Origin of the sequence: Komagataeibacter melaceti, assembly GCF_003403295.1 — a bacterium.
Taxonomy (GTDB): Bacteria; Pseudomonadota; Alphaproteobacteria; order Acetobacterales; family Acetobacteraceae; genus Komagataeibacter; species Komagataeibacter melaceti.
On record NZ_QUWV01000014.1, the window covers coordinates 1 to 57,671 of the forward strand.

The following is a 57,671-nucleotide window of genomic DNA, read 5'->3' on the forward strand; positions in this document are numbered from 1 at the left end:
GCATAGACCACCATCTGCCATGCCTCCTGCGTGCCCGCGCGGTGCGGGTGGGCATGGGTGGGGGGCAGGAGCTGCCCCTCGCTTGCAGCGATTTCCACCCCGCAGCCCACGCAGCGGTAAATGCCTGAATGGGGAGCGACGGCACGGGGGGGATGGATCTTGTCGAATTCAGGGTCGGTCCATGTATCAATAAACTGCGCGGACTGGTACAGGGCCATCCCGTTACTCCATAATTTCCCATCAGTTGCCATACGCGGGGGCGGGACCGCAGGAACCCTGTCTGGCATGCATGATCTGGTACGCCACCATATATGGTAACGACCCATGAGTTTCGCCATGGATCGTGCGCACAGGCAACGGATCAGGCAAGGGAAAGTACAGGATCGGCCAGATAATTAAATTGATGCAGCCCCTAATCAGGGGAGCGGAGCGTGACTGACTGATCAATTGTCTGTGTAACGATGGCGTTCAGCCCGCCATGGGCCGCCACCCACTGGAACGGGTCGGCATCGTTATTGAATGTCGGGTCAAGCTGGTCGTTATGGACCGTGGCATAGGCCTGGAAATATAGGTCGGGCCGGGCGGGAATGGTGTCCATTGTCCACGTCCAGTCATCCGACAGCACGGCGGTCGCACCCAGTGTCGCGCAGGGATGCGCGTGGGACAGGGTAACGGCACCCGTGGTCATGAGGGCGGCCTGCGGGCGGTGATAGCCGGGGTCCCCGCCAATATCTTCCATCTGGAGCTGCCGCCTGCGGGTTTCTTCCGCAGGCGATATGTCGCGCCAGCCATCGCCATCGGGCATGGCATGCGCGCGGTCGAGCGGGTCGGATGCCGGGCCAAAGGCATGCCCGGCATAATTCAGCACCGTCCCGGCAGGCACCCGCACAGGCTGCCGTACCGGCGTATCCTGCACGAAGCTGTCTTCTACCGTATGGCGTTCCAGACAGAGCTGGATGGTCCCTCCCGCCCATGCGGGATGGGCGGCGATGGTAAGGCACGCGCAGGCGGCCCCGAGGCGGGCCGCCATGCGCGACCACCTGCCGCGTATGGCATGGTCACACCGCCCCCCGGCAGGGAAGGCGGTGGACCGGGACCGACATTGCATGACGAAGGACCGCCGGCAGGCCGGTTACTTTAGTGGGTGGCCTTTTTCTTGGGCGCGGTGGCAGGCGTGCCCGCCGGGGTGCCGACCATGTCTTCGGATACGAAGCGGATGGTGTTCTGCGCATCCTGCAGCGCGTTGTCGGCGCTCTTCACATCATTGCCTGCCAGCAGGTTGCTGGCGCGATAGACATCGCTGGCGCTGGCGTCGAGCGGGGCGATGGCCAGCACGAAGTCAACATCCACCGCCGCGACCTGCAGGTTCTGCGCCGCCTGTGCGGGCTTGCCCTTGTTCAGGCTGGCATTGGCGGTGGCGACCGCCGTGCTCTTGGACGAGGTGGGTTCGAGGTCCTCGGTCACGATGTATTCGCCATCAATCGGCAGCCAGGCAACCGGCTGGGTGGCGTTGGCGGCGGGCGGGTGCGCACCGGCCGGGGCCTTGCGGGGGGCGGTCAGCTCGGCTTCCGCCTTCATGAACAGCTTGTCGTCCTTCTTGGCGCGCGTCAGGGCGTTATTGGCGTCGGACAGCAGCTTGCGTGCGCCAGCGGTGTCGTTATTGGCCAGCGCCGTGCGGGCCAGGGCGATATCATCAAACGCGCGGCTGCCATCGGCCGACAGCTTGGCGAAGTCACGGTTGACCGCGCGCCCGGCGGAAGGGGTGGCGTGGGCGGCGCCGATTGCCGTGCCAAGCATGAGCAGGCCCGCAGGCAGTAAGGCGATTTTCTTCATGGATTCATACTCCAGTATCTGTCACATGCATCATTGCTTGCCCTTTCCCGTAACAAAAGATGTAGCTGCGCAATGCCGCTGCCCTGTCCCCGCATGTCAGGCCGGGCAGGCAGGTAATGCAAAATGCGGTCTGGTCATGTATTCGCCATGCGGTAGTATGAAGATGTGCCGTTCCCATCTGGAACGTGCTGTCTATCAAGGAATGAACCATGTCTGAATGTGCACCGAAATGTCCCGCCAAGACCCCCTGCCTGAAGGGGATTCTGGTTCTGGGCGCGATCACCGGCCTGATCGTGTATTTCCTCAAGAAGAAGAAGTGCAACGGCTGATTGGCCATAATGCCGTGTCGGTCATGCCCCAGCGGGGCGTGACCGCACAGCCCCCGCGTGCCTGCGCGCATGGTGGCGCATAGGTCCGCCATGACCGACCAGCAGGCCCATCGCCGCATTATCCATGTGGATATGGATGCCTTCTATGCCTCGGTCGAACAGCGCGACAATCCCGCCCTGCGCGGCAGGCCGCTTGCGGTCGGGGGCAACGGGCGGCGGGGTGTCGTGGCCGCGGCCAGTTACGAAGCCCGGCGTTTCGGGGTCCGTTCGGCCATGCCATCGGTCACCGCGCTGCGCAAATGCCCTGATCTTGTATTTGTGCCGCCGCGTTTTGATGTGTACCGGGCCATCTCGGCACAGGTGCATGCGATATTTGCCCGCTTCACCACCCTGATCCAGCCGCTTTCGCTTGATGAAGCCTATCTGGATGTAACCCGGCCGCTCCAGCCCTTTCCTTCCGCCACCGCGCTGGCCACCGCCATCCGCGCCCAGATCCGCGATGAGACGGGGCTGAGTGCCTCCGCAGGCGTGTCCTACAACAAATTCCTGGCCAAGCTGGCATCGGACTATCGCAAGCCCGATGGCCTGTTCGTGATTACGCCGCGCATGGGGCCGGATTTTGTGGCTGGCCTGCCGGTTGAGGAATTTCACGGCATCGGCCCCGCCACCGCCGCGCGCATGCACGCGCTGGGCATCCGCACCGGGCTTGACCTGCGCCGCCAGCCCCTGTCACGGCTGCTGCGGCATTTTGGCAAGGCGGCGGATTTTTACTACGGCATCGCCCGTGGCATGGATGACCGCCCCGTTGAACCCAACCGGCCGCGCCGCTCGGTGGGGGGAGAGCGGACATATGATGCCGACCTGCATGACTGGCCAGCGGTACAGGCCTGCATGACCGCGCTGGCGGAACTGGTGTGGGGGCGGTGCCGCGCACGCCACCTGACGGGCGTGACCGTAACCATAAAGGTCAAATATAACGATTTCAGGCAGATCGTGCGCGGGCGCACGGCCACCGAGCCGGTGCGTGATGCCGCTGACCTGGCGGATCGCGCCATCAACCTTCTGGCCCCGTGTTTTCCGGTGCCGCGCGGTATCCGGCTGCTTGGTGTTACCGTATCGGGGTTACGGGCGGCGGGCGACGTGGCGGCTCCACGGCAACTGGCGCTGTTCAGCTAATACGCTCGCCAATACTATTCTATGGCGCGGGAAAAAGTGGCAGCGGCTGGGGTTTCAGGTCGGCGGGCAGGTATAGCGGGTGTTCCGGCCGGCCCGAGCGGCGGCTCAGGCGCATGGCGTTGACGGTAATGCCGTGCTGCTGGAGCATCCGCACCACTTCCGGCCCACGTGCCAGCAATCCCTTGAGCAACGGGGAGCCATAGGCCGCCACGACCATGTCGGCCCTGCGCGCCATGTCCAGCAGGTAGCAGTCATTATCGGGGCCGACGGGGTCGGGCACTTCCGTCAGGCGTTTCTGGTCGGTGCAGCGATAGGCGAAGGTATTGCCAACCAGAAGCGTGCCGTACCCCCATGCGCGGGCGTAACGCTGGCATTTGGCCACTGTCCGGTCATCGCCATCCTCCGTCGCGACGGAGGGGTTCATCATGAGCCACATGATCGCAGGGCGCGCCGGGTCCCATGTGCGGCTCAGGGTATAGCGGTAGCATTTGCCGGGGCCGCCGTAGATGGCGTGGCTGACCACATCATCCGACAGGCGGAGCGGGCGGGAATGGCCTACGTGGTGGCCGGGCGGCTGCTGGGCGTTCATGCGCCACATTCATACGCATGGCCGCGCGGACGTCCAGCCCGCGCGGCCATGAATTACCTGCCGGAAACCGCAGGGATCAGCGCGGCGTGCCGATCTTGTGCGGGGCCACCATCAGTTCACGGCCCTTGAGCATGCCATCCCAGTACAGGATCGGCATGACCCATTCCTTCAGCATCCACGCCAGATGGGTGGGCTTGCGGCCATCAAGCAGCCACACCGGCAGGGTGGGTTCCAGCTTGCCGCCGTAACCGAATTCGGCCAGCACGATCTTGCCGCGTTCGACCGTAAGCGGGCAAGCGCCGTAACCATCGTAGTCGGCAACCATGGGGCGGTGGTCCAGCGTCGCCAGCACGTTGACCGCCACGACCGGGGCCTGCACGCGCACGGCGGCGGCGGTCTTGGCGTTGGATGTGCCCGCGACATCACCCAGCGCGAAGACGTTCTCGAACTTCAGGTGGCGCAGCGTTGCGGGGTCAACCGCCACCCAGCCGCCATCCCCCGCAAGCGGGCTGTTCCGCACCACGTCGGGCGCGCGCTGGGGCGGGACGACATGCAGCATGTCGAATTCCGTCTCGGACGTGGTCTTGGTGCCATCAGCCCCCACGTTCTCGAACGTGGCGACGCGGTTCTTGCCATCCACCTTCGTCAGGCGGGACTTGAGCTGCAGGTCAATATGGTAGCGCTTGATGTATTCCATCAGCGCCGGCACGAATTCCTTCACCCCGAACAGCCCCGGCGTGGCGGTGTGGAAGGAGACGTTGATGTTGTCAGCCAGGCCACGGCGGCGCCATGCGTCACAGGCCAGGTACATGGCCTTCTGCGGCGCGCCTGCGCATTTGATCGGCATGGGCGGCTGGGTGAATACGGCATTGCCGCGCCCCAGTGTCTGCACGAGCTGCCAGGTGTAGGGGGCAAGGTCGTAGCGGTAGTTGGAGGTCACGCCGTTGCGGCCCAGTGTCTCGCTCAGGCCCTCGATCCCGTCCCAGTCCAGTGTAAGGCCGGTGGCGACAACCAGTACGCTGTAGCGGATGGATGACCCGTTGGAGAGATGCACGAGGTTGGAGTCAGGCTCGAACCCGGTCGCCGCCGCCTGCACCCAGTCGGCCCCCGCCGGGATCAGCTTCTTTTCGGACCGCCGGGTCTGGGACTGTTTGAACACGCCGCCGCCCACCAGCGTCCAGCCGGGCTGGTAGAAATGCGAACCCGAAGGCTCGATGATCGCAACCGTAATGCCGCCACGGCGCTTGAGGATGCTGGCCGCAGTGGACAGTCCCGCCGCACCCCCGCCAACCACGACGACATCATAGGTCAGCCCCCGCGCGGAACTGGCCAGGTTGGGGGCGGATGGTTCGGTCTGTGTCATGGTTGGTCTCCGTAATCAGGTATGAAATAGGGAATCGACGGCAAGGGACGGTCAGGATTTGCTGACCGGAATCTTGATGTAACTTACACCATTATCTTCCGGTTCGGGCAGATTGCCACCCCGCATGTTGACCTGCACGGAGGGCATGATCAGGTTGGGCAGGGAAAGCGTGGCGTCCCGCGCGGTGCGCATCTGTACGAAAGTGCTTTCGTCCACGCCGTCATGAACGTGGATGTTGCCACGCCGTTCCGCCCCGATGGTGGTCTCCCACGCGTATTCATCCCGCCCCGGCGCCATGTAATCGTGGCACAGGAAAACGCGCGTCTCGTCCGGCAGGGACAACAGCCGCCGGATCGAATGGTACAGCGTGCGCGCGTCACCACCCGGAAAATCGGCGCGCGCCGTGCCGTAATCGGGCATGAACAGCGTATCGCCAATAAAGGCGGCATCCCCGATGATATAGGCCATGTCCGCCGGGGTGTGGCCGGGCACATGCAGGGCGATGGCGGGCAGGGAACCCAGCGTGAAGCGGGCGCCGTCATGGAACAGTTCATCAAACTGCGATCCGTCGCGCGCGAAGCGGGTGCCCGCGTTGAACAGTTTGCCGAAGATGTCCTGCACGCGCAGGATGGCGTCCCCGATGCCAAGCCTGCCGCCCACGCGTTCCTGTAGCCATGGGGCGGCGGAAAGGTGGTCCGCATGCACATGGGTTTCGAGCACCCATTCCACCTTCAGCTTTTCGGCCGCGATGTAATCCACGATCTCTTGGGCGAGGTCATGGTCGGTCTTGCCCGATGCCGGGTCATAATCCATCACGCTGTCAATTATCGCGGCGCTACGGGTGGCCGGATCATGCACGACATGGGTGGCGGTAAAGGTTGGGTTGTCAAAAAATGTCCTGATAACAGGAACATGACCGTTTGCACGGCACGTTGTGATCTGGCTGGCTGCTGCCGTTATGACGGGGTCTGGCATGGAATGCCTTCCACAGTTTCGAAATTACATAATAAATGTATGTTATAAGATGGCTTGCGTCAAGGCGCGGCAGATGCAAAAGGGCAGGACATGAATACTGAGGGCAGCATACCGGCAGCCGGCCATGTGATGGACATGCGCCCGTTGCGTATTGGCGACGTGGCGCCGGACTTTCAGGCCCGCACCACGAAGGGTGAGATACGCCTGTCGGATTTCCGCGGGCGGTGGCTGGTGCTGTTTTCCCACCCGGCGGATTTCACGCCGGTCTGCACCAGTGAATTCATTGCCCTTGCCCAGGCGACCGACCGCTTCGATGCGCTGGGTTGCGCGCTGCTGGGCCTGTCGGTGGACAGCCTGTACGCGCATCTGGCGTGGCTGGACGCGATTCAGGACCGCTTCGGCGTCGAGATTCCCTTCCCACTGGTCGAGGACCCCTCCATGGCGGTGGCCCGCGCCTATGGCATGCTGGACCCGACCGCCCAGAACAGCGCCACGGTGCGCGCGACCTATGTGATCGACCCGGAGGGGACGATCCGCGCCCTGCTGTGGTACCCCATGACCGTGGGCCGCTCGGTGGAGGAACTGCTCCGCCTGGTTGCGGCCCTGCGCCGCAGCGATGAAGGGGGGGTCATGATCCCCGAAGGGTGGACGCCCGGCGATGACGTGGTCCAGCCTGTTCCGGTTACTCAGTCCGGGGTGCGCGCGGCGGGGGAAAGCTGGTTCTACAATATCTCGCCCGATACGGGCCACCCGCGCGCCCGTTAGCGCATCCGGCCAGCCAGCAGCAGGGAAAGCATGTCCGAGTCTGTATCCACGCCCACCCGTTCCTATGTCCTGACGCTGTCCTGCCCGAACCAGCCGGGTATCGTGGCCACGATCAGCCGCGCGCTGTTCGAGCTGGGCGGTGATATTGCAGGCGCCCAGCAGTTTGATGAGCGCGAAAGCCGCGTCTTTTTCATGCGCATCGTGTTCAGCCTGCCCACCGGCGGGGCGGAACTGGAAACCCTGCATGATGTGCTGTCCGGCATCGCGGCGCGGCTGGACATGAAATGGGCCCTGCGTGAAAGTGCGCGCCCCACGCGCACCGTCATCATGGTCTCGCGTTTCGACCACTGTCTTGTGGACCTCCTGTACCGCTGGCGGATCGGGGAACTGGCCATCGAGCCGGTAGCCATCATCTCCAACCACCCGCGTGAGACATTCGCCCATATCAGCCTTGAGGGAATCCCCTTCCATTACCTGCCGGTTTCCGCCGCGACCCGGGCCGAGCAGGAAGCGCGGATAGAACATGTGGTGCGGGATACCGGGGCGGAACTGGTGGTGCTGGCGCGCTACATGCAGATCCTGTCCGACCAGATGAGCGTGTGGCTTGCGGGGCGGTGCATCAATATCCACCATTCCTTCCTGCCCGGTTTCAAGGGCGCGCGGCCCTATCATCAGGCCTTTGCGCGTGGGGTGAAGCTGATCGGGGCGACCGCCCATTTCGTGACGCCCGATCTGGATGAAGGCCCGATCATCGAACAGGATGTCGAGCGGATCACCCATGCCGACAGCCCCGATGACCTGATCCGCAAGGGGCGCGACATCGAGCGCCGGGTGCTGGCCCGCGCCGTGCGTTACTTTACCGAGCGGCGCGTCATCCCCAACGGCCACAAGACGATCGTGTTCAGCCCATGATGTCCGACGGAAACGAAAGCCCCGCGTCACAGGATCATGACACCACGCGTACCGACGCCATGCCCGACCCGGACATGCAGTGCGCCGGCTTCCGGCAGGCGCGGCTGGCGCGCAAGACCGCGCTGATCGAGGATTATGTCGAACTGATCGACGACCTCCTCAATGATGGGCAGGAAGCCCGGCAGGTCGATATCGCCGCGCGGCTGGGCGTATCACAGCCCACCGTGGCCAAGATGCTGGTGCGGCTGGAGGCCGACGGGCTGGTCACGCGCCGCCCCTATCGCGGCATCTTCTTGACCGAGGCGGGCCATGACATGGCGCGGCAGAGCCGTGAGCGGCACCATACGGTCGAACGCTTCCTGCGCGCGCTGGGCGTGAGCGAGGCCAATGCCCGCATCGACGCCGAAGGGATGGAGCATTACGTGGGCACGGAAACGCTGGACGCCTTCCGTCACGCGCTGGATGCCGGGTTGGCCGATTTTCTGGAAAGCAGCCTGAAAAACAACTGACTGATAAAAGTCATCAGGACTTCCGGTTTTTTACACAGATGACGTGTCCTGAAGTATTTTGAAAAAAGCTTCACCGGAAACTTCCTTATGATTTGCGGGATGTCCCAAAGGCAGGCCGGAAAGAAATGCCGCGACTGACCCATTGCCGGAAGGGGAGGCCATGACCCGACGCGCAGGCTCCGCCGACCTGCCCCTGCATACGGGCCGCGTGCCCGCATGGCTTGGCCAGCGCATGGCCCGCCTTGGCGCGGTCATGACGCAGGCCATCATTCACCATTACGGGCGTGACGAGTTCCTGCGCCGCCTGGCACATCCGTTCTGGTTCCAGTCCTTTGGCGCGGTCATGGGCATGGACTGGCATTCATCGGGCATGACAACCGCCGTGATCGGCGCGCTCAAGCGCGGGCTTGCGCCACTGTCGGATGAGCTGGGGCTGTATGTATGCGGCGGTCGCGGTCGCCATTCCCGCCGTACGCCTGATGAACTGCTGGATGTAGGTCACGCCACCGGCCTTGACGCGACCCCGCTAGTGGCGACGAGCCGCATGGTGGCCAAGGTGGACAGCGCCGCCGTGCAGGACGGGTTCGACCTGTACCTGCATGGCTTCGTGGTGGCGGCGGACGGGCGGTGGACGGTCATCCAGCAGGGCATGCACACCGGGCGGCGCATGGCCCGCCGCTATCACTGGCTGTCCGAAGGGCTGGACAGTTTTGTCGAGGCCCCGCATGCCGCCATTGATGGCCGCGCCACGGGCAGCGCGATCCTGAACCTGACGGACAGGCGGGCCGGGGCCTCACGCCAGGGGCAGATGACCGTCCTGCACGAGATGGGGCCGGACCGGCTGACCCATGAGCTCATGCGGATCGAGGGCGTGCCCCCGCCGCCCGCCCCGGCGCAGGGGGAACTGCCGCACCTGCTGATGCCCGCCCGCCATGATGTCCGGCCGGTGGATGTGAACATGCGCCGCCTGCATGGCGCGCTGGCGGCGGCGGCGGAAGCCGGGCCACGGGATTTTTCCGACCTGCTGCGCGTGCCGGGCGTGGGTGCCCGCACCGTGCGGGCGCTGGCGCTGGTGGCCGAGGTGGTGCATGGCGCGCCGTGCCGCTTTTCCGACCCGGCGCGGTTTTCACTGGCGCATGGGGGCAAGGATCGCCACCCCTATCCGGTGCCGGTTGCGGTTTATGACCGTACCCTGTCGGTCATGAAGGCGGCGGTTACGGCGGCGCGGCTGGGGCGGGAGGAACGGCTGGACGCCATCCGGCGCCTCGACAGTGCGGCAAGGCGGCTGGAGCGGGATGCAACGGGACCATCCTTCGCCACCGTGATGGCCGATGAGCGCGCCCGTTCGCACGAATATGGGGGGCGATCGGTCTTCGGTTATGAACCACCGCCGCCCCGCCCGGTTTCAGAAGGGCAGGTGGACTGGGTCATGCGCCATGATGGCAAGCCACGCGACCAGAAGGAATCCGACCACGATGCGCGCCATAAGGCGGGGTAAGGGGGCATGTGACATGCGGGTATGATACCGGGGCAAATGCGGCGGAACTGCGGTTGACCCAGCCCGCCAGCCCGAACAGCCCAGCGCCATGCCAGAGAGGCCGCATTATTCATGACACCACCCGACAACAGCCTGCCCACGCCCCCGCAGCCAGCCCATACGGCCGATACGGGGCGTGAGGCCGCGCTGCACCGTTACCGCCGCAGGCCCATTGCCTTCATGCTGCATTACGTGCGGCGGCATGGCCGGGGTCATGCCACCATCATCGGTGCGATCATGGTGGCGGTTGCGTGCAACGTGGGCATATCCGCCATCATCCGCCACCTGGTCAACGGTATGTCGGAAGGGCAGCAGGGGCGCGAGGCCATATGGGTTTCCATTGTCCTGTTCTGCCTGACCATCATCTGTGACAACGCGGCCTGGCGGCTGGCGGGGTGGACGGCATCAGGCGTGATCGTGCGGGTTGGCGGTGATGTGCGCCATGACCTGTTCCGCTACCTGACGGGGCATGCCAGCACCTATTTTGCCGAGCGGCTGTCCGGCGCGCTGGCGGCGCGGGTCTCGGCTGCGGCGGCGGCCGTGGAATCGCTGGAGAACATGGCGGCGTGGAACCTGTTGCCCGCCGGTCTGAACCTGCTGCTGGCCATTGCGACGCTGGGCACGGTCAGCCCGTGGATGGCGCTGGCGCTGGTGGCCATGACCATGGGGGTGGGGTTCGTGATCTACCGTCTGGCCGGGCGCGGGCAGGGGCTGCACCTGTCCTATGCCCGTGAGGCGGCGGAGGTGGATGGCGAGATGCTTGACGTGGTGCAGAACCTGCCGCTGGTGCGCGCCTATGGCATGATCGGTGCGGAACACGCCCGCATGCGCCAGCGCATTGGCGGTGAGACCGGCATGCACACCCGCTCGCTGCGCTACATGGAAAAGCTGCGCATGATCCATTCCTTCGTCACCGCGTTCATGACCACGGGGCTGCTGGTATGGGCCGTGCTGCTGTGGCGCATGCACCGCGCCACCACTGGCGATGTGGTGATGGTGACGACACTGGGCTTCCTGATCCTGAACTGCACGCGCGACTTCGCCTTTTCCATGGTGGAGGCCATGAAGCACGTCACCCGCCTGGCGGAGACGCTGGATCACCTGCTGGCCCCGCACGAGCGCAGCGGGGTGGCGGAGACGGTCATGCTGTCCCCTGCCGGGGGGCGGGGGCATGTCCGGCTGCGTGATGTCAGCTTCGCCTATCCCGGTGGCGCGCCCGTGCTGTCGCATTTCAATCTCGATATCCCGGCGGGCGCCCGCATCGGGCTGGTGGGGGTGTCCGGTTCGGGCAAGAGCACCGTGCTGGCCCTGCTGCAGCGCCAGCGTTTCGTGCAGGAAGGCGCGGTCGAGATTGATGGCGTCAATATCCTTGAACTGGATGACGCCAGCCTGCGCGCCAGCATGGCGGTGGTGCCGCAGGATGTGTACCTGCTGCGCCGCTCCGTGCGCGAGAACATCCGCTACGGTCGCCCCGATGCGACCGAGGCCGAAGTCACGGCGGCGGCGGAGGCGGCGGGCTGCGCCAGTTTCATCGCGGCCATGCCCGCCGGGTTTGATACGATCGTGGGGGAACGCGGGGTGATGCTGTCTGGCGGGCAGCGCCAGCGCATCGCCATTGCAAGGGCGTTCCTGCGCAATGCGCCGGTACTGATCCTTGATGAGGCGACCAGCGCGCTTGATGGGGAAAGCGAGCGCCATGTCCATGCCGCGCTGGAGCGGCTGATGGTGGGGCGCACCGTCATTGCGGTTGCGCACAGGCTGTCCACCCTGCGCGGGTTTGACCGGATCGTGGTGATGGAACAGGGGCGCATTGCCCAGCAGGGCAGCATGGCGGAACTTGAACGCGTACCCGGCCCCTATCGTGACCGGCTGCTGGCCGGTGCGCGCACCCTGCCGGGTTAAGGTGGCGGCGGCGCGCCGTCAGGCCGGGCGGGGGGCGTGGCATCGGCGGGCGGGCTCATGTCGATCAGGCGCGCAACGGCGGTGCGGGTGCTGAGCAGCCCGTGCGTGGCCTGCCCCCGGTCATCGGGCATGGCCTGCTGCGGGGTCATGAACAGCATGCCCTGCGGGAAGGCGAGCAGGATACGCCTGCGGCGCAGGAAGTTCATGCCCAGCACGTTGTAGGTGGTCTTCTCGATATTGACATCAAGCGGCAGGTCACGCCACGCGCCGATCGTGACATTGTCAAAATGGTGCCGGTGCCCCGTCAGGATACGCCCTGCGTTGGTGCGCACGTTCATGTCCTGATGGAGGATCGCCCCGCTCAGCCCGATCGTGCGCGCGACCTTGCGCGTGAGGGAGGACATGTCCGCCCCCGGCTCGATTTCCATCCGCACCGGATGCTCCCCGATCTGTACGGTAATGCCGGTCAGCCGTCTGGTTGTGTCAGGCAGCAGGGGGGTGCCCATGGCGTCCGCGCCCAGCCAGTTTGCGTTGGGTGTACATTCCGGCGTGTCCGTGGTCAGGAACAGGACCATCCGCCGGGCGGGAAAATCAAACAATACGTTGTAATTGCTTAATATATCATACCCGATAATGCCAAGAACCGGCTGGTCGTTGATCTGGGGCCTGCCTATGCCCTCCATCACGGCGGGTATGCCCTGCGCGGTGCCGTTGCTTATGCGCAGTTCGTTCAGGACCGTGGTGTAGGTCTTGCCCGTGCCCGCGATGGTCTGGATGCGGATTGTGGATTCCACGGGGAAATCATAGGGGGAACCGGCGTAAACGCCCATCCGCCCCTGTGTCACGCTGACATAGGACAGCCCGCTTGTAGCGTTGAATGTGGCGGGAATGATGGGGCTGCCGCTGTTGGTCAGCAGGGGGGCTGCGATGACATGCGCCAGGCAGGCTTCCGGCAGGCCATAGAGCTGCGCGGGCGCTGGCGGGGTGGCATGGCGTGGGGCGGCGTGCGCGGGCGGGCAGGCCAGAACCGTCATGGCCAGAGCCAGCAGGGCCAGCGCGGCCATGGGGCGGCTGACAGGGGTGGCGGCGCTAGCCGGGCTGGCCCGCCGTGGTGCCCGTGTGCCCGGTCTGCGTGTCAGGCGGGGCTTCAGTGTGGTCAAAGCGGCTGTAATCAACGGTTATCCGCCCATCCGGCCCTGCGTTTATGATATCCACGAAACGGTGATTATACAGCATGCGGTCAAATCCGTAAGCCGAGCGCGCGAATACACTCTGGCCCGAGGCTTCGTCCGTTCCGGTCAGGCTGACGATGATTTCAGCCTCCTCGGCCGAAAGGTCATGTTCCGTCATGCCATAAAGCGGGCTGTGTTCATTGATGATGTGGGTGGGCGTGCAGGTAAAACGCAGCACGGGAATATGGGACTGTTGCAGCGGCAGCGGGTCGAACTGCCGCACCACCCGCCCGCTGGGCGTGCGGATGAGCCGGGCCAGCGCGAATTCCACATCAACCGACAGGATCGGGCTGCGCCTGCAGTTCGCGATGCGGATGTCGAGGTGAAGCTGGCTTCCCTCGGCCAGGATTAGCGCCTTGCGGCTGAACATGACCCGGGCGCGGGGGCGCGAAAAGCGTGCGAAGATCAGCCCCGTAGCCAGGGCATTGATCATCATGCCCCCCAGCACTTCCACCGTCGCCAGCAGGTTGGCGGTGTGGCTGACAGGGGTCATGCCGCCATAGCCCACCGTGGAGAGCGTCTGCACGCTGAAAAAGAAATAATCGGCGAAGTTGCCGGGGTGCGCGCCGGTTATGCCGCTGCCATCGGCCATGTAGAGCAGGGCGAACACCAGATTGACCCCGACATACAGGATCAGGGAGCCATAAAAGAATGTACTCCATGGGGCGGTGAGCGCGTGATGGTAGAAATCCGACCAGATCCGGTCCACCTGCCCCACGCGTATGATGGCGTCATGCCCGTGATCTTCCACCCGGTGGGCACGGAATGGTCGTGCCCCCGCCGGGCCGGTAGATTCGTGGGGAGGCGCGGCATTCCGGGCCATGGTGTTCCTGTCCGCACATCATGAGGCATCAGGATCATGCTGACCTGACAAGTTTTGTAATATTACAGATGTGTCAGTGGGGCAATGTGCCCGGTGATGGACAGGGCCGTGCGGGATTTGCATATCCATGCCATCTGGCAGGCAGGAGGGAACACATGACGGAACTGACGCCCGAACGGATGGAACATATGGCCACCACGCTGGAGGGGAGCGGCCGCTACCGCGTCCTGCGCCCGCTGGAGGCACGGGTGCTGGACGCTTACCCATCCACACCGGGCACGCGGCTGGGCATGTTCCTTGACCTTGAGACAACGGGCCTGAGCGCGGCGAAGGACGAGATCATCGAATTCGGGATCGTACCGTTCGTCTATACGCTGGAGGGGAAGATCCTCGGGACGCTGGAGCCTTTCAGCCGCCTGCGCGAACCGTCATGCCCCATTCCCGCGCAGATTACGGCGCTGACCGGCATCACCCCCGAAATGGTGGCGGGCCAGTCCGTCACGCCCGAGGAAGTGGCGGGATTTGTCGCGCCCGCCTCCCTGATTATCGCACATAATGCATCTTTTGACCGCAAGTTTGCCGAGCGGTTCAGCCCCGTCTTCACCACCAAGCCATGGGCATGTTCCATGCGGGATGTGGACTGGGCGGCGGAGGGGTACGAAGGGCGCAAACTGTCCTATCTAGGCATGCAGGCGGGGTTCTGGTTCGACGGGCATCGCGCAACGGATGACTGCCAGGCGGGCATTGCCATACTTGACCGGGTCCTGCCGGTTTCGGGCCGCCCGGCGCTGGCGGCGCTGCTGGAAAATGCGCGGCAGATACGCTGCCGCATCTGGGCTGAAAATGCGCCCTATGAATACAAGGACATGCTGCGCCAGCGTGGCTACCGCTGGAATGATGGAACGGATGGCAACCCGCGCGCATGGTCGATCTCCCTGCCCGAAGCGGAGGTGGAGGGGGAGCTGGCCTTCCTCTCGGCCGAGGTGTACGCGCGCCCCGTCGAACTGCCGGTAACCCGCATTACCCCATGGGACCGCTTTTCCACTCGGTGCTGAGGGGAGCGGGCGCGCCTGAAAACTCTTTTTTCATATTTTCATGAAACAACGTGAGCTACGGAAAACGGTGCGGGATGCCCGGGCTGGCGCGCGTATGGGAATGTGAAAAATGAGCAACCTTGGGAATGCGTATTTTGATACAGGCAATACGATCACGCAAAGCGGGTCGTACACGCTGGCGCCAGTTGCGATTCTGGGCGCTGCGGGAAATGCCGAGGTTGATATCACCTCCGCCGATGGCAGCCCGGTTACGGCGAGCGTCTCCCTCAACGGGCTGCTTGATACATCCGTCACGGCGCTCAGCACCTATACCGTCACGGCGGAAAAGAACACATATGTCACGGTCACGACCGGTGCCGTGTCCCTTGGCACCCATGTTGTCGTAAATGCCGATGGCGGCAGCGCCAACCTGGCCGGTGGCCTGCTGGAGGCCGTGTCGGGCATTACGGTCAACATATCCAATGGCGGGATGTTTGACGGTAACGGCATGATTTCAGCCGCCAGCGCGCTGACACTCAACTTTCAGGATGGTGGCGGCACGCTGAACCTCGTGGGGTCCAGTGACGGGCTGGCGCTGCTTGACGGCGCCAGCATAAACGGGTTTGGCGCCGGGGATAACATCATTGTTGAAAGTAACGGCGCCACGGCCACCATATCGGATGTCAGTTATGACGGCCTGTTCAATACATCCACCATAACATTCTCCAACGGCGATACGCTGGAACTGAACGGGGAATATCAGGATACCGACCCCGATGCGGACAACTACCTTGCAACCGTTGCGGACACCCAGGGCATGGGCACGGTCCTGGTGTGTTTCCTGCCCGGCTCCATGGTCCGCACCGCGCGTGGCGAGGTCGCCATTGAAGACATCAGGGTAGGGGACGAGGTTCTTGTCCTGGAGGAAGGGGCGGAGGTTTTCCATCCCGTAAGCTGGGTGGGCATGCAGTCGGTAACCGTGCGGCCGGGGCTTTACCCCGATGAGGCCGGTTATCCCGTGCGTATTGTTCGCGACGCGATTGCCGCGGGCGTTCCGTACAAGGACATGCTGGTTACGCCCGAACACTGCCTGTTCATGCAGGGGCGTTTTGTTCCGGTCCGCATGCTGGTCAACAACCGCACCATTTATTATGACCGGGATATTACCTCATATACTTACTACCATCTGGAAACGGGGCATCATTCCGTCATCACGGTGGATGGTGTCCTGACTGAAAGCTATCTGGATACGGGTAACCGCCATGGTTTCCGGCAGCCGGGGCCGGTTGTGGGCTTTCCGGGGCGGGAGAAGACATGGGCTGCGGATAGCGCCGCGCCGCTGGATGTGTCGGCCGGTTTTGTCAGGCCGATCTTTGACGCCATTGCCGCGCGTGCGCGCGACCATGACATTGCCCCCCATGGCCCGGCCATGGAAACCACGGCGGATGCCGACCTGCATCTTGTAACGGATTCCGGCACGGTCCTGCGCTGCATGCACCATGCAAGCGGATTTGCCTTTTTCATGGTCCCGCCCGGCGTGCAGATGGTGCGGGTCATGTCACGCACCAGCCGCCCGTCCGATACGGTTGGCCCCTATGTGGATGACCGCCGTCATTTTGGTGTGCTGATACAGGATATACAACTGTTTGAAGGCAATGTCGGGCGTTCCATCGCAACGCATCTTGCACCCGACGTGCCCGATGGATGGTACGCAGGCGAAAGCACGGCCAGCCGCTGGACCAACGGGCGGGCATTGCTGGAACTGGGGCCGCGTTATCCGGCATCCATCGGCCTGCTCTGCATGCAGGTGCGTGTTGCCGGTCCCTATCCCCTTGTGGTGGAGGGGGAAGCGGACGATGGCCTGACACGCCTTACGGCCTGAAAGCGCGGGTTGCCGTGTTCCATGCGGGGATTTGTGGTCCATCCCCTGGCTGGCGGCAGGATTAAAGCCGTAACCTCATTTCTGACAGGAGATCGGGCAGGTAAATCGTATTACAGGGTCAAGGGTTGAAATGAAGCGTTATAATTGCTCGGTCGTGGTCTGCGCCCGGTGGGAAAAGCCATATATACTTGAATGGATCACCTATTATAAATCCATCGGCTACGATCACATCTACCTGTACTGCAATGATGACAGCCCGGAGGAACTTTATCGGGAGATCCTGCCGTTCATTGTGGGGCGCGACCCCTTTGTCACCTTCATACATTTCAGGGTGCAGGGCTTCCAGCAGCAGATGTACCTGCATTTCCTGACCAATTACCACCATGAAACGGAATGGGTCAGTTTTTTCGATGTTGATGAATTCCTGACCATTCCCGCATTCCGTGATGTTGATGATCTGGTCGCCCATTACCCGGAGGCTGACTGCATCCTGTTTTACTGGATCGTGTTCGGCCATAACGGCCATGAAACCAACCCGCCGGGGTCTGTTCTGGAAAATTACAGGCGCAGGGCCACCGGTGTTAATGAATACACCAAGTATATATGCCGCACGGCATGCCTGCTGGATGACAGGATTTTCTCACCCGAGGGGTTCGGGTTCTGGCACAACCCGGCCAGCCACGCCTATGGGGAGATCAGGGTCGTGGATGTCCTGCACCGGCGGGATACCAGCGTAAATACCCTGTCCGCCCGGGAAATGGAGCTTGTTGAACATACGGCCAGCGTCCATCACTACATGATCAAGTCACGCGATTACCTGAAACACCGCATACGGCGTGGAACAGGTGGCGCGTTTTCCGGTCAGGTCATATGGGATGAAACGGAACAGGGCAGGAAGGATGCGCTGGAAGACTCCCTGCGCCGGTTCAATGCGGCGGAAAATACATCGCTGTGCAATTACTGGCATGACATGGCCCGCAGCGCGGGGGACATAACGGTGCCCCCCATGGTGGCGGGCAGGATCATTTCCGTAAACAGGCCGTGCGAGCAGAGCAGTACCAGCGCATGGTCCATTGGCGATGATACCCGATCTGATGCGGGCAACGCCGTCAACGGCGTTATCAACGGCCTTGCGAAATTCCATACGGATATTGAAGAAAATCCATGGTGGCAGGTCGATCTGGGGGGCCTGTACAGGATCGAGGACATACTCATTTACAATATCATCGCCCCCCCACGGCAGCGGTGCCGGAATATCCGCATGGAATATTCCGGCGATGGTAAGAATTTCCGTTTCGGGTTTGAAAAAATGGATGACTGCCCCGTCGGGAACCTGGCGACGGGGCCGTACCATGTGCGGACATCCCTTACGGCCCGCTTCATCCGCCTGACCCTGATCGGGCGGGATTTCTTCCATCTCGACCAGGTCGAGATATATGGGGAGCCATGCGGGGCGGCCTGACGTAAGGCAATCCCGCCGCTCCCCTTTGCCAATACGCGCGGCATGGCAGGTCAGGGGAGTGTTCCGTCCCTGCCATGCGATGTGCCTTATCTTTCCAGTGTGGGGGACATGATGGGGCGTGTCAGGTTCTCATCAGGGTCGGGTCCGTGGGTGTGGGGCGGGGGCACGTCCCCTGTGGCGGGGGCATTATGCAGCCCGGAATACTGGAGCGGATCGACCGAAAACAGGCTGTTGGGGGCCGGAAGCCGCGTTGCGTCCCATCCACCGCCACATGCCCGGATCAGCCCGACCTGTGCCTGCAGGTAGCGGGTCTGGACCTCCACCTGCTGTATGCGGGCGTCAAGCGTGCTGACCTGCGCGATCAGCACGTCCAGATAGCTGGCAAGCCCACCCTTGTACAGGTTCATCGTAATGTCCTGCGTCTGGCTGGCGGCCCCCACGGCCGCGCGCAGGCGGTTGTTTTCACTATCAAGCCGGTTGGTGCGCGACAGCCCGTCCTCCACATCACGGAAGGCGGTCAGTACCGTCATGCGGTAATGGTCGCGTGTCTCACGGTAGGCGGACCAGCTCTGTTGCAGTTCGGCCCGGCGCAGCCCGCCTTCGAACACCGGCATGGTCACCGTCGCGCCATAGGTCCACATGCTGTTGGCAAGGTTGGCCAGATTGAACCCGTTGTCACTGAACCCGCCATCCATGTGAAAGGAGACATGCGGGTAAAAGGATGCCCGCGCGATCCCGATGGCCCGGTTGGCCTGTGCCATCTGCCGTTCCGCCATGGCGACATCCGGCCTGCGCTCCAGCAGTTCCGATGGCATGCCCGTTTTCAGCGCGAAGCGGTTGGTGTTCAGGTGGCTGTCCGGCTCGATGTGGAAGGATGAAGGGGCGACATTGACCAGCACGGCAATGGCATGTTCCATCACCTCACGCTCGGCCTGTATATCGAGCAGGCGGGCCTGCGTGGTGTAGAGCTGGTTTTCGGCACGCGCCACATCCAGCCGCGATGCCGCCTGATCGGCCAGGCGTGTCTGCGTCATCCGCAGGGAGTCCTGATAATACCCGATCGACTGGCCATAGATGGCCGCCTGCGCATCAAGCCCGCGCAGGGTGAAATAATCACTGGCCAGCTCGGCCTGCAGGCTGAGCCGCGCATTGGCGTATTCGGCGGCCTGTTCCTGTGCATAATCCTTCTGCAACCGTACGCGGTTACGGATGGAGGACCAGAAATCAGGCTCCCACGACGCCATGCCGCCATAGAATTCGTCTGAATCGGTAATGGGGCCTTTATAGCGGAACAGCCGCTCGGCCGAGCTTTTGTTGTTGCTGCCGCCAAAGGCGATCCCGAAATGCGGCAGCAGGTCGGCCCGTGCCTCGCTTACGATGGTGCGCGCCTGCACGAAGCGTTCGGCGGCCGCCTGCAGGTCTCCGTTATGTTCGGTGGCCTGTGCCTCCAGCGTGTCCAGTTGCGGGTCAGCAAAGGTTGTCCACCAGTCGGGGCGGATGCTGTCATCCATCGGGTGCGCCACCGCGAACGGGGCCTGCCCCTGCCATGTGGCGGGAATGACATAATGCGGCGCGTGATAGACGGGTGCCAGGTCGCACCCCGCCAGTGACAGCAGTGAAAGGACACAGGCCCCGCCCATGGGTACGGAGCGGCGGATGTCTGGCGCCATCATTCATCGTCCTTTTCGGATACGTCGTTGCTGTATCCGGCCATGGGCTGGACAACATGCACCTTTTCGCCCTCCAGCAGGTCGGCGGGCGGGTTGTCGATGATCCGGTCGGCAGGCGTGATGCCGGAGAGGACCTGCGTCGCCCCATCGCCCATGCGGCCCACCGCAATGTCACGGAAATGCGCGACATTCTGCCCATCGACCACCGCGACCTGCATGCCGTGTTCCTGAAACACCAGCGCGCCGGTGGGAATGCTCAGGTGGCCCCCCTGCTCGGGCGCGCTCAGGCTCACGGCGGCAAACGTGCCCGGCCACAGGGCGTGGTCGGTGTTGTCGATAATGAACTCGCTTACACTGGTGCGGGTATCAGGGTCATAGCCGCCCGATACGGTCAGGAAGCGGGCTTCAAACACCCGGTCGGGAAACTGCGGCACATGCACGCGCGCGCGCAGGCCGGGCTGTAGGATGTAGGACATGTTTTCCGGTATGGAGACGAACAGCCGCATCTGGTGCGTGTCCGCCACGCTGAACAGTTCGCTGGCCCCGCCATTGGCGTTCAGGTTGCCGCCGCCTTCATGCACGTAGTCACCCACGTTGATGTCACGCTCGGTCACCACCCCGTCAAAGGGGGAGACGATGATCTTGAAGCGTTCAAGGGCGGCGTAGCGGTCAAGGTTGTGGCGCGCGGCTTCAAGGTCGGCCGCGGCGGATTTCTCGTTGGCGTCCTGAACCGAGACCGACTGCCCCGACACGGCCTGTGACTTGCCCATGAGCCGCCAGCGCTGGGCGGTGACTACGGCCAGGTCGTATTTCGCCTGCGAGGACTGGAGATCCGCCTGCGCCTGCGCGAACTGGGCGTCGAGGCCGGGAGTATTGATTTCAGCCAGCACGTCCCCGCTGGAAACATGCGCGCCGTAATCCTTGTACCACATCCGCACATAGCCCGAGACCTGCGGGTAGATCGGCGCTTGGTACCATGCGTCGATCGTGCCGGGCAGGTCGAGGTTGACCTGCCGTGCCTCGGCATGGGGGATGATGACCATGACATCGGGTATGGCCGCCGCCATGGCGTCCCGGCGCAGGGCGGCGGCATGGTGCACGCGCCCGACCAGCAGGTAGCCGCACCACCCGGCAAGGAGTGCCGTTCCCGCCATGATTATGGTTCTTGATGAAGTTCTGGTGGCCATGGGGTCATTTCCTCCCGGCGGGGGCGGGGCGGTTGTGCAGGATTGCGTAAACACAGGGCACGAACAGGAGCGTGGAGACGGTAGCCACCAGCAGGCCGCCGATGACCGCGCGCCCCAGCGGCGCGTTCTGGGAGTTGCTCATGGCCATCGGCACCATGCCGATCACCATGGCCAGCGCCGTCATCAGCACGGGGCGGATGCGGCCGTACCCGGCCTCCACCGCCGCGCGCAGGGCGTCGCCATGTTCCTCGATCCGTTCACGCGCGAACGAGACGACAAGGATCGAATTGGCCGTGGCCGTGCCCATGCACATGATCGCGCCCGTCAGCGCCGGCACGGACAGGCGCGTATGGGTCAGGAACAGCGCCCATGCGATCCCCGCCAGCGCGCCGGGCAGGGCGGTGATGATGATGAAGGGGTCAAGCCATGACTGGAAATTGACCACGATCAGCAGGTAGATCAGCAGGACCGACACCACCAGCCCGAACACCAGTTCCGTATAGGAATGGCGCATGGTCTCGGTCTGGCCACGGATCACCACGGCGGCGGTGGAGGGCACCATGGATTCCGTCTGGCGCAGCACGCGGCGCACGCCCGCGGTGACCTGCCCCAGATCGGCCCCTTCGGCGGAGATGTAGATATCGACCTCCGGCATGGAGTTGAAATGCGAGACCTGACCCGGCGTGCCGGTGGCCATGACATTGCTGATCCCGCCCAGAAGCTGCATGTGCCGCCCCTGCGGGTCGCCATCACCCTTGTCCACCGGGATGGTCATGAGGTTGTTGAAATGGGTGAGCTGGTCCTGTGAGACATAGACATTGAGCGGGAAGGTGATGCCGGTCTGCGGGTCCAGCCAGTATTGCGGGTCCACCGTCTGGCTGCCCGACAGGGTCATGAGTTCGTTATTGGCCAGGTCCGCTTCCGTCATGCCGGTGGCCTGGCCGAAGGTGCGGTTGCCCTGCACGAACAGTGTCGGGGTTTTCATGGTCTGCTGGATCGTGACATCTGCCGCGCCGGGCACGTGGCGCAGGCGGTTGACCAACTGGCGGGCATATTCGTAATTGTCGCGCAGGTCAGGGCCGGAAATCTGCACGTCGATGGGGGAAGGCGAGCCGAAGTTCAGGATCTTGGCGGTCAGGTCGGCAGGCTGGAACGTAAACACCGTGCCCGGAAACCGTGCTGACAGGTCGCGGCGCAGGGTGGCGCGGTAATCCCACACCGGCGTTTCCTCATCCTTCAGCGCGATGGTGATGTCACAGTCCTGCGTGCCGATGGTGGGCGTGGGAATGAACGCCTGGTTATGCGCACCTTCGGGCAGGCCGCAGTTCTCGATCATGGTATCGACCTTGCCGGGAAAGAGGGCGTTGATGCGGTCTTCCACCAGCGAGGCCTCACGCCCCGCCACCTCGATACGCGTGCCCAGTGGTGCGCGCATGTGCATCTGGAGCGTGCCGGATTTCGTTTCTGGAAAGAAATCACGCCCGGCCATGAAGTACAGGCCCATCGAGCACACCGAAAGCCCGAGGAACACCGCGACAAACCGCTGCCGCCGCGCAATCGCCCGGCGCAGCACGCTGGCGTACTGCTCGCGGAAGGTATTGAACCCGCGCTCGAACGCCTGCTGGAAGCGTTCGGGCAGGCGGCGGGGATATTGCAGTTTATGGACCTGCGGTTCGCAGTGGTGGGAATCCCCATGCCCCGCCACGCTGTGCCCGGCCAGAAGGTATTTGGCCATGGTCGGCACCAGCGTGCGCGACAGGATGAAGGACGCGATCATGGCGAAGATGATGGCCTCCGCCATGGGCATGAACAGCCAGCCCGCAACCCCGCTCAGCCCGAACAGCGGCAGCCAGACGATGCAGATGCACGTGGTGGCGACAAAGGTGGGAATGACGATCTGGTTCGCCGCGTCAATAATGGCAAGTTCCAGATGCTTGCCCATTTCCAGATGCGCGTCGATGTTCTCGATCATGACCGTGGCGTCATCCACCAGGATGCCCACCGCCAGCGCCAGCCCGCCCAGCGTCATGACATTGATGGTCTGCCCCGCCCAGTGCAGGCCGATGATGGCGCACAGTATGGCCAGCGGGATGGAGGTGGCGATGATGACCGTCGGCCGCCACGACCCCAGGAACAGCAGCACCACCATGCCGGTCAGGGCGGCGGCGGTCAGCATTTCGCGCACCACGTCGAAGATGGAATCCTTCACGAAGATCGAGGCGTCACCCAGGATGCTGACCTTCACATCCGGCGGCAGCAGCTTCTGTATGCGCGGCAGCAGCGCCTTGGCCCCCGCCACCACGTCCAGTGTCGAGGCGTCGCCACTTTTCATGACCACGATCTCCACGCCCTGCCTGCCCTTGACCAATACGAGGTTCGTCTGCGGGCGGCCGCCGCGATACACCTCCGCCACGTCATGCACGTAGATCACGGCATTCCCCACCCGCTTGACCGGAATATCGCCCAGTTCCTTCATGGAGCGCGGGGTGGCGTTGGTCTGGACCATCCAGTCCGTGGCCGCGATCTTCTGGTCACCCGCGGGCAGCACGATGTTCTGCCCGCGCAGGGCGTTCTGCACATCCATGGCGGAGAGGTGATGCGCCTGGAGCTGCTGCTGGTTGAGCGAGACCATGACGAAACTGTCCATGCCGCCATAGGCCTGCGGCACCACGGCGCCCGGTACGGTCACCAGCAGCGGGCGCACGCGGATCATCGCCAGCTTGAACAGGTCGGATGGCGTCTGCCGGTCGGACGTGACCTGAAGGGTCAGCACCGGCACGGACGAGGCATCAAGGCTCATGACCATGGGGGAGGGGATGTTTTCGGGAAGCTGCTTGATCACCGTCTGTGAAATGGCGGTGACTTCGGCTTCGGCCTTGCCAATATCCGTTCCGGGCTGGAAGTATATGTTGACGATGCCGCGACCGTAATACGAACTGCTTTCCATATGTTCGATGCCCTCGACTGTCGAGGTCACCATCAGTTCGTAATTATAGATGATACGGCCCGCGAATTCCTCCGGCAGCATGCCGCCATAGGTCCAGACAACGGACACGACCGGAATGCGGATGTTGGGGAATACATCGGTTGGCGTACGGAATACCGACATGATGCCAAAGACCACGATCAGGATCGACAGCACCACGAAAGTATAGGGCCGACGCAGCGCGGTGACTACGATGGCGTTCATGGGATGGGGGATTCCCTATATTAAGATAACCATATCCTGATCGCTGACCAGAAATATTTATGCGCCGTATTACGCTTGGTTACACAATAACGGCGCATGAGTGTGGGGCTGTTACGGAACGGGGTCGGTATTGACTGCAAAGGGCATAATAAACCACTCCGGCATGATTGGGTGCAGCCTGCCGCTGCGGATTCCCGTGGCGTCTGCTCAGGCGAGAGATAGCGTGTTTTTTTACAAAGTATGAACGGATAATATTTAAAATAATTTTTCATTACATGCGTAATGCACGGTTATTACATGGACTTAATAAAGTAATTTTTAAGGGATCTTTTGCCTGTCATGTAAAACACGCGGCTGCGCGCGGTCATGTGCGCCGGGGCGGGCTGCATGGCGGGGTCAGCGTATTGCGATTGGCGCGGGGACTGCATCCTCCCTATATGTTGGCAGCAGTCGCCACATGCCGTGGCGTGATCCGGCCCGTCTTTTCGGTCTGGTTACAGGGATCGGGAGAACAGGACCGGCATTATGGAAGCCAGTAAGAACGGCGCGGGCACCGCCACGCAGGGGGCAGGGCAGACCGCAGGCGGGTTGCGCGGGCGCATGCGCGATATCGTGGCTGGCCTCACCCTTGCGTCCATGAACATCCCGCAGGTGCTGGGTTATACGCGCATCGCGGCCATGCCTGCCGTCACCGGGCTTTACACGGTCCTGCTGCCACTGGTGGCCTTTGCGTGCTTCGGGGCGTCAAGGCACCTTGTCGTTGCCGCCGATTCCGCCACCGCCGCCATTTTTTCCAGTGCGCTGGGGCGCATGGCCCCGCCGGGCAGCCCGCATTACATGGCGCTGGTCAGCATGGTGGCCCTGCTCAGTGCCGGGTTCCTGCTGGTGGCGCGGCTGTTCCGGCTGGGGTTCCTGGCGGATTTCCTGTCACGCACCGTGCTGGTGGGTTTCATGGCCGGGGTGGGCATACAGGTCGCGCTGGCCATGACGCGCGACATGCTGGGCATTGTCACCACTGCTCATAACCCGTTGCTGCAACTGGCCCAGACACTGGCGCACCTGCCACAGGCCAACGTGCCCAGCGTGATGCTGTCCCTCTGCGTGGTGGGGCTGATCATGGCAGGCGACCGGCTGGCCCCGCGTGCGCCGCTGGCGCTGGTCACGGTTGTGGCGGCGATCGTGGCCAGCATGACCCTTGGCCTGTCGCGTTACGGGATCGAGACCATCGGCCCGATCGAAAGCGGGCTGCCGCACCTGCGCGTGCCGGATGTTTCATGGAACGACATGCTGGCGCTGCTGCCGGTCAGCACATCATGCGTGTTTGTCATTATTGCGCAGAGTGCCGCGACATCCCGCGCCTTCGCCCTGCGCTTTCATGACCCGATGAACGACAATGCCGACATACTGGGCCTGAGCGCGGCAAATGCGGTGGCGGGGCTGAGCGGCACCTTTACCGTCAATGGCAGCCCGACCCAGACCGCCATGGCCGTGCGCGCGGGGGCGCGCAGCCAGGTGGCACAGTTGACCTTTGCCGCCGTCACCCTGTTCGTCCTGCTGTTCCTGACAGCCCCGCTGCATTACCTGCCGCGCTGCGTGCTGGCCTCCATCGTGTTTACCGTGGCGGTGGGCATGATCGACCTGCGGGCCATGCGGGCGATCCGGCGCGAAAGCCCCGGTGAGTTCGGGCTGGCGCTGGTGACGGCCGCCGCCGTGGTGGGTGTCGGGGTGGAACAGGGCATCTTTCTCGCCATCGCGCTCTCCCTGTTCCGCCATGTCCGCCACAGCTATGAACCCCATACGATGGTCCTGCGCTATGATCCCCATTCGGGCCTGCTGGAGCCTGACAGTGTTGCCGCGGGCCAGCAGACCGCGCCGGGGCTGATTGTCTATCGCTTCTGCGCGGACCTGTTCTACGCCAACTCCGCGCGCTTTGTGGGCGATGTGCGGCTGTTGCTGGAGCACCCGCCCGTGCCGGTGGTCTGTCTGGTGATTGACGCAAGTGCGATCACGGATGTTGATTTCTCGGCCGCGAGTGACCTGCGTGACCTGTTCACGGCGCTGAAGCAGCACGGTGTCAGCGTGATCTTTGGCCGCGTCAGCCCGTACCTGCGGGCGGATATGGATCGCCATCGCATTACCCCCATTGTGGGGGCGGGCAATATCCACGCCCAGCTTCACACCGCCATTGCGGCGGCGAAGGCCATCATGCACCCGCATCACGATTAACCCCCGCCACCGGGGGTGTTGTCATGGCTGGATGTGTGCAATCACCTTCAGCGCACCCGCAAGGCGCGTGGTTTCCGGGGTGGTCCCGTCCTGCCAGGCGGGGTCACGCAGTATGACGCGGGCCATGGCCTGCGTGCTGGCGTCATGGTTTTTCCATGCCCGCAGGAAGACCCGCAGCCTGCGTTCCAGCCAGTCGGGCAGGGTGCCGGAACGGACCATATCCCTGATGGTGATGACTTCGGTGCCCACCGTCATGGCGTTGAGCCGCATCTGGATATGCGCCAGCACGACGGAATGTGCCACGCCCTGCGCGTTGCGGACGGAGCGGACCATGCTCTCAGCATTTTCCAGCAGCCACTGATAGGCGGAAAGCGGATTGCGCGGGTCGGCCAGCGCCGCAAGCCGCCGCTGCGTCCAGGCTTCGGTCCGCTGGATGTGCGAATCAGGCCGGAAGGGCAGGACCAGCCGGAACGTCCACCATGCGAACAGGACCGCGCCGAGGAAGGCGGATGTCCCGTTGAAGAAGGCAACCTCGTCATAGCGCGCCTGATTGGCCGGGCCGATCAGCACGGGCAGGAACATGTTGAATGAAAAGGCATACCCCGCCGTGGCGGGCGTGCGCGCCGCCAGCCCGCCAATGGTCATGGGGATGAGCATCAGCAGTACCAGCACCTCCGGCGCGGTGATGGCGGGCATGACCAGCAGCACGAACACGGCCGCCACCACCGCGCACCACACGGCCCCCTTGAAAAAGGGGCTGGAGGCGAGGAGCGGGTTCTCCCGTGTTGCCAGCAGTCCGTACACAAGGGAGACGAACGATACGAACGCCGCCCCGGCGGGCCAGCCCGTTACCTCCCAAAACAGCCATGCGGCCAGGATGCCGGCGGCGGCGCGGATGCCATTTTCCGCCGCCTCCACCGCCAGCCTGCGCGAACGCAGGGCAAAGCGGAAGCGGTCCCCCGCCACGGGTGTCTCGCAGGCAAGGATATGGTTTTGTGCCGCCGCAAGGTCGGATGCGATGGCGGCATGCACGCTTTCCTGCGCCATCGTGCCCGTAATCGCCAGTGCGCGTGAACGCGCCACCGCCATCATCAGGTCCGCCAGCGCCGCACGGGCATGGTCCGCGACCCGGCGGGCCTGCGGGCCCATTTCCAGCGTGTCGTATTCCACGCGCCCGTTCGCGCCCACCAGTTCACCCAGCAGCCGTTCCTGCGCCCCCATGTCAAGCCGCCCGGCCGCCAGCGGCCCCATGCTGGCCGAAACCGCGCCCCATACCGTATTGAGCCGGCCGAGCAGGCGGGTGCGCGCCTGTTCGTGCAGGGCGGGGATAAACAGCGCCGCCAGCGTTGCCTCGCACACGATGCCCAGCACGATATAGGACCCGCGTGAGACGGCGATGTTGAATACGTCATCCGGGGCGATGATCGCGCCCGTGGCCACGATGGCGGAGGTAAAGCTTGTGACCAGCAGGCCGTAGGAACGGTAGCCGTCAAAAAAAGTGGCGCAGCCGCAGCACAGCCCGATCCACAGCGCCAGCCCCGCAAAGAACAGCCCCGGCGCCTGCGGGAAGGCCGCGATCAGCGCGACCGCCGCCGCGCAGCCGATCAGGGTACCCGCGATGCGCCACCGCGCCTTGGACAGGGATTCGCCGCGTGATGACTGCGCCACCACCCATACCGTCAGCGGCGCCCATTGCGGGCTGTCCAGTTCCATCCACATCGCGATCAGGAGCGAAAGCGCTGCTGCAAGTGACGTGCGGACGGCAAACATCACATCCGCCGTGGAGGGGGCAAGCAGCCAGCGCAGTTTCACCCGCCACCGGGCCACGAGCTCATGGCCGGGACCGGACAGGGCGTACAGCAGTGTCCGCGCCGGGGCTGCGGCGGCATTGGTCTCGGCATTCATGGCGGCACCCTCCCGGTCAGGAAAAGTGCAGGCTGCGAGAATGGGTTGCCTACGTCCAAGTCTTTATGATGATCTTGTCATAAGCAGAAGTTATGATGCAGATGACAACCTGCCGCGCCAGCATGGCAGGCGCTACGTGTGGGCACTGGTTTTCCGGCTTTTGAACCCATAATGGCGGGGAAGATCATTGATCAGGGGCAAAAGCAGATGAAGACGGCCTTTCTTTCCTCTGGCATGGCGCTGGCCTTTGCGGCGTTTTCCTCGTTTTCGATCAGCGATGCGTATTCCAAACTGCTCGCGGGCCAGCTTGATCCCTTTGAGGTCGCCTTCTCCGGTGGTGTGTTCGGCTTCCTGATCATTCCCTTCATCCGCCGTCCCTCGGAATCCTATGCGGACATCTTCTCGCCCCGCCAGCCGGTCATGTGGCTGGTGCGGGCGGTGTCCATATTCGCCGCGACTGCCGCCAGCGTCGAGGCCTTCATGCTGCTGCCCATGCCCGAGGCGCTTTCGCTCATGTTCCTCATGCCGCTGTTCGTGACCATCCTTTCGGTCATCCTGCTGCATGAAAAGGTATCGGGCTGGGCGTGGCTTGCGGTCATCCTTGGCTTTGTGGGGGTGCTGATCGTGCTGCGCCCCGGAGTGCGCGCGCTTCATTTCGGGCATCTGTGCGCCCTGATCGCGGCGGTGGCCAACGCGGTTGGTGTGATCGCCTACCGGCTGGCGGGATCGAACACGCCCCGGCTTTCCCTGTTCGGTTCCAGCCTGTTCGGCCCGCTGGTGGGGGATGGCGCGCTCATGCTGGCCCATGCCCACTGGCCGCACGGGGCCAGGACGTGGCTGTTCCTGTTCGGTTATGGCTTTCTGGCGGCGCTGGGCCAGCTTTTCATGATGATGGCGACCGCGCGCGCGCCTGCCAACCGTGTGGCCCTGCCGCAGTACAGCCAGATGCTGTGGGCCGTGGCGTTCAGCTATTTCCTGTTCCACCAGCCGCTTGATGGCTGGACGTTCGTGGGGATTACCGTCGTGACCTGCTCGGGCATGCTGAACTGGGTGCGCCAGCGCATCCGCTACGAACGCATGGCCATGAAGGAACGGCGGGCCGCGAAACTGCGCGCCCGCACGCTGCCGGGGTCCACCAGGGGTTAGGGCCTGTCAGCTTTAAAATGATGGCACGGCCTGCATGGCCGTTTGTGGGGAACGTGATGCCGCCTGCCTTTTCTGGCGGCATCAGGGCAGTGCGAAATGGCGGGCGTTACGCCCGGCGGAGCAGCCCGTGCAGGGGGGCAGGTGTCGCACCGGGAAAGACCGTGGCCATTTCCCGCTCCGCCAGCCCCAGATGATCACATAGCAGCCCCGCCGCGACCGTGCGCAGGTCAGTTGTTGGTGCGAGATCCCGGTTTTCAAAAAGCTGCGTGGGGCGCAGGCCCGGCCATGTGGCCATGACCCGCCCCCCGGCCACGGGGCCACCTGCGACAAAGGCGACCGTGCCCGTGCCATGGTCCGTGCCCCCCGTGCCGTTTATGCGCACGGTGCGGCCGAACTCCGTCATTGCCAGCACCACCGTGTGTGACCATGCCGGGCCAAGACTGTCACGCAGGGCAGCCACCCCCCGGTCCAGTTGTGTCAGGGGGTGGCCAAGACGCGCCACCTGCCGGGCATGCGTATCCCATCCTCCGATTTCCAGGGCTGCGATGCGCGGGCCTTTCCTGTCCGCCAGCATGCGGCCCGCGGCGGCGGATAGCACCATGAACGGGTCGGGCTTGCCGCCCTTGTGCGGTGCTGTGATGGAAGCTCGGTCTCCTTCCATCACGGCATCTGAAAATCCGCGCGCCTGCAACGCATCGCGCAGGGCGGGGCCGGTCACCGGGTCATCCGCATTGAGGGCCACGATCTGGCGATATAGTTCCGGATCGGGATGATGGGCGCCAGCAGGGGCGTAACTGCCGACAGACGCAGGCCCACGGAGCAGGAGCGGCACCGTCAGCCCCATGGCGAGGCCATACCCATCCGGCCCGGCATTGCGTTGCGGCAGGCATGACACCGCGCGGTTGAGCCAGCCGCTGTCCATGCGTTCATCCGCCCCGCTTTCAAGGTAATCCTGTGCCTCGAAATGCGAGCGGCTGCGGTAATGGCCCGCCACGGCATGAATGGGCAATAACTGCCCCGCCGCATAAAGGTCGTGCATGTTCTGGAGGGCGGGATGCAGGCCATAAAAGCCGCCCAGATCCAGCAATCCGTCCTGTGCCCCCGGTTCGGGCAGGACAAGGGCCTGACGGCAGGTGGCAAGGTCGGGGTCACCATAAGGCGTTACGGCAGCCATGCCATCCAGCGCGCCACGCAGGATGATGACAACCAGACGCGGGTCATCCGCATGCCCCGCGGGTGATGTTGCGGCAAGGGCCAGTGCTGAGCTGCCCATTACCCAGCTTGTGGCAAGGCCGAGCAGGGCCGCGCGACGACGGATGATCATGACTTAACGTCTCTGGAATTCAGGGGATGAGAACAGGAGCGCCAGTGCATCCTGTCGGGAGCCTGCGCGTTGCATGGCGGTCATGGTCGGCTGGCGCAGCGCGGGCCCAAGCACGGCATGGGCGATATCGAGCGGATCGCCGCTGCCCTGATAGGCCGCCATCCGCCATGACCAGTCGGTCCGGGCCAGCATGTCCGCCGGGGCGACCCAATCGGCTGCCCGGTCCCCCCATCCATTGGGCAGCGGTGCCGTCCATAACGGCTGGCCCAGCGTGGCAAAGCCCGTAAACAGCATATAGGCGGGCGAATGTGGGTCATCAGGTCGGCTGGGCGTGTCCCCCATTGACAGGGCGCGCATGACAGCCGTGGCATAATCCATCGGTGAACGGAATTTCCCGGCCCCCGATGTCGCCCCGGCAAGGGTGGACAGTGCGAGCGCCGCCTCTGCCAGATCACCATCCGTATCGTGCAGCACGCGGTTGATATGCATGATGTCCTGCTCATCCGGTGTGTCGGCAATGAAATGCGTCACCATGCGGGTGGCGATATGGCGGTACGTGGCCGGATGCGTGCCCAGAAAATGCAGCGCCTGCAGGCCACCTTCCTGCCCCTCGGCAAAGCGGCGGCCCATCAGGACCTTCTCGCCGGGTTCATGCGCGTTGGCGCGGAATGTAAAACCGGGGTGGTCGCTTTTCATATCCACTCCCCAGCCTGTAAGGATGGCGGCGAACGCCGTTACGTCGGCCTGCGTGTAGCCCCCGCGCGGCGAGAGGGTATGAAGTTCAAGACATTCGCGTGCCAGATTCTCGTTCAGGCCCCGGTGTCCCTTCCGCCCGGCAGGACTGTCAGGCCCGATGGATGAGGCATTATCAAGGTACATCAGCATGGCCGGATGCTGCATGACGGCATTCAGCATATCGACAAAGCGCCCGGTCACATGCGGGCGTATGGCCTCACGCATGTAGGCGCCAATGATCCCGCGCGTGCCGCCCTGCCGCAGGCTTACGGTAAAATGGTTGAACCAGAACCAGGCCAGACGCTCACGAAAGGGTTGCGGGGTCACGAGCAGGTTGTTCATCTGGGCCGTGACCTCGGCCAGGAAGATTGGCTTGACCAGCGGGTCGCCCTGCACCTTGTTCATGCGCTGCGTGTGCAGCGCGATCAGGCCATCGGCGGTGGTGCCCACATTGGTAAAGCGGGCGGCATCAGGCTCACGTATCTGGCGCGCCAGCCAGTCACGCGGCAGGTCCCGTGTCGTTTCGTTTCCCCTTACCCCCCAGCCGAATCTGTTCATGGTTTCCACGGATTGCATGAAATTCCTGACCCGATGATGGAAAAGAAAAGCCCGATCCTGTTACGCAACAGGGACTGGCGGCCTGTGTAAATATTCTGCCGCTGGTGCGCATAGCACCCCATTATGTCGCGTTTTGTGGAATATTTATGAAGTTTACATCATGCTGTGTAATGTATGCCGGGTCCGCTGCTGGAGTGATCGCGCAGCTACCACAATGCTGACATTTGTATCTGTCTTGAGAACCCGTGGGCAGGGCTGAAAGTAATTGCGGTTTTCCTTTCTGCCATAGCAGACTACCCCAAGGCCTGATGGCCTTGGGGTGGTCTGTTTGGGACTGTCTGAAAGGGGAGGCAGGGGCAGTTTCTGGTGCCGACTATTTTCAGGAATGCGGCGGTATCTGAAGCTTTTTGGAAAAAGCTTCACCAAAAAACCTTTTTCTGTTTGCCGGGATTTTTTTTGGGCGGCTGTTTACAGCTTCATCCCGCCTGAAGCCTCGATGCGCTGGGCATTGATCCAGCCGGTATCGGGGCCAAGCAGCGCGGCGACCACCCCGCCAATATCATCCGGTCGGCCCGCACGGCCCAGTGCCGTGACGGAGGCGATATAGCCATTCACCTCCTTGTTGTCGCGCACCGCGCCGCCGCCAAAATCGGTCTCGATCGCACCGGGGGCCAGCGTGTTGACCGTAATGCCACGGGCCGCGAGTTCCACGGCCTGATAGCGTGTCAGCACCTCGATCGCGCCCTTTACCGAAGCATAGGCCGCATATCCCGGCAGGCAGAAGCGCGTCAGTCCCGTGGAGATGTTCAGGATACGCCCGCCATCGACCATGCGGGGCACGAGTTTCTGGGTCAGGAAAAAGGTGCCCTTCAGGTGGATGTTGACCAGTGTGTCAAACTGCTCCTCCGTCGTTTCCATAAGCGGGGCATGGATGCCGACGCCAGCATTGTTGACCAGGAAATTGAAGCCCTCGGCCTTCCACTCCTTCAGGACGGTGGCGAGGTTTGTGGCAAAGCCGTCAAATGTCGCGACCTTGGCCACATCGAGCTGGAGCGCATGAGCCCGGCGGCCCATCTGCTTGAGTTCCTGCTCCACGGCGCGCGCGCCCTCAAGGTTGTTCCGGTAGGTCAGGATGATGTCCACGCCATGGCGCGCCAGATGCCGGACCATGCTCAGCCCGAGCCCACGGTCAGCCCCGGTTACAAGTGCGATGGGTGTGTCATTGGCCATTATTGTTCTCCCTTACCTTCTGGTGGGTGCAGTGTACAGGGCGATGGGGGCCGGATAATCAGGCCGGTGGCGATTACACATGTCGGGAATTGCGAACAATCCATGCCCGATATTCACCCTAACGGGCATGGAAAATATGGGTTGCCGGACCAGCGCCAGTGCGCCGGGGCGGGGCGTGTCCGGTTTCACCTTTTGTGTCATATATTGACATGATACGATCGGCCCGTACGGCTGCAGGCCGCTGCCTGGTGGGAGCCATCGTTCTCTCGCGCCTTGAATGATCCCGATGCCCTGCGGCATGATGGATGTGGACAAGAGGAGAATGAATGAAGCCCGCCACCACCACCGAGCCCCCCCGGCAGGGGCTGCGCGAACGCAAGCAGGCCCGTGTGCGGAGCATGATCATTGCACAGGCCATGCGGCTTTTTTCCGCGCAGGGATATGACCAGACAACCGTGGATGAAGTGGCCGAGGCGGCCGAGATCTCACGCCGCACCCTGTTCCGCATGTTCGAGACAAAGGGCGACATCGTTCTTGCCTGGACAAAAGGCATGACCCAGGCCCTGACCGAGGCGCTGGAAGCCTGCCCCAAGGGCACGCCCCCGGCAGATGCGATGATGCACGCCTTCATCTCCCTTGTGCCGCGCATCGCCGCCAACCGGCAGGATACCTATGCCTTTGTCTATCTGATCGAGAAGACGCCCTCGCTCCAGACGGTCAGCCTGCAGAAATACGGGAAATGGGAAGACTGCCTGGCGGAGGGGCTGCTCAAGCGCATAACCGAGCGCCGGAATCGCAAGAATGCGGCGCGCCTCATGGCGCGTGGCGGCATTGCCATCTTCCGTACGGCGCTGGATGAATGGATACGGCTCAAGGGGCGGCCCGCGCTGGTGCCGCTGTTGCAGAAGACCTATGCCCTGCAATCATCATTATGGACCCAGCCGGAGGCTACGCAGGCCGATAACGCGGCCTGAGCGGGCGCATATGGCGCGATGCCCCGCCCATGCGGGCGGGGTACCGTGCTGGTGGATCAGAAGAAGCCGCGACTGTTCTCGCTATAGCTGACCAGCATGTTCTTGGTCTGCTGGTAGTGTTCCAGCACCATCTTGTGGGTCTCACGACCAATGCCGGACTTCTTGTATCCGCCAAACGCCGCATGCGCGGGATAGACGTGGTAGCAGTTGACCCACACGCGACCGGCCTCCAGCCCACGCCCGACCCGGTAGCAGGTATTGGCGTTACGGCTCCACACACCCGAGCCGAGGCCGAAGGGGGTATCGTTGGCAATGGCCAGCGCTTCTTCTTCCGTCCTGAAGGTCGTCACGGCCAGAACCGGGCCAAAGATTTCCTCCTGAAAGATGCGCATACTGTTGTCGCCCCTGAATACGGTCGGCTGCACGTAGCATCCGTTATTCAGTTCGCTGCCCAGATCGGGGCGGCCGCCGCCAGTCAGCAGTTCAGCACCTTCGTCCCGGCCGATTTTCAGGTACGACAGGATCTTTTCCTGATGCCCGACCGAATTCTGCGCGCCCATCATGGTCTCGGGGTCAAGCGGATGACCCTGACGGATGGCTTTTACACGCGGCAGGGCGCGTTCCATGAACTTTTCATAGATTGATTCATGGATCAGTGCCCGGCTGGGGCATGAACAGATCTGGCCTTGATTGAGGGCGAACATGGTGAAGCCCTCGATCGCCTTGTCCAGATAGGCATCATCATGGTCCATCACATCGGCAAAGAAGATGTTGGGCGACTTGCCACCCAGTTCCAGCGTAGCCGGGATCAGGTGTTCAGCCGCCGCATGGGCAATCATCTTGCCGGTCGGCGTGGAGCCGGTGAACGCGATCTTGGCGATACGGTCGCTGTTGGACAGGGCAGCACCCACATCTTTGCCAAGGCCGTTGACGATGTTCAGCGTTCCGGGCGGGAACAGGTCACCGATCAGTTCCAACAGCACCAGCATGGATGCGGGCGTGCTTTCGGCAGGCTTCATGACCACGCAGTTACCGGCCGCCAGTGCCGGGGCCAGCTTCCATGCCCCCATGAGCAGCGGGAAGTTCCACGGAATGATCTGCGCCACGACGCCCAGCGGCTCATGGAAATGGTAGGCGATGGTGGTGGCGTCGATCTCGCCCAGCGTGCCTTCCTGCGCGCGGATGCAGCCTGCGAAGTAACGGAAATGGTCAATGGCCAGTGGAATGTCCGCGCCCAGCGTTTCACGGATGGGCTTGCCGTTGTCCCATGTCTCGGCCCGCGCCAGCAGGTCGAGGTTCTTTTCCATGATATCCGCGGCGCGGAGCAGGATCAGCGCGCGATCAGCGGGGGCGGTATGTGCCCAGCCTGCCCTGGCCCTGTGTGCGGCATCAAGGGCCAGTTCCACATCGGCTGCGGTGGAGGCGGGCACTTCGCACAGCACGCGGCCATCCACGGGGGAAGTATTGGTCAGGTAATGACCATCGACAGGGGTGACCCACTCTCCGCCAATGTAGTTGCCATAACGGGTTTTGAACGGCGGTGGCGCCGAACGGTTATCTGGTGACACGGGGGATGTTCCTTCGGGAGAAAGCAGTCCGCATCAATGAACGCGTGGCAGATACTGTCATTGTCCGGTATTATCTGTGCGGCATTGGTGCGGTTACAGTCAAAACAGGGCGCATGTGGTCTGGTACTATCCATTCCGTCGGATGATCGTTCCGGTCATGCCGAAGTCACCACGCGTAATCCTGTGGAACATGTGGGTGTAATCTCCGCGCAGACTGAACAGAACCGTGACATAAGCCGGGGGAAAGGCGGGAAGCCCTATGTATTTTCGGATATATAGGCGCAGCGACGCCCGCAAGCGCACAAGAGTAACGTAATCGTGAGCAATACATCCTGTGCCATTATTTGTGCGGGGTCGGGCATGCACTGTCATATTGGCATGTTATTCATAAATATAGGTTTTAGGGCTTTATGCCGTCGGTTTAGGTCATATTTCCGGGCATATCAGTCTATATGTCATAACATAACAGAAATGACTATTCATAATGTCCTGATCTGTCTGGATAGCTGTGCGAATCAGGAAGCATTGACTGTCATAAATACAGTATATTTTAAGTACTGTTAGTAATGCGACAAAATAGACGAAATACGACAATGTCGTGTCGGATCACGGGCGCGCATTCGGGGAACCCGCCGGAAGGCTGTTTGGAAAGCGGCCCGAGGAATATTTCTACAGTAAAAAAGAAAATTTCTGGTGCGGATTTTCAGGAATGTTCAGATAACACCGCCTTTTTGAAAAAAAGGCGGCACCCAAAAACTTTTATTGTTTTTAAGGAAGTATCTTAACGACCGCCCCAGAATTCATCCCCCAGATAGTCCGGCGGTCCGCCATCCAGCCCTTCGGACTGGAAGCCATCATCATACGGGCCGGAATAATACCCCATGCCATAACCGTGTTCGTTCCAGTCATTATTGGCGATCGGGGGGCCATCCATGCCGGTGGGTTCCGGCCCGGTGGGGCCTGTGCATGCCGCAAGCAGGCCCGCAAGGCCGAGCAGCGGCAGCATTGCACGCAGGCATGGATGGCGTCTCTTTCCCCTCATATCGGTATCAGTCCTTCAGGGCAGGCTGTGTGGTCTGGCCTGCAAGTGGTCCGGGCACCAGGCGGCCACGGTGCCAGACCTGACTCATGTGGTCGAGTGCGCGAATATCCTGCGCAGGGTTTCCATCCACCACCAGCAGGTCAGCCAGTTGCCCCGGTGCGATCGTGCCCCGATCCGATAGTTGCATGAGATGGGCGGCGCTGCCGGTTGCGAGCGTAATGGCCTGAAGTGGCGTCAGCCCCGCCATGACCGACAGCCGCAGTTCCCTGTGTTCCGCAAAGCCGGGAATACGGGTGGGGGTCGCGCCGGAATCCGTGCCAAAGCCAATGGCTATGCCCGCGTGGTACAGGGTCATGAGATTGGCCATGTTCATGGCCAGTGCCTTGCGTGATGCCGCCGTAAGCGGGGCCGCCAGCACTTTCTGCCGCCATGCGGGATCGGCAAACTGCTGGCGCAGGGCGGGGGAGAGGCCGTAGGCGAAGAACGGGTCATCCAGCCATTCGGGATGCTCGGCGAAAATGTAGTTGGCCTCATCCAGGTCAAGGGTCGCGATATAGCTGGTGCCCTGCTGCTTCATGGTGGTGATCAGCGCCGCATCAACGGGTCTGTCGCGCACGCCATGGGCCAGGATATCCACCCCGGCGGCCACAAGCGCGCGGGCGTCGGACAGGTCATGGATGTGTGCCGCCACCCGCTTGCCGCGCAGATGGGCCTGTGCAATGGCCGCGCGGTATATGGCGGGCTGCATCTTGGGCAGGCCATGCGCCCCGGGCACGCCGTTGCGGAAGTCATCCACCCACAGCTTGATCAGGTCCGTGCCTTCATCGGCCATCCTGTCCACGGCTGCGCGGGCTTCCTCGGGGGTAGTAGGGCGGAAGACCTGATCGGCGCCAAGGTGGAACATGTTCTCCGGTGGCACGCCATCGGGCGCGCCGATGCCCTGGTCCACACCAAACAGGTCCGCGCCCGGGTTGAGCGCGGCATGCTGTTCGCGGCGCATATCGTCAAACAGGGGCGAGCGGTTCAGCCCCAGCGCCGTTACGGTCAGCACGCCATAATGCTCGTACTGTGCCAGCGCGGACAGGATATTCGCACGGGTATAATTGACTTCCCCGTTCTGGGTGCCGCTGACCTGCCCCACATGGCTGTGGTCGGAAATCAGCCCCGGCACGACCGTCCGGCCCGACAGGTCCACCAGCCGGGTATGGGCGGGGATATGGAGGTTGTGGCCGGTTGCGGCGATATGTCCGTCACGGATCAGGATGTCGGTATCATCGCGGGGTGCTGCACCCGTGCCATCAATGACAGTGGCATGACGCAACAGGACGGGCCTGTTGTCGGTTGCGGCATGGGCCACGCCATAAACAGCCATAAGGCTGGTCAGGGCAGCAGCCAGGGTATGACGGCACTGTGGCATGTAAAACTCCAACCTGCGGCGCGGCAGTGTTGACCGTGGCTGGCCCCTGCGTCCAGTCACGTCTGCGCCGGGGGTGGAACGGTTCAGCGGGGCAGGGCCGTGGCGCCGCCTTCCGTCAGGTCCGTAAATGCTTCGGCCACGTCACCACTTTCGGGAAAGCAGACAAGAACGTCATCACTTTCGGTCTTGTTTTCTCGCGCAGGTGTGATGACGCTGTTCCATTCCCGTGCAAGGGACGTGACGGTGCCGATTTCAGGCTCCAGAAACTGCCATGACCCACCATTGGCAGTGGAGCCCATGACGGTGGTCAGCAGAAAGATGCATGCCTGTGGCGGCAGTGGCGAGGGGACGCGCCGGAACTGGTAGATTGTACCGGATTTTCCAAACAATGTGAATGACGTCCACGGTTCCATGGGCCTGTTACCTCCTCGGTCTGGTGGCGCATCATGCCATATTTCCGGGTGGGGGTGAGATGGGACTAATCTGTCTGCCTGCCATGCGTTCCCCGGTCCGCCGTTTCCGTGCGCCCCAGAGCGGGTACGGTTGGCAAATACAGCAATCCTGATTTTGGGGGACTGGGGCGGCATTTCAATGATTCCGCCTTTCTTTTCCGGTGCGGGTGCTGCACTGTGCCGGTCCTGTGGTTCTCGTGGTGCTGCCTGTTCGGCATGTATGGGGAGCGAATATTTCAACAGATAGAAGTAAACAGAACATATCCATGCAGAATAAAGAAACATCCCTTCAGAAACGTTCCCCGCTTGAGTATATGCGTGAAAAAATGGCGCAGGCGGACAGCATGTTCAGAAGTGATCTTTCTACTGCTTCGGATGATGCCGCCATTGTCGGCCTTGCCGGGAAAATCCTTGCCCTGTGCAATGAAGTGGCCGGCGAACTCCAGAAACTGTGCCCGGTCCGGCCCGTGGCCTGTCATGACGGGTGTGATACGTGCTGCCACAGCCTTGTGCAGGTCAATCCCGTTTTCGCAGCCCTTGCCGTGGAAGAAGCGCGCCGGAGCTTTGATGCGGAACAGTTCGCCATTCTGCGTGACAGACTGGCTTCCCCGCCCCGGTTCTGCCCCTTCCTGTTTGATGGGAAATGCTCAATTTACCAGAGCCGCCCCATGGTATGCAGGGGATATTACAGTTTTGATGTGGAACTCTGTAAACAGGGTGATTTTTCTGAAAAGAGCATGGGGTATCAGGGAGATGATGCCCATGCGGCGCATCAGTACATGATTTTCCTGTTTGTTCTTGAAAAACGTATTGAAAGTATTGAGCAGGAAATGGGGCTGGATGCTGGCCCTGTCTTTTTGCACGATGCGGTGCGGGCATTGCTGAAAGACCCGGCGACCCTCGATCTATGGCGCACGGGTGGGCGTGATCTTTTTGCCGGGGCCTGATGGCAGTAATGGCTTTCCGATTTTCTAAAATTATGTGCGGAATTACTTCGAGAGGACGCCTGAAAAAGTAAAAGTTTCTGGATGCCGCCTTTTTTTAAAGGCGGCATGTATCCATCCGAAACGGTCGGCTCTGGCTCAACCACCACCATTAATGTGATACTGACCTCTTGGAGACCCGGTGGGGGATGAAATTTACATCATCAGTCCCACGTATCAGGATGCATCCGTAACGGGAGACGCACCATGAACCCAGCCCTGTTGGCCATTGCCGCTGGCCTTGCCCTGCTGCCCCTGACAGCCCGTGCGCAGTCTTTTCCCATGGGGAGCGTTCAGGGCAACTCTGCCACCACATCCCGTGAACCGACCGTGCCCGGCGGTATGTATGGTCTGGGTGGGCCTTCAATGATGCCCGGTGGCTATGGCATGCCATTTCCATATATGTACAGCCCCTATGTTTCCTACGGTCCGGGTGGCATGGGGGGCGATTACGGCATTGGCTCCGGGCCTTACCCTGCGCAGACCTATGGGCCGGGCAGTCAGGTCATTGTTGATGGGAAACCCGGCTTTCCCCAGAATGGTCCCCAGCCCCCTTGGGGCAGCCGGGTAACGGTTGATGGGAAGTAGGGAGTTGCTTCATGGAGCGATGCACCGCACCTGTCGCATCTTATGCTCGCGATAATGCCACCGTGCGGACTGCATTTTCCAGCATGGGCAATATTTATGGCTGACCATCAGGCTTCTGTGCCTGTGCGTGCCGACATATTCAGATTTTAGGAAGAAATCCGTTATTTCTTATGTAATGCTTGAGCATACCGCATGAAGAAAAGCCGGATATAGCCTGTTATCAAATCAATCACTCGAAAGCGATTGGCGTCCCGTACGGGATTCGAACCCGTGTTGCCGCCGTGAAAGGGCGGTGTCCTAGGCCTCTAGACGAACGGGACTAAAGGCGTGAGCGGTAAGTATCCCGACAGGCGGTGGCGGTCAACCCCTCAATGTGAAAATATTGAATTATTGGACGATTGCCACGTCACGGATGAAAAAAGTGGCGGACTTCCGGCCATTCCAGCTTTCCGCACGCAGCCAGCCCGCCATGTGCAGCGGCGGTGCGTCACGATCTTCCAGCACGGGGGCCAGCGGGCTTTCATTGGCGCGGAACACCAGCGCCTTGAGCCGGGGGCCACGGCCCTCGCCCTGCAGGGTCAGGCGCAGGGTGTTGCCTTCGCGGCCAATCCGCTCGGCATAGGCCACACGTACGCGGGGCAGGGCGATCAGGGGTTCGTCATTTCCCGCGCCGAACGGTGCCAGGCGGTCCATGTCGGTAGCCAGTGCCACATCGGCGGCGGCAACATTCACCACGGCATCAATGGTCAGGTCCACGGCATCGGGCAGGTCGGCGGCGGTGGCCAGGTGGCGATCGAGAAAATCATGCAGCGCCGGGATTCCATCCGCAGGCAGACCGAATCCCGCCGCCATCGCATGTCCCCCGCCGGAGGTGAGCAGCCCCGCCTGTCGCGCCGCGATGATCGCCCCGCCCAGATCCTGCCCCGGCACGGACCGGGCGGAACCTTTTACGCTGCCATCCTCCAGTTCCGCGCCGACCAGAACGGGGCGATTGAATTTTTCCTTGATGCGCCCGGCCACGATACCCACCACGCCGGGGTGCCAGTCGCGCCCGCTCAGCACCAGCACGGCATGGCCCTGCTCGCGCTGCCGGGCCGCCTGCTCCATGGCGCGGTCCAGAATCCCGGCCTCGACACCCTGCCGGTTGTGGTTGACGGAATTCAGGCGCTCGGCCAGCGTCTGGGCCTCGGCCGCGTCATCACATAGCAGCAGGCGCAGCCCCATGCCCGAATCCGCGATGCGCCCGCCCGCATTGATGCGTGGCCCAAGCGCGAAGCCACAGGTAAAGGCGGAAAGCGGGTCCCGCGCGCCCGCCGCGTCCAGCAGGGCCGAAAGGCCGGTGCGCTGCCTGCGCGCCATGATTTTCAGCCCCTGCGTGACAAAAGCGCGATTGAGGCCGCTCAGCGGCATCACGTCGCATACGGTGGCCAGGGCAACCAGATCGAGGCTGTCCATAAGCTGGGGTTCGGGGCGGGAATCAAACCAGCCCTCCCCCCGCAGGATACGCACCGTGGCCACGACGGTAAGGAAGGTGACCGCTGCGGCACAGATGGTGCGCAGGCCCGAGGCACAGTCCGGCCGGTTGGGGTTGACCGTGGCCAGCACGCGCGGCAGCGCGCCCTGCACCTGATGGTGGTCAAGGATGATGACATCCCCCCGCACGCTGGCTGCTTCCAGCACGTCCACCGCCGCCGTGCCGCAGTCCAGGCAGACGATCAGGCTGGCCCCCCTGTCCATCATGGATTCGATGGCGGGCGTGTTGGGGCCGTAGCCCTCTGTCATGCGGTCGGGAATGTGGGTGATGACCGTGCAGCCCATGCCGCGCAGGAAATCGGTCATGAGGGCGGTGGAACACGCGCCATCCACGTCATAATCCCCGAACAGGCCCACCGTCTCGCTGTTGCGGATGGCGGTGGTCAGGCGCGCTGCCGCCGTGTCCATGTCCGCACAGGTGGAGGGATCGGGCATCAGCGCCCGCAATGTGGGGGTCAGGTAGGTGGCGACATCTTCGGGGGCGATGCGGCGCAAAGCCAGCATGCGGCCCACGATTTCGGGCAGGCCGGTCTGCTGGGCAATGGCCATGCCCATGCGGTCGGTATGGCTGGCCTGGCCACCTTCGCGCCAGTTCCACCGCCGCCCCGTTACGCTGCGGGTAACCCCCAGCACGGCTGGTTCCCCCGCTTCAGGCGCGGAAAGGGATGCCGGGGCGGGGGAGAGCAGGTCAGCGGCGGACATGGGTGGAACCTTTGTAATGGGCGGGCTTCAGCCCGCGTCGATACGGATCAGGACGGGTTCGTCCAGCACCGCGGACAGTTCGGCAATATGATGCAGGGCATGCTGCATCGCCGCTTCCGATGTCTTGTGCGTCAGCAGCACCAGCGGCACGGCGCGGGTGCCATCGGGGCGGACCTCATGCGCATCGGCATGCTGGAGCATGCTGCGCAGGGACACGCCATTGTCACGCAGCACGGCGGTGATGTCCGCGATCACGCCGGGGCGGTCCTCCACGTTCAGGCGCAGGTAATATTCGCCCGTGAACGACTTGCTGGGCAGGGCCACGGCCTGTGTCAGGCTGTCCGCATTGCAGCCCCATACGGGAATGGCGGTGCCACGGGCAATGTCGATCAGGTCGGCGCAGACGGCGGTGGCGGTCGGGCCTTCGCCCGCGCCGCGCCCTTCGAGCATCAGGCGCCCGACAAAGGCCCCTTCCGCCACCACGGCGTTGAATACGCCGTTCACCTGCGCGATGGAGGCATCCTGCGGCACAAGGCAGGGATGGACCCGGGCCTCGATCCCGTTTTCATGCTGGCGGGCAATGCCCAGCAGCTTGATGCGGTAGCCCATCTTGCGGGCGAACTGCAGGTCCAGCGCGCCGATGCGGCGGATACCCTCGATATAAAGGGAGGCGAACACGACCGGCCGCCCGAAGGCCAGCCCCGCCAGGATCGCCAGCTTGTGGGCGGTGTCGATTCCATCCACGTCGGTGGAGGGATCGGCCTCGGCGTAGCCCAGCTTCTGCGCGTCGGCCAGGATCTCGGCAAAGTCCCGGCCGGTTTCGTGCATGACGCTCAGGATATAGTTGCACGTGCCGTTCAGGATGCCGCCGATCTTGAGGATACGGTCAGCCGCCAGCCCTTCGCGCACGGTCTTGATGGCGGGGATGCCACCGGCAACCGCCGCTTCGAACATCAATGGCACGCCCGCTTCCTGCGCGGTGCAGGCCAGTTCGGCGCCGTGAATGGCGATCAGCGCCTTGTTGGCCGTGACCACGGGCTTGCGGTGTTCCAGCGCGCGGCTGACCGTCAGCCGCGCCGGGCCTTCCGCCCCGCCGATCAGCTCGGCCACCACGTCCACATCCGGGTGGGCGGCCAGTTCCTCGGGCGTGTCGCACCACGCCACGCCGGACAGGTCGATCCCGCGTTCGCGCGTGCGGTTGCGGGCGCTGACGGCGGTCACCACCAGTTCACGGCCCGCGCGGGCGCGGATCAGCGCCGCGTTTTCGTGCAGCAGCCTGAAAACGCCCGTGCCAACCGTGCCCAGCCCGGCAATGCCGATGCGCAGGGGGCTGGGTGCAGGGGTGGATTGGGTAGGAGTCATTTCTTTTCCGTCAACCGATAGGGCAGTCATGAATGGGCGGAGTGGGTGTCGTGCAGGGGGGCGGCCTGCTGTGTGGTCGGGCTGGTGCCGCCGTGTTCCGTCATGAAATGGCGGATGGAGCGGCAGGCCTGCCGCAGGCGCTGGGTGTTTTCCACCAGGCCGATGCGCACGAACCCTTCGCCATGTTCACCAAAGCCCAGTCCGGGGGCCACGGCCACGCCCGCTTCCTTCAGCAGCAGCTTCGAGAAATCGACGCTGCCCAGATGGCGGAAGCGTTCGGGAATCGGCGCCCATGCGAACATCGACCCCTCGGGCGAGGGCACGTCCCACCCCGCCGCGTGCAGGCCCTGGATCAGCACGTCGCGGCGCTTGCGATAGATGTCGCGAATTTCGGCCACGCAGTCCTGCGGGCCGCTCAGCGCGGCCACGGCGGCGACCTGGATGGGGGTGAACGCGCCATAGTCCAGATAGGACTTGATGCGCGTCAGCGCCGAGATCAGGCGCGGATTGCCCGCGGCAAACCCCATGCGCCAGCCCGCCATGGAATAGGTCTTGGAAAGGGAGGTGAACTCCACCGCGATGTCCTTCGCCCCCGGCACTTCCAGGATGGAGGGGGGCACGTTGTCGCCAAAATAGATTTCGGCATAGGCAAGGTCGGACAGGATCCAGATTTCGTGCTTGCGGGCGAAGGCCACCAGCTTGCGGTAGAAATCAAGGTCAGCAAGGTAGGCGGTGGGATTTGACGGGAAGTTGACGATCAGCGCCGTGGGCTTCGGCACGGAATGGCGCACCGCGCGGTCCAGTGCTTCAAGCATTTCGTCATCCGGCGTCGCGGGAATCGAGCGCACGGACGCCCCGGCGATGATGAAGCCGAACTGGTGGATCGGGTAAGACGGGTTGGGCACCAGAATGGTGTCGCCCGGGCTTGTCACGGCGGAGGCGAGGTTGGCCAGCCCTTCCTTTGAGCCAAGGGTCGCGATCACTTCCGTTTCCGGGTCCAGCTTCACGTTGAAGCGGCGTTCGTAATATCCCGCCAGCGCCCGGCGCAGGCCGGGGATGCCACGGCTGACGGAATAGCGGTGCGCGCGCGGGTCGGACACGGTTTCCACCAGCTTCTGCACGATGTGCGGCGGGGTGGGGGTGTCCGGGTTGCCCATGCCCAGATCGATAATATCCTCCCCCCGCGCTCGGGCCTGGGCCTTGGCCTTGTTGACTTCGGCGAAGACATAGGGCGGCAGCCGGCGGATACGATGGAATTCTTCGGTCATGGGACGCTCTGTTGAGGGCGCGAAGCTGTGCGCCGGGTTAAAAATCGGGTCGTGACAGCCCGCGCGGGGCGCGGGTGCCGGGGCACTCTAGCGCACGATGGCAATTCTTGCACCATTGCCAAAGGCATGGGCGTGTACTGCAATGCGGGTGGCTGGCACGCCACGCGCCACAAGCAGGCGGGTCAGGGTGCGGGTGCGCAGTATGGCCAGGTTCAGCGCCGCCGCCTGGCCCTCGGCCGTGGCGGTCGCGGCGTTGCCGTACCCGTTCACGATCACGAAGCGGTTGCCACGGTCGTTTATGATGGAAGTGACCACATCTTCCTCGCCCGGTTCGATCTGGTCCGATCCGGGCAGGAAGCGCACGTCTTCCCCATCATCAGGGCTGGCGAGGTTGTACGATGGCAGGTCCATGCCATCCCGCTTCGCATTGTCCGGCACATCAATTCCGGCAATGGCGGGCAACGGCGGCGGGCCATCGGCCATCTGTGGCAGGTTGGCGGGCATGGCCTCGGGGTTGTCCGGCACGGTGGTCGTGACTTCGGGCATGACAAGCTGGCCCCGGCTGTCCCGCACGGGGGCGGCCTGATGGGTCATGCCCGGCGGGGCGGTGCGGGCGCTGCCGGATGTGGCTCCGGCCGACGGTGTGCTTGCGGGCGGTGGCGCGCCATCCGCCGCCCTGAGCGATGCGGACTGCGTACCCTTGCCCGTGCGGGCGGGCACCGGCGGTACATCCGCGAGCGAGGGCATGGTCCCCATGATCGCATCCTGCCGCTGGCTGAGTTCGTGCTGGGCCTCCAGATCGGCGGTAATGTCCGCGCGCAGGTCGGGCGAGGGGAGTTCGGGCGCCCCGTGCGGGCCAAGCCCGATCTTGGGATAGGGCTGGTGCGCGCCGGGTGGTGGCGGGCGCTGCTGGCCGATCACGCCACCCTGATAGTTATGGTACCAGTCGGTTACGGTGTCGATCGTGTCCTGATGGTGGGCGCATCCGGCCATGCCCGTTGCCAGCAGGGCGAGCAGCGCCGTCCCGATGGGGCGGGCGAATCCGGTAGGCGGAAAAAAAAATCTTCCCGGACTTGGCGATGGTGCCGGCTTTCCCAATTTCTAGCTCCCGTGGCCCTTTGCGGCCCTGCAGTACGACATGGCCGGGGCAAACTAGCCTGCAATGTCGATCTTAGCGAGGGGGGCGGGCGCATCGCGCCGGGATCATCACGTGCCGATTGTCAGGTCGGGACTTGGCACCGGACGCAAGGCGGCGCAGGATAAGGACATGACTAGGCCAGTCCCGGAGAAAAGGGAGAACCCGATGAACGGCATGCAGCCGAAACACCGTGTCCGCATGGATGACGAAGATCCGAGAGATCCCGATATTCCCGAACCCCAGGGCCCGGAAACCGAGGAGCCGGATCGCAACCGTACCCTCTCATCCCCCATTGGGGAACTGGAAAGCCGCCTGTTTGACCAGCGCAAGGTGCTGGTGTTCGGCCCGATCAATGACAAGATCGCCCGTGACGTGACCGGCCGCCTGCTCGCGCTGGCGGGCACGTCGGACAAGCCGATCGATGTGTACGTGAACTCGCCCGGTGGCCATGTCGAAAGTGGTGACACGATTCACGACATGATCCGCTTTGTCGATTCGATCGCCCCGGTCAACGTGATCGGCACAGGCTGGGTCGCCTCCGCCGGTGCGCTGATTTTCGCGGCGGGGAACAAGGACCGGCGTTTCTGCCTGCCCAACACCCGCTTCCTGCTGCACCAGCCCATGGGCGGCGTGCGCGGTCCCGCCACCGATATCGATATCGAGGCACGGGAGATCATCAAGATGCGCGAGCGTCTCAACCGGCTGTTCGCCGATGTGACGGGCCAGCCTTATGACAAGGTGCGCAAGGATACGGACCGCAACTACTGGATGGGTGCGGCCGAGGCGATCGAGTACGGGCTGGTTACGCGCGTGATCGACAAAATCTCCGACCTGCATTGATCCAGGGCAAGGCGCAGCTCTCGGCACGTTCATAAAATCTGGCATTACCATTTGCGGGGACCACCTCTGGCGGTCCCCGCAAATTCCAGATAACAGTTCTGCACTTCTTGTTGACTATGATTGAATAAGTGGACCGGCAATGGGATGTCAGGCTGTTTTGAAGAACGCCCCATCGGCCGGCGTACCCACGTGACACCGTTCCGAGCAGCGAGCCGATATGACGAAATCACTTTCTGAAATCTATACCAGCCTCCCTGAGGCCCGGGACCCGGGTGCCGCCACGCCAGATGCGGTGGCAAAGGCCGATTTTAACGCCCGTCACTGGTCCAGCCCTGTTCCCGGTCCGCTCAAGCCCGGCTCGGCGGAGCACAAGCGGGCGGTTGCGGAAATGTTCCGTGATACCTTCAATCCGTACAAGCCTTCGGTCATTGAATGGCCCAAGCTGGATGCCGAGACGCTGCGGCGCGTGACCTCTCTGCCCATATGGGATATCGCGGTACAGACGGAAGGCAAGGCCCGGCTGCGCATGGCTGCCTACGCCCGCCTGGTTGAAGACCCGGACATGAAGGACGCCCTGTCGCGCAATGCGTGGGAGGAGAACCGCCACAAGGAGGTTCTTGCCAACATGGTCGCGGCCTATGGCATCCCGCTGGCGTCCGAACCCCCCTACATCGAACCGCGTGATGTGGAATGGGCCTATATGGTCACGGGCTTTTCGGAATGTGTGGACAGCTTCTTCGCGTTCGGCCTGTTCGCCATCGCCCGCAAGTCCGCTTTCTTCCCGCCCGCGCTGATCGAGACGTTCGAGCCGGTCATGCAGGAGGAATGTCGCCATATCCTGCTGTTCGCCAACTGGCTGGCCTGGTACCGCGCCACCATGCCACTGTGGCGCAGGCCGTGGTTTGAACTGCGCGTGCTGGGTGTGTGGCTGTTCCTGCTTTATGAACGCATCGGCATGGTCACGACCTTCGATGCGGACGGGAACAAGCACCAGCAGGATAACAACTTCACCGTGCATGGCACGAAGGATGTCGCCAATGTCGATGTTCCCCTGCGTGACATGATCGACATGTGCCTGATCGAGAACGAGCGTCGTTTCGCCGGTTACGATCCGCGCCTGCTGCGGCCGAAGCTTGCGCCCAACCTTGCGCGCTTCCTGCGTTTCTTCCTGCGTCGTACGCCCAATTCCGCCATGCTGGAAAGCCAGCCCGGCGCGGCCTGACATCTCGTGTGGTGCCCCCTTCCGTTGCGGCAGGGGGCACCATGCCGATTAGCCCAGCGTGGGTGCGACCGGCCCCGCGCCAAAGTCGAGCTGGCCCAGATAGGCCACGCGGGTAGCGGGGATGATGTCCCCGATCCGGCCGCCCTCGATACGGGCATAACCGTAAACCTTGCTTTCTTCCTCGTCCGACCCGATGGCAAGCCCGGCGAACTGCCTGCCCGCGCCGTCCTTGAGCTGCCAGATGTCACCACGGACGACCGCATCATATTTATAGCGGAAGCCCGGAACGATCTTGGTCAGCAGCAGGGGCATCGCCTCCGTCACATCCACGGCGGTGCGCACGAACTGCGTGCAGTCCTGATCCGGGGCGAAATAGCCGCGCATGTCCTTGGTCATCAGGATCAGGCCGGGGCGGATGCCCTCGTTTGATACGAGGCGGCTGCGGATGACGATTTTCTGGTCATCGCGCGAAATTTCCGAGGCCAGCATCACGGTCCCGACTTCTGCTTTCAGCAGGTCGGGCACCACGATCATCTGCGTCAGGGGAAGTGTGGCGAGCGTGGTCATCTCTCTATTCTCCATCAGGACATTACCGGGGCGGATGATGCAGACTGTGCGCTCCGTTTGATGTCATGACAACCGCATGCCGGTCATGATGTTCCATGGGGCCATGGCACCCGCGCGCCTGCCGCGTGGCACGATGGCCGTGGCAATAACCGGAATGGGGACGAACCGGGCCACGGTGGCTGACGTGGCAGCACAAAGTGGATGGCAAGGTCGGTCCGTTCCTGCAACAATGTGTGGCTGGTGCAGGATGTGGCGTGCCTGATGCGGCGCGTTCGTCCCGGCCCTTGGTGACCTGCCTTCATGAATGATAGGTGATCGGCATGACCGTCATTTCTTCCCCCCAGTCCCCCATGCCTGCCCATTACAGTTGGGAGACGCGCTGGCTGCACTGGATTACGGCCGTGCTGGTGGTCGAGCAGTTTGTGGTGGGCCAGGTCGGCTGGCATTTCATGGAACGCACCGCGCCGATGCGGCCCCTCATGGTGGTGACGCACACATCGCTGGGCGTCCTGCTGGCCGCCGTGTTCCTGACGCGCGTGGCCTGGGGCATGACAGGGGGGCGGGCGATCCGCTTTCCCGTCGTGACGGCCCAGGACCGGGCGGCGAAGGGTGTCCACCATCTGCTCTACATGCTGCTGGGGGGTGAGATCGTGCTGGGCTATATGGCGCGCTGGTCCACCGGGCGGCCCATAATTGCCTTCGGCATGCCGATCAACTCGCCATTCCCCGCCATGTCATCCGCGACGCACCATTTTTTCTCATGGTTGCACCACTGGGGGGCGTGGCTGCTGTTCTGGGTGGCGCTTTTCCATGCCTGTGCCGGACTTTACCACCTGCTGTTCTGCCGGGACCGGGTTTTCCAGCGCATGTTACCGTAATGATGGATATATGCCTGCTGAATAGTCTGTCCGGGCTGCTGGACAAGCCAGAACATCATGCTCTGCCGGGAAGTATAAAATAGGAAAAAAAACCTAAATGTGATAATTTTGCATGTTGTATCATGCATATCCTTGGGAATATCTGTATATTCACAGGCTTGGGATTGAGCGTGAGGATATATAGAAATCATACATGTATGATTTCTGTTGCATCTCCTCTGGGTGTTTATTAGTGTTAACCCAATATCAGCAAACGTAAATAAATAGCTGATAACCTTATTGGAACATCCCTGCTGCACGCGGTTGATGCCTGATAATTTTTCCACATTCCTGCGTGTGGAGCCGGTTATATGCCTGCGTTATACCAGTAATTGGATGGTATTGATCGTTCAAAATGGAATCTATGAGCAATCCTGTCTATGAGCTGAAGGTTTATAGCCCCTTCCTTTTAATCGGTGCATTTATTGTCTGTATAATGGGCGCGTGGGTTACCATGCGCCTCGTCACCCGTATTTCCGAAACACGCGGCGGGCAGCGCATCGGCTGGTACCTGATGGCAGCCGTGGCGGGCTCCACCTTTGTCTGGTGTACGCATTTCGCCAGCATGCTGGCCTATCATTCCGGCGCCGGGGGGCATCTGGCCCCGATCAGGACGGCCCTGTCGCTGCTGGTCATCTTTGTGGCCATACCCTGCGCGGTGGGGGCGGCCATCAGGCTGCGCGGATGGGGCGGCTGCCTGACCGGGGGCACGATCCTGGGCCTTGGCATCGCGGGGATGCATTATACCGGCATGGCGGCCTACCGGCTGGATGCGCCGGTGGTGTGGAACACGCCGCTCATGGCGCTGTCCATCGGGATCGGGATCGGGCTGTCCACGGTTGCGCTAAGGCTGGCGCTACAGCCCGCCGGTCTGCGGCGTGAGATTGAAATGACGCTGGCCATGGCGGGCGCCGTGGCCGGACTGCATTTTACCGGCATGGCGGCCATGCATGTGATCATGCGGGCGCATATGGGCGCGATGCACGACAACCAGCAGTTCCAGATGATCGGATTCGCGGTGCTGGGCGGTTCGCTGCTGACCATCATCACCGGCATCGCCAGCTATGTCATTGATGGCAGCCTGCGCCGGGAATCGTATGGCGAACTGCATCGCATGGCGATGTCCGACGCGCTGACGGGCCTGCCCAACCGCATAAGCTTCAACGAACGACTGGCCGAGGAAGTGGCGCGGTCTGACCAGCGCGACCGGCCCTTTGCCATGATCGGCATCGATCTGAACAAGTTCAAGGAAATCAATGACACCCGGGGCCACGCCGCGGGTGATACGGTACTGGTGACCCTGGCGAAACGGTTCTGCGCCCTGCTGGGGGAAGGGGAATTTGTTGCCCGTCTGGGCGGTGATGAATTCGTAGCACTTCACCGCATGGTGGATGACAGGGAACTGCATGGTTTCGTGAAGCGTATCCAGCAGGCGCTCAACCAGCCCATCCAGATTGATGACTACATGGTCACAAGCGGCGGCAGCATTGGCGTGGCGGTCTATCCCATTGACGCCAGCGATGGCGAGACCCTGATTTCACGCGCTGACATGGCGATGTACCGCGCCAAGAGCGACCTGCATCAGAATGTCTGGTTCTATGAAAGCTCACTCGACCAGAACGTACGTGAACGCCGTGCGCTGTGTGAGGACCTGAAGCAGGCCATGGCGAAGCAGCAGCTTTCGCTACACTATCAGGTGCAGACCGTGGTTGCGACAGGCGAGGTCTCGGGCTACGAGGCGCTTCTGCGGTGGAACCACCCCACGCGCGGTTCCGTGCCGCCGCTGGAAATCCTTGAACTGGCGGATGAAAGCGGCCTGATCATTCAGCTTGGCGAATGGGTGCTGGAGCATGCCTGTCAGGCCGCTGCGGGGTGGGAGGGAAATATCTGCGTCGCGGTCAACATGTCGGCCTCGCAGTTCCTTGAACCCCGCTTTGTCGAGACCGTGCGCGGGGTCCTGGAGCGTACGGGCCTGCCAGCCAGCCGCCTTGTGATTGAAATTACGGAAGGCACCGTGCAGCGCGACCGGACCCGTGCGCTGCTCATGGCGCAGAAGCTGCATGCGCTCGGGGTCCGTTTTGCGCTGGACCAGTTTGGCGGGGAGAATTCCGTCCTGGCCGCGCTGTGTGATTTCCCCTTTGACAAGATCAAGCTCGACCGCCTGGTCATGCAGCAGGTCACGACCGACCCCCGCGTGGCGGAGCTGGTCCGTGCTGTCACGATTGCCGGTCACGCCCTGCACATATCGGTTCTGGTGCAGGGGATCGAGACGGGTGACCAGCTCGCCCTTGTTTATTCCGAGGGGTGTGACGAAGGGCAGGGTTACCTGCTTGGCGCTCCCGGCCAGACCATTACAGGTGCGGCAGTCCGCCATGTAGGCGGGGGACAGACCCCACGCCTGCAGCAGGCCGGACAGAAAAGCCGCCGATTTCATTCTTCTCCTTATTTTGTCCCGCGATTTGAGAGCTCTGGAATCCGTTATGAAACAGTATGAGGACGCGACCACTCCGCCCGGAATGGACGGAAAAACGGATACCAGACTGGCGGACCGGGCTACGGGAATGACGGCGGATGTCAGCCTTGAACTGCTGGAGCAGGCCACGGACGGCATCGTGATCATCAATGAACGTAACGAGGTGATCTTCTTCAACCCGGCGGCGGAAAAGCTGTGGGGCTTTGCCGAAAGCGAGGTGCTGGGACAGAATGTGAGCCGCCTCGTCCCCTCGGTCTATCGCCCCGACCATGACAGCTACATCGACCGGAACCGTGAGAGCGGCATGGACCGGATTGTCGGCACATCGCGCGAGGTCACGTTCGAGAACAAGGCCGGCGACTACATTTCAGGCGAGATGTCGATCTCGACCGCCGTGCTGGGGCCGGAAAAGAAACGCTACTACATGGCCATCATGAAGGGCGTGACCGAGGAGAGCCACCGCCGCAAGCTGCATGACCTGCAGAACACGGTGTTCGAGGCCATCTCGAACGACATGATGATCCCCGATGTGGCCGACCTGATCTGCCGGGAGGTGGAAAGCTTCGTGCCCAACACGGTGGCTGTCCTTATCCTGCTGGGGGACAACAACCGACTGCATATCCTGTCGGGTCCGGGCCTGCCGCGCCATTACGCCACGGCGCTGGAAAATGTGGAACTGAGCGAGGAAGACCTTGCCACCATCGCCCGTGATCCGCAGGCGGTCGGGCGCATCGTGTGGGACAGCTACAGCTCGCTTGGCATCTCGCTGGGGCTGCACAACTGCTGGGCTTCGGCCATCAAGTCACGCAATGGCCGGATTTCGGGCATTTTCGCCCTCTATTCACGCAATCAGTACAAGCTGAGCGACTGGCCGCAGAAGATCGTGACCGGCTCCGTCTCGTTCTGTGGCGTGGTGATCGAGAATTACGAGGCACAGCAGCATATCTCCCAGCTTGCGAACTATGATTCGCTGACCGGGCTGCTCAACCGCTCCGCCATTCACAAGGTCATCAGGTCGATGATCGACCTGCCGGGGGACAATAATTTCGCGATCTTCATGGTCGATATCGACCGTTTCCGCGATATCAATGACACGCTGGGCCACATGAATGGCGATGCCTTCCTCAAGGCCATTGCCCACAGGCTCAAGACCCTGTCGCGCACCAACTATATCATCAGCCGGTCGGGGGGAGATGAGTTCGTCATCGTGCTGCCCGACACGAATGAGGCGCGGGCCGTGATCTTTGCTGACCGGCTGATCAAGGGCATGCAGGAGCCGGTCGAGATTGCGGGCAACCTGCTGGTCGTATCACTGGGTATCGGGATCAGCATTTTCCCTGAAAACGGCCCCGATGGGCAGTCCCTGCTCAGCCATGCCGAAAGCGCCATGCGCCGGTGCAAGAAGGAAGGGCGCGGGGGATACTGCGTGTCCAGCACGGCGGATAACCGCGCGGCGGAAGACCGGCTCCTGCTGGGGTCCGCGCTGCGTGATTCGCTGGCCCGTGGCCTTTTGAACCTGCACTACCAGCCCCAGATCGATATCCGCACCGGCAAGCTGTACGGGGCGGAGGCACTGTCGCGGTGGAACCACCCCACGCTGGGCAACATCTACCCCTCACGCTTCATCGCGGTGGCGGAGGATACCGGGCAGATCGAGACCATCGGCGCGTGGTCGCTGGAGGAAGCGGTCAGCCAGGTCGTGCGTTGGGACAAGGAAGGGCTGCATGTGCCCGCCGTGTCGGTCAACCTGTCGGCGGTGCATTTCTGCAACCGGGACCTGCCGCTGCTGATCGAACGTATCCTCAAGGAACATGGCGTGGCCCCCAGGCGGCTGACCGTTGAGATAACGGAAAGCGTCATGATGGGGGAGAACGAGGAAACGATGCGGGGGCTGTCCGCGATCCGTGCCCTTGGTGTCGGGCTGTCGATGGATGATTTCGGCACGGGGTATTCGTCCCTGTCCCGTCTTACGCGCCTGCCGCTGACCGAAATCAAGATCGACCGCACGTTCATCATGAACCTTGAGCAGGATGCCAATGCGCAGGCGGTCACCACCGCGGTCATCGGCATTGGCAACCGGCTGAACATGACGGTCGTGACCGAAGGGGTCGAGACGGAGGCGCAGCTCAAGCTGCTGCAGGGCCTGAACTGTGACGTGGCGCAGGGCTACCTGTTCGCGCGGCCCATGACACCGGATGACGTGCTGGCCTGGTCGCGTGAGCCGCATCCATGGCGGCCGGACCCGCTGCCTGCACCCCAGCCGTAAGAAATTGCCCTGACATAACAGGTTGATAGGTAATAAAAGTTTTCAGATATCGCCTTTTTTCCAACAAGGCGATGTTCTTTAAGGCTTTTCGGGAAAAGCTTCTCCAGAAACTTCTTCATGATTTCCAGCCGGGGCGGTTTGCATGGCAGGGCGCGCATGTCCTACATCGGGGGAAAGACGTGTGGGCACTGCTTGGCCCGGCACGATGTTTCCTGCCCCAGCTTCCGTTCGGTAACGGTTGGCGGGCACATGGCCACAGGATAGTCCCATGACCTTACCCGTTTTTGATCTTTGTCTGAAAAATGGCAGTGTCGTCCTGCCAGATGCCACGGTCGTGACCGATGTGTATGTGCGCGACGGCCGTATTGCCCGACTTGGCGGGCAGGGCGATGCCGGCAGGGTCATTGACTGTACGGGCCTGACCATCCTGCCCGGCGTGATTGATACGCAGGTCCATTTCCGTGAGCCGGGCCTGACCGGGGCGGAGGATCTGGCCACCGGCAGCATGGCTGCCGTGATGGGCGGCGTGACCGCCGTGTTCGAGATGCCCAACACCCGCCCCGCCACCGACTGCCCGGAAGCGGTGCTGGACAAGCTTGAGCGCGCACGTGGGCGCATGTGGTGTGACCATGCCTTCTACGTTGGCGCGACCACCGACAATGCGGACCGCTGTGGTGAGCTGGAAATGCTGCCGGGTACGGCAGGCATCAAGATTTTCATGGGTTCATCCACCGGCAACCTGCTGGTGTCGGATGACCGGGTGCTGGAACGTGTGCTGCGCTCCGGCCGCCGCCGCGTCGCCATCCATGCTGAGGATGAAACCCGTCTGCAGGAGCGCCTGTCCGAGCGGCAGGCGGGCGATCCGTCCTCCCACCCCGTATGGCGCGATGAGGAGACGGCCCTGCGCGCCACGCAGCGCATCGTGCATCTGGCGCGGCGCACGGGGCGGCGTATCCATGTCCTGCATGTCACCACGCCCGCAGAGCTGGAATTCCTTTCGGCGCATAAGGACATCGCCAGTTGCGAGGTCACGCCCCAGCACCTGACCCTGGCGGGGGAAGACGCCTATGCCGAACTTGGCACACTGGCGCAGATGAACCCGCCCATCCGTGGCCGCGAATGGCGTGACGGGCTGTGGTACTGGATGGACCAGCGCGTGCCCGACATCATCGGCTCCGACCATGCGCCGCATACGCTGGAAGCCAAGCAGCGTGCCTATCCCGATTCGCCTTCCGGTATGCCGGGCGTGCAGACGCTGCTGCCGCTGATGCTCGATCACGTGGCCCATGGGCGGCTGTCACTACGCCGGGTGGTGGACATGACCTCCACCGGGCCGCAGCGCCTGTTCGGACTCGTGGGCAAGGGGCGTATTGCGGTGGGGTTTGATGCCGATTTCTCGGTCGTGGACCTTGGTGCCCGCTGGACGGTCCAGCAGGACTGGCTGGCCTCGAAATGCGGGTGGTCGCCTTTTGTCGGGCGTGAACTGACGGGTCGCCCGATTGGTACGGTCATTCGGGGTAATGTCGTGATGTGGGAAAATGAACTGGCGCCCACCGCACAGGGTGAACCCCTGCGCTTTGAGGCAACGGACCGCCCGCAGGGTTCTGAAGCCTAAAAATAAAAGTTTTTGGGTGCCGCCTTTTTTCAAAAAGGCGGCGTTACCCCAATCTTTTTGAAGTTTTGGGGAGGCCACCGGCCCGGCTGCAAAGCCGGGTCTGGCAGGCAAAAGCGGCATGATGGATCATTGCCGCAGCAGGTCGGAATATGGGCCTGCGTCGCGTGCCCTCTATTCCCACGATGGCGAAAATCACCGGAATTCCGGGAAAGTGGATGCGAACAGAAAACCACCCCGATGTATCAGGTGAAATTCCAGCACATATTCATTTTTAAGGGAATGAATGGTGCCCAAGGGCGGGATCGAACCACCGACACTGCGATTTTCAGTCGCATGCTCTACCAACTGAGCTACTTGGGCACCGGGCCGTTGTCCGGCGCATCACGGTGGTCTGTGCCTCCGTGACGGTGGACAAGCGTTTAACCTACCTCATCGTCGGGATCAACCCGTCTTGTGTATTTTTCATCCGCGTCGGGTGCGATCTCTGTCGATGGCACGCGGTACTGCCCCGAAAACCAGCGACCAAGATCAACATCGGCGCAGCGGCGTGAGCAGAATGGCCGGTAGCGGGCCTGCGCGGGCTGGCCGCAGATGGGGCAGGGCGGCAGGGTGGATGGTTCAGTCATGGTCAAATCTCCAGCCATTGGCGGGCAGGGTCTGATCCGGGACAGGCTGGAGCATGCGGCCGGTCAGGCGCATGAAATCCTCCATCCAGGCGGGATGGTCCTGCAGGATCTGCATGATACCATATCCACATTCCAGCCTGACAGGCCGACCATTGGGCGGCATGCCCCGGTCTGCCTGCATCCGCACCCGCAGTGCGCGCAGCAGGCGGCCCGCGCGGGAGTTCAGCAGTTCATGCAGTGGCGGATGCACGCGCGGCCGCACGATCTCGGCCAGCCCCAGCGCCGTAAAGCCCAGAAAGCGCGGGCGCAGCGGGTCAAGCGCCAGTGCGGCCCCGATCGTCTCCCCGAGCGCCCTGCGCTTGCGGATGGCCAGACCCGCTACATCCACGATAATCGCGCCAGACAGGTTGCGCAGCCGCAACTGGTGCAGCAGGTCGGGCAGGGCATCACGGTTGGCGGCGAACTGGGCGGTCTGCTTGGGGCGCCTGTCCGCGCTGGCTGCCCCGCCATCCATGTCAATCGCCACCAGCGCCGGGGTGGGGGTGATGCTGGCCGACATGCCGCCGGGCAGGGCCACGACGGGGTCTTCCAGCGCATCGGCCTGCGCGCGCAATTCACTGTCAA

At 62.8% G+C, this 57,671-nt stretch carries 47 protein-coding genes and 2 tRNA genes (1 of these 49 running past the window's edge); 20 read left to right on the forward strand and 29 right to left on the reverse strand.

Features of this window, described 5'->3' with window-relative positions; all coding sequences use genetic code 11:
* From DY926_RS01590 to DY926_RS01600, 3 genes are all read right to left on the reverse strand, one after another.
* Positions 1 to 218 (reverse strand): hypothetical protein (locus tag DY926_RS01590; RefSeq protein ID WP_186336035.1); only part of this gene is annotated, 218 nt, incomplete at its 3' end.
* Between the two features lie 194 nt (positions 219 to 412).
* Positions 413 to 1,030: a hypothetical protein gene (locus DY926_RS01595; RefSeq protein ID WP_116701788.1), complete on the reverse strand. Its 618-nt coding sequence runs from the start codon at positions 1,028 to 1,030 to the stop codon at positions 413 to 415.
* A gap of 107 nt (positions 1,031 to 1,137) precedes the next feature.
* Positions 1,138 to 1,833 carry a YfdX family protein gene (locus DY926_RS01600; RefSeq protein ID WP_116701789.1) on the reverse strand — a complete coding sequence of 232 codons (696 nt, stop codon included), beginning with the start codon at positions 1,831 to 1,833 and terminating at the stop codon, positions 1,138 to 1,140.
* Between the two features lie 419 nt (positions 1,834 to 2,252).
* On the opposite strand from DY926_RS01600, the gene dinB reads away from it, so the two are divergent.
* Entirely contained in the window at positions 2,253 to 3,338 is a 1,086-nt protein-coding gene (gene dinB, locus DY926_RS01605; protein ID WP_116701790.1) for a DNA polymerase IV, read from the forward strand.
* 19 nt (positions 3,339 to 3,357) lie between these two features.
* On the opposite strand, the gene DY926_RS01610 is transcribed toward dinB, so the two are convergent.
* The 3 genes from DY926_RS01610 to DY926_RS01620 all read right to left on the reverse strand — a co-directional run bounded on the left by DY926_RS01610 (position 3,358) and on the right by DY926_RS01620 (position 6,265).
* Positions 3,358 to 3,927, reverse strand: coding sequence for a DUF1643 domain-containing protein (locus DY926_RS01610; RefSeq protein ID WP_116701864.1), 570 nt, complete (start codon positions 3,925 to 3,927; stop codon positions 3,358 to 3,360).
* Between the two features lie 76 nt (positions 3,928 to 4,003).
* On the reverse strand, positions 4,004 to 5,290 hold the full coding sequence (locus tag DY926_RS01615; protein WP_116701791.1) for an NAD(P)/FAD-dependent oxidoreductase: 1,287 nt from the start codon (positions 5,288 to 5,290) through the stop codon (positions 4,004 to 4,006).
* Between the two features lie 51 nt (positions 5,291 to 5,341).
* Positions 5,342 to 6,265, reverse strand: a complete 924-nt coding sequence (locus tag DY926_RS01620; RefSeq protein ID WP_116701792.1) for an MBL fold metallo-hydrolase — start codon at positions 6,263 to 6,265, stop codon at positions 5,342 to 5,344.
* A 90-nt stretch (positions 6,266 to 6,355) separates the two neighbouring features.
* Between DY926_RS01620 and DY926_RS01625 the strand changes: the two genes are divergently transcribed.
* The 5 genes from DY926_RS01625 to DY926_RS01645 all read left to right on the forward strand — a co-directional run bounded on the left by DY926_RS01625 (position 6,356) and on the right by DY926_RS01645 (position 11,890).
* Positions 6,356 to 7,030, forward strand: a complete 675-nt coding sequence (locus tag DY926_RS01625) for a peroxiredoxin (protein WP_116701793.1) — start codon at positions 6,356 to 6,358, stop codon at positions 7,028 to 7,030.
* A gap of 30 nt (positions 7,031 to 7,060) precedes the next feature.
* Positions 7,061 to 7,942 carry a formyltetrahydrofolate deformylase gene (gene purU / locus DY926_RS01630; protein ID WP_116701794.1) on the forward strand — a complete coding sequence of 294 codons (882 nt, stop codon included), beginning with the start codon at positions 7,061 to 7,063 and terminating at the stop codon, positions 7,940 to 7,942.
* The gene (gene mntR, locus DY926_RS01635) at positions 7,942 to 8,451 is read left to right on the forward strand and encodes a manganese-binding transcriptional regulator MntR (RefSeq protein WP_116701865.1); all 510 of its coding nucleotides are present in this window, start codon (positions 7,942 to 7,944) and stop codon (positions 8,449 to 8,451) included. The genes purU and mntR overlap by 1 nt, the downstream gene beginning before the upstream one ends.
* Before the next feature lie 160 nt (positions 8,452 to 8,611).
* A complete protein-coding gene (locus DY926_RS01640) occupies positions 8,612 to 9,949 on the forward strand; it encodes a DUF763 domain-containing protein (protein WP_116701795.1) in 1,338 nt (445 codons plus the stop codon).
* A 111-nt stretch (positions 9,950 to 10,060) separates the two neighbouring features.
* Positions 10,061 to 11,890: an ABC transporter ATP-binding protein gene (locus tag DY926_RS01645; protein WP_116701796.1), complete on the forward strand. Its 1,830-nt coding sequence runs from the start codon at positions 10,061 to 10,063 to the stop codon at positions 11,888 to 11,890.
* Here the strand turns inward: DY926_RS01645 and DY926_RS01650 are convergent.
* Both DY926_RS01650 and DY926_RS01655 read right to left on the reverse strand, forming a co-directional pair.
* A complete protein-coding gene (locus DY926_RS01650; protein WP_241502997.1) occupies positions 11,887 to 13,050 on the reverse strand; it encodes a retropepsin-like aspartic protease in 1,164 nt (387 codons plus the stop codon). The two genes, DY926_RS01645 and DY926_RS01650, sit on opposite strands and share 4 nt — an antisense overlap.
* Complete coding sequence (locus tag DY926_RS01655; protein WP_116701798.1) at positions 12,980 to 13,945, reverse strand: ion channel; 966 nt, start codon at positions 13,943 to 13,945, stop codon at positions 12,980 to 12,982. Before DY926_RS01655 ends, DY926_RS01650 begins: the two co-directional genes overlap by 71 nt.
* A 155-nt stretch (positions 13,946 to 14,100) precedes the next feature.
* On the opposite strand from DY926_RS01655, the gene DY926_RS01660 reads away from it, so the two are divergent.
* The 3 genes from DY926_RS01660 (at position 14,101) to DY926_RS01670 (ending at position 18,323) form a co-directional block, all read left to right on the forward strand.
* Positions 14,101 to 15,000, forward strand: coding sequence for a 3'-5' exonuclease (locus DY926_RS01660; RefSeq protein WP_116701799.1), 900 nt, complete (start codon positions 14,101 to 14,103; stop codon positions 14,998 to 15,000).
* 109 nt (positions 15,001 to 15,109) lie between these two features.
* Positions 15,110 to 16,861: a Hint domain-containing protein gene (locus tag DY926_RS01665; RefSeq protein ID WP_116701800.1), complete on the forward strand. Its 1,752-nt coding sequence runs from the start codon at positions 15,110 to 15,112 to the stop codon at positions 16,859 to 16,861.
* A gap of 130 nt (positions 16,862 to 16,991) precedes the next feature.
* On the forward strand, positions 16,992 to 18,323 hold the full coding sequence (locus DY926_RS01670) for a glycosyltransferase family 2 protein (RefSeq protein ID WP_116701801.1): 1,332 nt from the start codon (positions 16,992 to 16,994) through the stop codon (positions 18,321 to 18,323).
* A gap of 86 nt (positions 18,324 to 18,409) precedes the next feature.
* On the opposite strand, the gene DY926_RS01675 is transcribed toward DY926_RS01670, so the two are convergent.
* The 3 genes from DY926_RS01675 to DY926_RS01685 are packed head-to-tail and all read right to left on the reverse strand — an operon-like array spanning position 18,410 to position 24,370.
* Positions 18,410 to 19,996 (reverse strand): efflux transporter outer membrane subunit, encoded by a 1,587-nt coding sequence (locus tag DY926_RS01675; RefSeq protein ID WP_116701802.1) that lies wholly within the window; start codon positions 19,994 to 19,996, stop codon positions 18,410 to 18,412.
* Positions 19,993 to 21,180, reverse strand: a complete 1,188-nt coding sequence (locus DY926_RS01680; protein ID WP_116701803.1) for an efflux RND transporter periplasmic adaptor subunit — start codon at positions 21,178 to 21,180, stop codon at positions 19,993 to 19,995. Before DY926_RS01680 ends, DY926_RS01675 begins: the two co-directional genes overlap by 4 nt.
* A 4-nt stretch (positions 21,181 to 21,184) precedes the next feature.
* The gene (locus tag DY926_RS01685; RefSeq protein ID WP_116701804.1) at positions 21,185 to 24,370 is read right to left on the reverse strand and encodes an efflux RND transporter permease subunit; all 3,186 of its coding nucleotides are present in this window, start codon (positions 24,368 to 24,370) and stop codon (positions 21,185 to 21,187) included.
* 525 nt (positions 24,371 to 24,895) lie between these two features.
* Between DY926_RS01685 and DY926_RS01690 the strand changes: the two genes are divergently transcribed.
* A complete protein-coding gene (locus DY926_RS01690; protein ID WP_116701805.1) occupies positions 24,896 to 26,596 on the forward strand; it encodes a SulP family inorganic anion transporter in 1,701 nt (566 codons plus the stop codon).
* A gap of 21 nt (positions 26,597 to 26,617) precedes the next feature.
* On the opposite strand, the gene DY926_RS01695 is transcribed toward DY926_RS01690, so the two are convergent.
* Entirely contained in the window at positions 26,618 to 28,366 is a 1,749-nt protein-coding gene (locus DY926_RS01695) for an FUSC family protein (RefSeq protein WP_408886024.1), read from the reverse strand.
* A gap of 342 nt (positions 28,367 to 28,708) precedes the next feature.
* Between DY926_RS01695 and DY926_RS01700 the strand changes: the two genes are divergently transcribed.
* Positions 28,709 to 29,647: a DMT family transporter gene (locus DY926_RS01700; RefSeq protein ID WP_116701866.1), complete on the forward strand. Its 939-nt coding sequence runs from the start codon at positions 28,709 to 28,711 to the stop codon at positions 29,645 to 29,647.
* A 106-nt stretch (positions 29,648 to 29,753) separates the two neighbouring features.
* On the opposite strand, the gene DY926_RS01705 is transcribed toward DY926_RS01700, so the two are convergent.
* From DY926_RS01705 to DY926_RS01715, 3 genes are all read right to left on the reverse strand, one after another.
* A complete protein-coding gene (locus DY926_RS01705; protein ID WP_116701807.1) occupies positions 29,754 to 30,971 on the reverse strand; it encodes a DUF1501 domain-containing protein in 1,218 nt (405 codons plus the stop codon).
* 3 nt (positions 30,972 to 30,974) lie between these two features.
* Positions 30,975 to 32,282, reverse strand: a complete 1,308-nt coding sequence (locus DY926_RS01710) for a DUF1800 domain-containing protein (RefSeq protein ID WP_116701808.1) — start codon at positions 32,280 to 32,282, stop codon at positions 30,975 to 30,977.
* 450 nt (positions 32,283 to 32,732) lie between these two features.
* Positions 32,733 to 33,494 carry an SDR family NAD(P)-dependent oxidoreductase gene (locus DY926_RS01715; protein WP_116701809.1) on the reverse strand — a complete coding sequence of 254 codons (762 nt, stop codon included), beginning with the start codon at positions 33,492 to 33,494 and terminating at the stop codon, positions 32,733 to 32,735.
* Positions 33,495 to 33,820: 326 nt separating this feature from the next.
* Here DY926_RS01715 and DY926_RS01720 point away from each other — a divergent pair, with 326 nt between their 5' ends.
* Entirely contained in the window at positions 33,821 to 34,468 is a 648-nt protein-coding gene (locus DY926_RS01720; RefSeq protein ID WP_116701810.1) for a TetR/AcrR family transcriptional regulator, read from the forward strand.
* 56 nt (positions 34,469 to 34,524) lie between these two features.
* On the opposite strand, the gene DY926_RS01725 is transcribed toward DY926_RS01720, so the two are convergent.
* The 5 genes from DY926_RS01725 to DY926_RS17765 all read right to left on the reverse strand — a co-directional run bounded on the left by DY926_RS01725 (position 34,525) and on the right by DY926_RS17765 (position 39,450).
* A complete protein-coding gene (locus DY926_RS01725) occupies positions 34,525 to 36,036 on the reverse strand; it encodes an aldehyde dehydrogenase family protein (protein WP_116701811.1) in 1,512 nt (503 codons plus the stop codon).
* Between the two features lie 781 nt (positions 36,037 to 36,817).
* Positions 36,818 to 37,078: a hypothetical protein gene (locus DY926_RS01730; RefSeq protein ID WP_116701812.1), complete on the reverse strand. Its 261-nt coding sequence runs from the start codon at positions 37,076 to 37,078 to the stop codon at positions 36,818 to 36,820.
* Between the two features lie 7 nt (positions 37,079 to 37,085).
* Entirely contained in the window at positions 37,086 to 38,495 is a 1,410-nt protein-coding gene (locus DY926_RS01735) for an amidohydrolase family protein (RefSeq protein ID WP_116701813.1), read from the reverse strand.
* An 83-nt stretch (positions 38,496 to 38,578) separates the two neighbouring features.
* Positions 38,579 to 38,908, reverse strand: coding sequence for a hypothetical protein (locus tag DY926_RS01740; protein ID WP_116701814.1), 330 nt, complete (start codon positions 38,906 to 38,908; stop codon positions 38,579 to 38,581).
* Between the two features lie 275 nt (positions 38,909 to 39,183).
* Positions 39,184 to 39,450 (reverse strand): hypothetical protein, encoded by a 267-nt coding sequence (locus DY926_RS17765; RefSeq protein WP_241503008.1) that lies wholly within the window; start codon positions 39,448 to 39,450, stop codon positions 39,184 to 39,186.
* 6 nt (positions 39,451 to 39,456) lie between these two features.
* On the opposite strand from DY926_RS17765, the gene DY926_RS17770 reads away from it, so the two are divergent.
* Entirely contained in the window at positions 39,457 to 39,894 is a 438-nt protein-coding gene (locus tag DY926_RS17770; protein WP_241503006.1) for a YkgJ family cysteine cluster protein, read from the forward strand.
* 243 nt (positions 39,895 to 40,137) lie between these two features.
* Positions 40,138 to 40,518, forward strand: a complete 381-nt coding sequence (locus tag DY926_RS01750) for a hypothetical protein (protein ID WP_116701816.1) — start codon at positions 40,138 to 40,140, stop codon at positions 40,516 to 40,518.
* 244 nt (positions 40,519 to 40,762) lie between these two features.
* Here DY926_RS01750 and DY926_RS01755 read toward each other — a convergent pair.
* The 5 genes from DY926_RS01755 to DY926_RS01775 all read right to left on the reverse strand — a co-directional run bounded on the left by DY926_RS01755 (position 40,763) and on the right by DY926_RS01775 (position 46,481).
* Positions 40,763 to 40,838, reverse strand: a tRNA-Glu gene (locus DY926_RS01755).
* A 67-nt stretch (positions 40,839 to 40,905) separates the two neighbouring features.
* A complete protein-coding gene (gene recJ / locus DY926_RS01760; protein WP_116701817.1) occupies positions 40,906 to 42,753 on the reverse strand; it encodes a single-stranded-DNA-specific exonuclease RecJ in 1,848 nt (615 codons plus the stop codon).
* A 27-nt stretch (positions 42,754 to 42,780) separates the two neighbouring features.
* The gene (locus DY926_RS01765) at positions 42,781 to 44,115 is read right to left on the reverse strand and encodes a homoserine dehydrogenase (RefSeq protein ID WP_116701818.1); all 1,335 of its coding nucleotides are present in this window, start codon (positions 44,113 to 44,115) and stop codon (positions 42,781 to 42,783) included.
* A 26-nt stretch (positions 44,116 to 44,141) separates the two neighbouring features.
* Positions 44,142 to 45,383, reverse strand: coding sequence for an LL-diaminopimelate aminotransferase (locus DY926_RS01770; RefSeq protein ID WP_116701819.1), 1,242 nt, complete (start codon positions 45,381 to 45,383; stop codon positions 44,142 to 44,144).
* Positions 45,384 to 45,470: 87 nt separating this feature from the next.
* Positions 45,471 to 46,481 (reverse strand): OmpA family protein, encoded by a 1,011-nt coding sequence (locus DY926_RS01775; protein ID WP_116701820.1) that lies wholly within the window; start codon positions 46,479 to 46,481, stop codon positions 45,471 to 45,473.
* 205 nt (positions 46,482 to 46,686) lie between these two features.
* Here DY926_RS01775 and DY926_RS01780 point away from each other — a divergent pair, with 205 nt between their 5' ends.
* Complete coding sequence (locus tag DY926_RS01780; protein ID WP_116701821.1) at positions 46,687 to 47,361, forward strand: ATP-dependent Clp protease proteolytic subunit; 675 nt, start codon at positions 46,687 to 46,689, stop codon at positions 47,359 to 47,361.
* A gap of 217 nt (positions 47,362 to 47,578) precedes the next feature.
* A complete protein-coding gene (locus tag DY926_RS01785) occupies positions 47,579 to 48,583 on the forward strand; it encodes a ferritin-like domain-containing protein (protein ID WP_116701822.1) in 1,005 nt (334 codons plus the stop codon).
* A 48-nt stretch (positions 48,584 to 48,631) separates the two neighbouring features.
* Here DY926_RS01785 and DY926_RS01790 read toward each other — a convergent pair whose 3' ends face one another.
* Positions 48,632 to 49,150, reverse strand: a complete 519-nt coding sequence (locus DY926_RS01790) for a hypothetical protein (RefSeq protein WP_116701823.1) — start codon at positions 49,148 to 49,150, stop codon at positions 48,632 to 48,634.
* A 320-nt stretch (positions 49,151 to 49,470) separates the two neighbouring features.
* On the opposite strand from DY926_RS01790, the gene DY926_RS01795 reads away from it, so the two are divergent.
* From DY926_RS01795 to DY926_RS01810, 4 genes are all read left to right on the forward strand, one after another.
* The gene (locus DY926_RS01795; RefSeq protein WP_116701867.1) at positions 49,471 to 50,028 is read left to right on the forward strand and encodes a cytochrome b; all 558 of its coding nucleotides are present in this window, start codon (positions 49,471 to 49,473) and stop codon (positions 50,026 to 50,028) included.
* A gap of 493 nt (positions 50,029 to 50,521) precedes the next feature.
* Complete coding sequence (locus DY926_RS01800; RefSeq protein WP_241502999.1) at positions 50,522 to 52,561, forward strand: putative bifunctional diguanylate cyclase/phosphodiesterase; 2,040 nt, start codon at positions 50,522 to 50,524, stop codon at positions 52,559 to 52,561.
* 67 nt (positions 52,562 to 52,628) lie between these two features.
* Positions 52,629 to 54,806, forward strand: a complete 2,178-nt coding sequence (locus tag DY926_RS01805; RefSeq protein ID WP_241503007.1) for an EAL domain-containing protein — start codon at positions 52,629 to 52,631, stop codon at positions 54,804 to 54,806.
* Positions 54,807 to 55,074: 268 nt separating this feature from the next.
* Complete coding sequence (locus tag DY926_RS01810) at positions 55,075 to 56,421, forward strand: dihydroorotase (protein WP_116701826.1); 1,347 nt, start codon at positions 55,075 to 55,077, stop codon at positions 56,419 to 56,421.
* Positions 56,422 to 56,705: 284 nt separating this feature from the next.
* Here DY926_RS01810 and DY926_RS01815 read toward each other — a convergent pair.
* The 3 genes from DY926_RS01815 to DY926_RS01825 form a co-directional block, all read right to left on the reverse strand.
* Positions 56,706 to 56,781 (reverse strand) — tRNA-Phe (locus tag DY926_RS01815).
* Positions 56,782 to 56,840: 59 nt separating this feature from the next.
* Positions 56,841 to 57,047 carry a DNA gyrase inhibitor YacG gene (locus DY926_RS01820; protein ID WP_116701827.1) on the reverse strand — a complete coding sequence of 69 codons (207 nt, stop codon included), beginning with the start codon at positions 57,045 to 57,047 and terminating at the stop codon, positions 56,841 to 56,843.
* On the reverse strand, positions 57,040 to 57,671 hold the 3' portion of the coding sequence (locus DY926_RS01825; protein WP_186336036.1) for a ribonuclease E/G. 487 nt of this gene lie beyond the right edge of the window; only the last 632 of its 1,119 coding nucleotides appear in the window; its start codon lies off the right edge, out of view; its stop codon occupies positions 57,040 to 57,042. Before DY926_RS01825 ends, DY926_RS01820 begins: the two co-directional genes overlap by 8 nt.

Excerpts from the sequence above, each read along its gene's own strand:
- DY926_RS01765 (WP_116701818.1), bottom strand. The coding sequence starts at position 44,115 with ATGACTCCTACCCAATCCACCCCTGCACCCAGCCCCCTGCGCATCGGC.
- mntR (WP_116701865.1), top strand. The coding sequence starts at position 7,942 with ATGTCCGACGGAAACGAAAGCCCCGCGTCACAGGATCATGACACCACG.
- DY926_RS01715 (WP_116701809.1), bottom strand. The coding sequence starts at position 33,494 with ATGGCCAATGACACACCCATCGCACTTGTAACCGGGGCTGACCGTGGG.
- DY926_RS01735 (WP_116701813.1), bottom strand. The coding sequence starts at position 38,495 with ATGCCACAGTGCCGTCATACCCTGGCTGCTGCCCTGACCAGCCTTATG.
- DY926_RS01645 (WP_116701796.1), top strand. The coding sequence starts at position 10,061 with ATGACACCACCCGACAACAGCCTGCCCACGCCCCCGCAGCCAGCCCAT.
- DY926_RS01690 (WP_116701805.1), top strand. The coding sequence starts at position 24,896 with ATGGAAGCCAGTAAGAACGGCGCGGGCACCGCCACGCAGGGGGCAGGG.
- DY926_RS01710 (WP_116701808.1), bottom strand. The coding sequence starts at position 32,282 with ATGCAATCCGTGGAAACCATGAACAGATTCGGCTGGGGGGTAAGGGGA.
- DY926_RS01730 (WP_116701812.1), bottom strand. The coding sequence starts at position 37,078 with ATGAGGGGAAAGAGACGCCATCCATGCCTGCGTGCAATGCTGCCGCTG.
- DY926_RS01600 (WP_116701789.1), bottom strand. The coding sequence starts at position 1,833 with ATGAAGAAAATCGCCTTACTGCCTGCGGGCCTGCTCATGCTTGGCACG.
- DY926_RS01805 (WP_241503007.1), top strand. The coding sequence starts at position 52,629 with ATGACGGCGGATGTCAGCCTTGAACTGCTGGAGCAGGCCACGGACGGC.
- DY926_RS01720 (WP_116701810.1), top strand. The coding sequence starts at position 33,821 with ATGAAGCCCGCCACCACCACCGAGCCCCCCCGGCAGGGGCTGCGCGAA.
- DY926_RS01780 (WP_116701821.1), top strand. The coding sequence starts at position 46,687 with ATGAACGGCATGCAGCCGAAACACCGTGTCCGCATGGATGACGAAGAT.
- DY926_RS01705 (WP_116701807.1), bottom strand. The coding sequence starts at position 30,971 with ATGATCATCCGTCGTCGCGCGGCCCTGCTCGGCCTTGCCACAAGCTGG.
- DY926_RS01700 (WP_116701866.1), top strand. The coding sequence starts at position 28,709 with ATGAAGACGGCCTTTCTTTCCTCTGGCATGGCGCTGGCCTTTGCGGCG.
- DY926_RS01670 (WP_116701801.1), top strand. The coding sequence starts at position 16,992 with ATGAAGCGTTATAATTGCTCGGTCGTGGTCTGCGCCCGGTGGGAAAAG.
- DY926_RS01810 (WP_116701826.1), top strand. The coding sequence starts at position 55,075 with ATGACCTTACCCGTTTTTGATCTTTGTCTGAAAAATGGCAGTGTCGTC.
- DY926_RS01685 (WP_116701804.1), bottom strand. The coding sequence starts at position 24,370 with ATGAACGCCATCGTAGTCACCGCGCTGCGTCGGCCCTATACTTTCGTG.
- DY926_RS01665 (WP_116701800.1), top strand. The coding sequence starts at position 15,110 with ATGAGCAACCTTGGGAATGCGTATTTTGATACAGGCAATACGATCACG.
- dinB (WP_116701790.1), top strand. The coding sequence starts at position 2,253 with ATGACCGACCAGCAGGCCCATCGCCGCATTATCCATGTGGATATGGAT.
- DY926_RS01615 (WP_116701791.1), bottom strand. The coding sequence starts at position 5,290 with ATGACACAGACCGAACCATCCGCCCCCAACCTGGCCAGTTCCGCGCGG.
- DY926_RS01770 (WP_116701819.1), bottom strand. The coding sequence starts at position 45,383 with ATGACCGAAGAATTCCATCGTATCCGCCGGCTGCCGCCCTATGTCTTC.
- DY926_RS01750 (WP_116701816.1), top strand. The coding sequence starts at position 40,138 with ATGAACCCAGCCCTGTTGGCCATTGCCGCTGGCCTTGCCCTGCTGCCC.
- purU (WP_116701794.1), top strand. The coding sequence starts at position 7,061 with ATGTCCGAGTCTGTATCCACGCCCACCCGTTCCTATGTCCTGACGCTG.
- DY926_RS01795 (WP_116701867.1), top strand. The coding sequence starts at position 49,471 with ATGACCGTCATTTCTTCCCCCCAGTCCCCCATGCCTGCCCATTACAGT.
- DY926_RS01800 (WP_241502999.1), top strand. The coding sequence starts at position 50,522 with ATGCGCCTCGTCACCCGTATTTCCGAAACACGCGGCGGGCAGCGCATC.
- DY926_RS01620 (WP_116701792.1), bottom strand. The coding sequence starts at position 6,265 with ATGCCAGACCCCGTCATAACGGCAGCAGCCAGCCAGATCACAACGTGC.
- DY926_RS01675 (WP_116701802.1), bottom strand. The coding sequence starts at position 19,996 with ATGATGGCGCCAGACATCCGCCGCTCCGTACCCATGGGCGGGGCCTGT.
- DY926_RS01740 (WP_116701814.1), bottom strand. The coding sequence starts at position 38,908 with ATGGAACCGTGGACGTCATTCACATTGTTTGGAAAATCCGGTACAATC.
- DY926_RS01610 (WP_116701864.1), bottom strand. The coding sequence starts at position 3,927 with ATGAACGCCCAGCAGCCGCCCGGCCACCACGTAGGCCATTCCCGCCCG.
- DY926_RS01680 (WP_116701803.1), bottom strand. The coding sequence starts at position 21,180 with ATGGCCACCAGAACTTCATCAAGAACCATAATCATGGCGGGAACGGCA.
- DY926_RS01640 (WP_116701795.1), top strand. The coding sequence starts at position 8,612 with ATGACCCGACGCGCAGGCTCCGCCGACCTGCCCCTGCATACGGGCCGC.
- DY926_RS01655 (WP_116701798.1), bottom strand. The coding sequence starts at position 13,945 with ATGGCCCGGAATGCCGCGCCTCCCCACGAATCTACCGGCCCGGCGGGG.
- DY926_RS01695 (WP_408886024.1), bottom strand. The coding sequence starts at position 28,366 with ATGTTTGCCGTCCGCACGTCACTTGCAGCAGCGCTTTCGCTCCTGATC.
- DY926_RS01625 (WP_116701793.1), top strand. The coding sequence starts at position 6,356 with ATGAATACTGAGGGCAGCATACCGGCAGCCGGCCATGTGATGGACATG.
- DY926_RS01820 (WP_116701827.1), bottom strand. The coding sequence starts at position 57,047 with ATGACTGAACCATCCACCCTGCCGCCCTGCCCCATCTGCGGCCAGCCC.
- DY926_RS01790 (WP_116701823.1), bottom strand. The coding sequence starts at position 49,150 with ATGACCACGCTCGCCACACTTCCCCTGACGCAGATGATCGTGGTGCCC.
- DY926_RS01785 (WP_116701822.1), top strand. The coding sequence starts at position 47,579 with ATGACGAAATCACTTTCTGAAATCTATACCAGCCTCCCTGAGGCCCGG.
- DY926_RS01595 (WP_116701788.1), bottom strand. The coding sequence starts at position 1,030 with ATGGCGGCCCGCCTCGGGGCCGCCTGCGCGTGCCTTACCATCGCCGCC.
- recJ (WP_116701817.1), bottom strand. The coding sequence starts at position 42,753 with ATGTCCGCCGCTGACCTGCTCTCCCCCGCCCCGGCATCCCTTTCCGCG.
- DY926_RS01660 (WP_116701799.1), top strand. The coding sequence starts at position 14,101 with ATGACGGAACTGACGCCCGAACGGATGGAACATATGGCCACCACGCTG.